The 54,371-nt window shown below is 71.3% G+C and carries 56 protein-coding genes and 2 pseudogenes; 36 read left to right on the forward strand and 22 right to left on the reverse strand.

Features of this window, described 5'->3' with window-relative positions; genetic code table 11:
- Window positions 1-91: 91 nt before the first annotated feature.
- Both AB0O15_RS45025 and AB0O15_RS45030 read right to left on the reverse strand, forming a co-directional pair.
- On the reverse strand, window positions 92-1,264 hold the full coding sequence (locus AB0O15_RS45025; protein ID WP_364333342.1) for a cytochrome P450: 1,173 nt from the start codon (window positions 1,262-1,264) through the stop codon (window positions 92-94).
- A gap of 88 nt (window positions 1,265-1,352) precedes the next feature.
- On the reverse strand, window positions 1,353-3,944 hold the full coding sequence (locus AB0O15_RS45030; protein ID WP_364333345.1) for a carboxypeptidase regulatory-like domain-containing protein: 2,592 nt from the start codon (window positions 3,942-3,944) through the stop codon (window positions 1,353-1,355).
- 72 nt (window positions 3,945-4,016) lie between these two features.
- Here AB0O15_RS45030 and AB0O15_RS45035 point away from each other — a divergent pair.
- A pseudogene (locus AB0O15_RS45035) lies at window positions 4,017-4,853 on the forward strand (RtcB family protein); the annotation flags it as partial.
- Window positions 4,854-4,866: 13 nt separating this feature from the next.
- Here AB0O15_RS45035 and AB0O15_RS45040 read toward each other — a convergent pair.
- Together AB0O15_RS45040 and AB0O15_RS45045 are read right to left on the reverse strand one after the other, a co-directional pair.
- Complete coding sequence (locus AB0O15_RS45040) at window positions 4,867-5,538, reverse strand: response regulator transcription factor (protein WP_364333348.1); 672 nt, start codon at window positions 5,536-5,538, stop codon at window positions 4,867-4,869.
- Window positions 5,535-6,707 carry a sensor histidine kinase gene (locus AB0O15_RS45045; protein ID WP_364333351.1) on the reverse strand — a complete coding sequence of 391 codons (1,173 nt, stop codon included), beginning with the start codon at window positions 6,705-6,707 and terminating at the stop codon, window positions 5,535-5,537. The genes AB0O15_RS45040 and AB0O15_RS45045 overlap by 4 nt, the downstream gene beginning before the upstream one ends.
- A gap of 119 nt (window positions 6,708-6,826) precedes the next feature.
- Between AB0O15_RS45045 and AB0O15_RS45050 the strand changes: the two genes are divergently transcribed.
- From AB0O15_RS45050 to AB0O15_RS45070, 5 genes are read left to right on the forward strand one after another with little or no spacing between them, the layout of a single operon-like run.
- Window positions 6,827-7,426, forward strand: coding sequence for a VTT domain-containing protein (locus AB0O15_RS45050; RefSeq protein ID WP_364333354.1), 600 nt, complete (start codon window positions 6,827-6,829; stop codon window positions 7,424-7,426).
- A gap of 13 nt (window positions 7,427-7,439) precedes the next feature.
- Window positions 7,440-8,624, forward strand: coding sequence for a glycosyltransferase (locus AB0O15_RS45055; protein WP_364333357.1), 1,185 nt, complete (start codon window positions 7,440-7,442; stop codon window positions 8,622-8,624).
- Window positions 8,621-9,289: a DUF998 domain-containing protein gene (locus tag AB0O15_RS45060; RefSeq protein ID WP_364333360.1), complete on the forward strand. Its 669-nt coding sequence runs from the start codon at window positions 8,621-8,623 to the stop codon at window positions 9,287-9,289. The genes AB0O15_RS45055 and AB0O15_RS45060 overlap by 4 nt, the downstream gene beginning before the upstream one ends.
- Window positions 9,289-9,975, forward strand: coding sequence for a DedA family protein (locus tag AB0O15_RS45065; protein ID WP_364333363.1), 687 nt, complete (start codon window positions 9,289-9,291; stop codon window positions 9,973-9,975). The genes AB0O15_RS45060 and AB0O15_RS45065 overlap by 1 nt, the downstream gene beginning before the upstream one ends.
- 23 nt (window positions 9,976-9,998) lie before the next feature.
- Window positions 9,999-10,478 carry a response regulator gene (locus AB0O15_RS45070; RefSeq protein ID WP_364333366.1) on the forward strand — a complete coding sequence of 160 codons (480 nt, stop codon included), beginning with the start codon at window positions 9,999-10,001 and terminating at the stop codon, window positions 10,476-10,478.
- Between the two features lie 88 nt (window positions 10,479-10,566).
- On the opposite strand, the gene AB0O15_RS45075 is transcribed toward AB0O15_RS45070, so the two are convergent.
- On the reverse strand, window positions 10,567-11,340 hold the full coding sequence (locus AB0O15_RS45075; RefSeq protein ID WP_364333369.1) for an SDR family oxidoreductase: 774 nt from the start codon (window positions 11,338-11,340) through the stop codon (window positions 10,567-10,569).
- Window positions 11,341-11,765: 425 nt separating this feature from the next.
- Here AB0O15_RS45075 and AB0O15_RS45080 point away from each other — a divergent pair, with 425 nt between their 5' ends.
- From AB0O15_RS45080 to AB0O15_RS45095, 4 genes and pseudogenes are all read left to right on the forward strand, one after another.
- The gene (locus tag AB0O15_RS45080; protein WP_364333372.1) at window positions 11,766-12,554 is read left to right on the forward strand and encodes an NAD(P)H-binding protein; all 789 of its coding nucleotides are present in this window, start codon (window positions 11,766-11,768) and stop codon (window positions 12,552-12,554) included.
- Window positions 12,555-12,563: 9 nt separating this feature from the next.
- Window positions 12,564-14,036 (forward strand): DHA2 family efflux MFS transporter permease subunit, encoded by a 1,473-nt coding sequence (locus AB0O15_RS45085; RefSeq protein WP_364333375.1) that lies wholly within the window; start codon window positions 12,564-12,566, stop codon window positions 14,034-14,036.
- A 62-nt stretch (window positions 14,037-14,098) separates the two neighbouring features.
- The gene (locus tag AB0O15_RS45090) at window positions 14,099-14,362 is read left to right on the forward strand and encodes a helix-turn-helix domain-containing protein (protein ID WP_364333378.1); all 264 of its coding nucleotides are present in this window, start codon (window positions 14,099-14,101) and stop codon (window positions 14,360-14,362) included.
- Window positions 14,363-14,434: 72 nt separating this feature from the next.
- A pseudogene (locus AB0O15_RS45095) lies at window positions 14,435-14,857 on the forward strand (HipA domain-containing protein); the annotation flags it as partial.
- Here the strand turns inward: AB0O15_RS45095 and AB0O15_RS45100 are convergent.
- Window positions 14,760-15,881, reverse strand: a complete 1,122-nt coding sequence (locus AB0O15_RS45100; protein WP_364333381.1) for a serine hydrolase domain-containing protein — start codon at window positions 15,879-15,881, stop codon at window positions 14,760-14,762. The pseudogene AB0O15_RS45095 and the gene AB0O15_RS45100 sit on opposite strands and share 98 nt — an antisense overlap.
- A gap of 129 nt (window positions 15,882-16,010) precedes the next feature.
- Between AB0O15_RS45100 and AB0O15_RS45105 the strand changes: the two genes are divergently transcribed.
- Window positions 16,011-17,279, forward strand: a complete 1,269-nt coding sequence (locus tag AB0O15_RS45105) for a sensor histidine kinase (RefSeq protein WP_364333384.1) — start codon at window positions 16,011-16,013, stop codon at window positions 17,277-17,279.
- Between the two features lie 19 nt (window positions 17,280-17,298).
- Window positions 17,299-17,943, forward strand: coding sequence for a response regulator transcription factor (locus AB0O15_RS45110; protein ID WP_364333387.1), 645 nt, complete (start codon window positions 17,299-17,301; stop codon window positions 17,941-17,943).
- A gap of 191 nt (window positions 17,944-18,134) precedes the next feature.
- Here the strand turns inward: AB0O15_RS45110 and AB0O15_RS45115 are convergent, their stop codons facing one another.
- Window positions 18,135-20,444, reverse strand: coding sequence for an EAL domain-containing protein (locus tag AB0O15_RS45115; RefSeq protein WP_364333390.1), 2,310 nt, complete (start codon window positions 20,442-20,444; stop codon window positions 18,135-18,137).
- Between the two features lie 292 nt (window positions 20,445-20,736).
- Between AB0O15_RS45115 and AB0O15_RS45120 the strand changes: the two genes are divergently transcribed.
- The 7 genes from AB0O15_RS45120 to AB0O15_RS45150 all read left to right on the forward strand — a co-directional run bounded on the left by AB0O15_RS45120 (window position 20,737) and on the right by AB0O15_RS45150 (window position 27,954).
- On the forward strand, window positions 20,737-21,498 hold the full coding sequence (locus tag AB0O15_RS45120) for a DeoR/GlpR family DNA-binding transcription regulator (protein ID WP_364333393.1): 762 nt from the start codon (window positions 20,737-20,739) through the stop codon (window positions 21,496-21,498).
- A 47-nt stretch (window positions 21,499-21,545) separates the two neighbouring features.
- Complete coding sequence (locus AB0O15_RS45125) at window positions 21,546-22,907, forward strand: sugar ABC transporter substrate-binding protein (protein ID WP_364333396.1); 1,362 nt, start codon at window positions 21,546-21,548, stop codon at window positions 22,905-22,907.
- 64 nt (window positions 22,908-22,971) lie between these two features.
- Window positions 22,972-23,904, forward strand: coding sequence for a sugar ABC transporter permease (locus AB0O15_RS45130; protein WP_364333399.1), 933 nt, complete (start codon window positions 22,972-22,974; stop codon window positions 23,902-23,904).
- A complete protein-coding gene (locus AB0O15_RS45135) occupies window positions 23,901-24,758 on the forward strand; it encodes a carbohydrate ABC transporter permease (RefSeq protein WP_364333402.1) in 858 nt (285 codons plus the stop codon). The genes AB0O15_RS45130 and AB0O15_RS45135 overlap by 4 nt, the downstream gene beginning before the upstream one ends.
- Window positions 24,755-25,744 (forward strand): zinc-dependent alcohol dehydrogenase family protein, encoded by a 990-nt coding sequence (locus AB0O15_RS45140; RefSeq protein ID WP_364333405.1) that lies wholly within the window; start codon window positions 24,755-24,757, stop codon window positions 25,742-25,744. The genes AB0O15_RS45135 and AB0O15_RS45140 overlap by 4 nt, the downstream gene beginning before the upstream one ends.
- A gap of 73 nt (window positions 25,745-25,817) precedes the next feature.
- Window positions 25,818-27,329 carry an APC family permease gene (locus AB0O15_RS45145; RefSeq protein ID WP_364333408.1) on the forward strand — a complete coding sequence of 504 codons (1,512 nt, stop codon included), beginning with the start codon at window positions 25,818-25,820 and terminating at the stop codon, window positions 27,327-27,329.
- A gap of 58 nt (window positions 27,330-27,387) precedes the next feature.
- Entirely contained in the window at window positions 27,388-27,954 is a 567-nt protein-coding gene (locus AB0O15_RS45150; RefSeq protein ID WP_364333411.1) for a hypothetical protein, read from the forward strand.
- Window positions 27,955-28,041: 87 nt separating this feature from the next.
- On the opposite strand, the gene AB0O15_RS45155 is transcribed toward AB0O15_RS45150, so the two are convergent.
- Window positions 28,042-28,548 carry a hypothetical protein gene (locus AB0O15_RS45155; protein WP_364333414.1) on the reverse strand — a complete coding sequence of 169 codons (507 nt, stop codon included), beginning with the start codon at window positions 28,546-28,548 and terminating at the stop codon, window positions 28,042-28,044.
- A gap of 123 nt (window positions 28,549-28,671) precedes the next feature.
- Here AB0O15_RS45155 and AB0O15_RS45160 point away from each other — a divergent pair, with 123 nt between their 5' ends.
- The gene (locus tag AB0O15_RS45160; RefSeq protein ID WP_364333417.1) at window positions 28,672-30,429 is read left to right on the forward strand and encodes an MFS transporter; all 1,758 of its coding nucleotides are present in this window, start codon (window positions 28,672-28,674) and stop codon (window positions 30,427-30,429) included.
- Here AB0O15_RS45160 and AB0O15_RS45165 read toward each other — a convergent pair.
- The gene (locus AB0O15_RS45165) at window positions 30,426-31,022 is read right to left on the reverse strand and encodes a helix-turn-helix domain-containing protein (RefSeq protein WP_364333420.1); all 597 of its coding nucleotides are present in this window, start codon (window positions 31,020-31,022) and stop codon (window positions 30,426-30,428) included. The two genes, AB0O15_RS45160 and AB0O15_RS45165, sit on opposite strands and share 4 nt — an antisense overlap.
- Window positions 31,023-31,147: 125 nt before the next feature.
- Here AB0O15_RS45165 and AB0O15_RS45170 point away from each other — a divergent pair, with 125 nt between their 5' ends.
- Window positions 31,148-32,734, forward strand: coding sequence for an alpha/beta hydrolase (locus tag AB0O15_RS45170; RefSeq protein ID WP_364333423.1), 1,587 nt, complete (start codon window positions 31,148-31,150; stop codon window positions 32,732-32,734).
- On the opposite strand, the gene AB0O15_RS45175 is transcribed toward AB0O15_RS45170, so the two are convergent.
- A complete protein-coding gene (locus tag AB0O15_RS45175; RefSeq protein ID WP_364333426.1) occupies window positions 32,694-33,029 on the reverse strand; it encodes a hypothetical protein in 336 nt (111 codons plus the stop codon). The two genes, AB0O15_RS45170 and AB0O15_RS45175, sit on opposite strands and share 41 nt — an antisense overlap.
- Window positions 33,030-33,046: 17 nt before the next feature.
- Entirely contained in the window at window positions 33,047-33,655 is a 609-nt protein-coding gene (locus AB0O15_RS45180) for an NAD(+)/NADH kinase (protein ID WP_364333429.1), read from the reverse strand.
- A 19-nt stretch (window positions 33,656-33,674) separates the two neighbouring features.
- Between AB0O15_RS45180 and AB0O15_RS45185 the strand changes: the two genes are divergently transcribed.
- The 8 genes from AB0O15_RS45185 (at window position 33,675) to AB0O15_RS45220 (ending at window position 39,282) form a co-directional block, all read left to right on the forward strand.
- Window positions 33,675-34,343: a cyclase family protein gene (locus AB0O15_RS45185; protein WP_364333432.1), complete on the forward strand. Its 669-nt coding sequence runs from the start codon at window positions 33,675-33,677 to the stop codon at window positions 34,341-34,343.
- Window positions 34,344-34,371: 28 nt separating this feature from the next.
- Window positions 34,372-34,644: a hypothetical protein gene (locus AB0O15_RS45190; protein WP_364333435.1), complete on the forward strand. Its 273-nt coding sequence runs from the start codon at window positions 34,372-34,374 to the stop codon at window positions 34,642-34,644.
- 59 nt (window positions 34,645-34,703) lie between these two features.
- Window positions 34,704-35,399, forward strand: coding sequence for a hypothetical protein (locus AB0O15_RS45195; RefSeq protein ID WP_364333438.1), 696 nt, complete (start codon window positions 34,704-34,706; stop codon window positions 35,397-35,399).
- A gap of 171 nt (window positions 35,400-35,570) precedes the next feature.
- Window positions 35,571-36,557 (forward strand): PTS mannitol transporter subunit IICB, encoded by a 987-nt coding sequence (locus tag AB0O15_RS45200; RefSeq protein WP_364333492.1) that lies wholly within the window; start codon window positions 35,571-35,573, stop codon window positions 36,555-36,557.
- A 2-nt stretch (window positions 36,558-36,559) separates the two neighbouring features.
- The gene (locus AB0O15_RS45205; RefSeq protein ID WP_364333495.1) at window positions 36,560-36,835 is read left to right on the forward strand and encodes a PTS lactose transporter subunit IIB; all 276 of its coding nucleotides are present in this window, start codon (window positions 36,560-36,562) and stop codon (window positions 36,833-36,835) included.
- Window positions 36,836-36,911: 76 nt separating this feature from the next.
- Entirely contained in the window at window positions 36,912-37,364 is a 453-nt protein-coding gene (locus AB0O15_RS45210) for a PTS sugar transporter subunit IIA (RefSeq protein ID WP_364333441.1), read from the forward strand.
- Complete coding sequence (locus AB0O15_RS45215) at window positions 37,361-37,606, forward strand: HPr family phosphocarrier protein (protein ID WP_364333444.1); 246 nt, start codon at window positions 37,361-37,363, stop codon at window positions 37,604-37,606. Before AB0O15_RS45210 ends, AB0O15_RS45215 begins: the two co-directional genes overlap by 4 nt.
- Window positions 37,603-39,282 (forward strand): putative PEP-binding protein, encoded by a 1,680-nt coding sequence (locus AB0O15_RS45220; protein WP_364333447.1) that lies wholly within the window; start codon window positions 37,603-37,605, stop codon window positions 39,280-39,282. The genes AB0O15_RS45215 and AB0O15_RS45220 overlap by 4 nt, the downstream gene beginning before the upstream one ends.
- On the opposite strand, the gene AB0O15_RS45225 is transcribed toward AB0O15_RS45220, so the two are convergent.
- The 3 genes from AB0O15_RS45225 to AB0O15_RS45235 are packed head-to-tail and all read right to left on the reverse strand — an operon-like array spanning window position 39,279 to window position 40,925.
- Window positions 39,279-39,857, reverse strand: a complete 579-nt coding sequence (locus tag AB0O15_RS45225) for a hypothetical protein (protein ID WP_364333450.1) — start codon at window positions 39,855-39,857, stop codon at window positions 39,279-39,281. The two genes, AB0O15_RS45220 and AB0O15_RS45225, sit on opposite strands and share 4 nt — an antisense overlap.
- A complete protein-coding gene (locus tag AB0O15_RS45230) occupies window positions 39,857-40,375 on the reverse strand; it encodes a SigE family RNA polymerase sigma factor (protein ID WP_364333453.1) in 519 nt (172 codons plus the stop codon). Before AB0O15_RS45230 ends, AB0O15_RS45225 begins: the two co-directional genes overlap by 1 nt.
- Before the next feature lie 58 nt (window positions 40,376-40,433).
- Complete coding sequence (locus tag AB0O15_RS45235) at window positions 40,434-40,925, reverse strand: hypothetical protein (protein ID WP_364333456.1); 492 nt, start codon at window positions 40,923-40,925, stop codon at window positions 40,434-40,436.
- Between the two features lie 293 nt (window positions 40,926-41,218).
- Here AB0O15_RS45235 and AB0O15_RS45240 point away from each other — a divergent pair, with 293 nt between their 5' ends.
- From AB0O15_RS45240 to AB0O15_RS45260, 5 genes are all read left to right on the forward strand, one after another.
- Window positions 41,219-42,508: an NAD(P)/FAD-dependent oxidoreductase gene (locus AB0O15_RS45240; RefSeq protein WP_364333459.1), complete on the forward strand. Its 1,290-nt coding sequence runs from the start codon at window positions 41,219-41,221 to the stop codon at window positions 42,506-42,508.
- Window positions 42,509-42,566: 58 nt separating this feature from the next.
- Window positions 42,567-42,791 carry a hypothetical protein gene (locus AB0O15_RS45245; RefSeq protein ID WP_364333462.1) on the forward strand — a complete coding sequence of 75 codons (225 nt, stop codon included), beginning with the start codon at window positions 42,567-42,569 and terminating at the stop codon, window positions 42,789-42,791.
- Window positions 42,792-42,865: 74 nt separating this feature from the next.
- The gene (locus AB0O15_RS45250) at window positions 42,866-43,576 is read left to right on the forward strand and encodes a LamG-like jellyroll fold domain-containing protein (RefSeq protein ID WP_364333465.1); all 711 of its coding nucleotides are present in this window, start codon (window positions 42,866-42,868) and stop codon (window positions 43,574-43,576) included.
- A gap of 158 nt (window positions 43,577-43,734) precedes the next feature.
- The gene (locus AB0O15_RS45255; RefSeq protein WP_364333468.1) at window positions 43,735-44,574 is read left to right on the forward strand and encodes a helix-turn-helix domain-containing protein; all 840 of its coding nucleotides are present in this window, start codon (window positions 43,735-43,737) and stop codon (window positions 44,572-44,574) included.
- A gap of 63 nt (window positions 44,575-44,637) precedes the next feature.
- Window positions 44,638-45,219, forward strand: coding sequence for a dihydrofolate reductase family protein (locus AB0O15_RS45260; RefSeq protein ID WP_354787329.1), 582 nt, complete (start codon window positions 44,638-44,640; stop codon window positions 45,217-45,219).
- A 64-nt stretch (window positions 45,220-45,283) separates the two neighbouring features.
- On the opposite strand, the gene AB0O15_RS45265 is transcribed toward AB0O15_RS45260, so the two are convergent.
- Window positions 45,284-46,444, reverse strand: coding sequence for a glycoside hydrolase family 18 protein (locus AB0O15_RS45265; protein ID WP_364333470.1), 1,161 nt, complete (start codon window positions 46,442-46,444; stop codon window positions 45,284-45,286).
- A gap of 94 nt (window positions 46,445-46,538) precedes the next feature.
- Between AB0O15_RS45265 and AB0O15_RS45270 the strand changes: the two genes are divergently transcribed.
- The gene (locus AB0O15_RS45270; protein ID WP_364333472.1) at window positions 46,539-48,521 is read left to right on the forward strand and encodes an alkaline phosphatase family protein; all 1,983 of its coding nucleotides are present in this window, start codon (window positions 46,539-46,541) and stop codon (window positions 48,519-48,521) included.
- On the opposite strand, the gene AB0O15_RS45275 is transcribed toward AB0O15_RS45270, so the two are convergent.
- From AB0O15_RS45275 to AB0O15_RS45295, 5 genes are all read right to left on the reverse strand, one after another.
- A complete protein-coding gene (locus AB0O15_RS45275) occupies window positions 48,421-49,296 on the reverse strand; it encodes an SDR family NAD(P)-dependent oxidoreductase (protein ID WP_364333474.1) in 876 nt (291 codons plus the stop codon). The two genes, AB0O15_RS45270 and AB0O15_RS45275, sit on opposite strands and share 101 nt — an antisense overlap.
- Window positions 49,296-49,925 (reverse strand): HAD-IA family hydrolase, encoded by a 630-nt coding sequence (locus AB0O15_RS45280; RefSeq protein WP_364333476.1) that lies wholly within the window; start codon window positions 49,923-49,925, stop codon window positions 49,296-49,298. Before AB0O15_RS45280 ends, AB0O15_RS45275 begins: the two co-directional genes overlap by 1 nt.
- A gap of 153 nt (window positions 49,926-50,078) precedes the next feature.
- On the reverse strand, window positions 50,079-50,831 hold the full coding sequence (locus AB0O15_RS45285; RefSeq protein WP_364333478.1) for a hypothetical protein: 753 nt from the start codon (window positions 50,829-50,831) through the stop codon (window positions 50,079-50,081).
- 104 nt (window positions 50,832-50,935) lie between these two features.
- Complete coding sequence (locus tag AB0O15_RS45290) at window positions 50,936-51,664, reverse strand: DedA family protein (RefSeq protein WP_364333480.1); 729 nt, start codon at window positions 51,662-51,664, stop codon at window positions 50,936-50,938.
- Window positions 51,665-51,701: 37 nt separating this feature from the next.
- Window positions 51,702-52,094, reverse strand: coding sequence for a DNA polymerase ligase N-terminal domain-containing protein (locus AB0O15_RS45295; protein WP_364333483.1), 393 nt, complete (start codon window positions 52,092-52,094; stop codon window positions 51,702-51,704).
- A gap of 21 nt (window positions 52,095-52,115) precedes the next feature.
- Here AB0O15_RS45295 and AB0O15_RS45300 point away from each other — a divergent pair, with 21 nt between their 5' ends.
- The gene (locus AB0O15_RS45300) at window positions 52,116-52,487 is read left to right on the forward strand and encodes a nuclear transport factor 2 family protein (protein ID WP_364333486.1); all 372 of its coding nucleotides are present in this window, start codon (window positions 52,116-52,118) and stop codon (window positions 52,485-52,487) included.
- A gap of 463 nt (window positions 52,488-52,950) precedes the next feature.
- Here AB0O15_RS45300 and AB0O15_RS45305 read toward each other — a convergent pair whose 3' ends face one another.
- Together AB0O15_RS45305 and AB0O15_RS45310 are read right to left on the reverse strand one after the other, a co-directional pair.
- Window positions 52,951-54,183, reverse strand: coding sequence for an MFS transporter (locus tag AB0O15_RS45305; protein ID WP_364333489.1), 1,233 nt, complete (start codon window positions 54,181-54,183; stop codon window positions 52,951-52,953).
- Between the two features lie 66 nt (window positions 54,184-54,249).
- The coding region (locus AB0O15_RS45310; protein WP_364333498.1) for a sigma factor-like helix-turn-helix DNA-binding protein at window positions 54,250-54,371 on the reverse strand (122 nt) is incomplete at its 5' end.

Here is a 54,371-nt window from a genome sequence, read left to right on the forward strand (position 1 = left end):
CCGCATAAGTCACCGCTTCAACCAAGACCCATCCCACGCCGCTTCGCGCCGCGGGATGCTGCCGCGTATCTGGTCACGGTCGATTTTCGAGTTAGAGGGTGACCGGCAGGTCGTGGAGGCCTCGGAGGAGCAGGCCGGGGCGCCAGGACAGTTCGGAGGGCGGGACGGCCAGGCGGAGGTCGGGGAAGCGGTCGAGGAGCTTGTCGAAGGCGATCGCCGCCTCGAGGCGGGCCAGGGGCGCGCCCAGGCAGTAGTGCAGGCCGTGGCCGAAGCCGATGTGGGCGTTGGACGGACGGTCGAAGCGGAGCTCGTCGGGGGCGTCGAAGCGGGCCGGGTCGCGGTTGGCGGCGGCCAGCGCGACCAGCACCACGTCGCCGGCGCGGATCTGCTGGCCGGCCAGTTCGAAGTCTTCGGTGGCGACGCGGCCGGTGGAGAGCTCGACCGGGCCCTCGTAACGCAGGAACTCCTCGATCGCGCCGGGCAGCAGGCCGCGGTCGGCGCGCAGCCGCTCCCAGCGGTCGCGGTCGCTGAGCAGCAGGTAGGTGCCGTTGCCGATCAGGTTGACGGTGGTCTCGTGGCCGGCGATGAGCAGCAGGAACACCATTGAGGTGAGCTCGTTCTCGGTGAGCCGGTCATCGCTGTCGCGCACCGCGATCAGGCCGGAGAGCAGGTCGTCGCCGAGGTTGCCGCGGCGGTACTCGATGAGGCCCCGGATGTAGCCGACCAGCGACCCCATGGACGATTGCATGCGTTCCGGGCCGGTCACCTCCGAACCGGACACGATGTCGTTGGACCAGGAGCGGAACTTGTCCTGGTCTTCCGCGGGGATGCCGAGCAGCTCGCAGATCACCTGGATGGGCAGCGGGAACGCGAACGCGTCGATCAGGTCGACCCGGTCGTGTGAGCTCATCGCGTCGAGCAGGGCGTCGGTGATCTCCTCGATGCGGGGCCGCAGCGCCTCGATCCGCCGGGTGGTGAACGTGGCCGCGACCAGCTTGCGCAGGCGGGTGTGGTCGGGCGGGTCGGTGGCCAGCATGTGCCGGCTGATCGCGGTGTCGACGGCATGCGACTGCGGGCCGCGCGGCGCCTTGGACAGCCGCGGGTCGGTCAGCGCCTTGCGCGCGTCCTCATAGCGGGTGACCAGCCACGCGTCGAAGCCGCGGGGCATGCTGACCCGCCGGATCGGGCCTTCGGCCTGCCACTCGGCATAGACCGGATAGGGGTTCGCCGCGAACAACGGGTCAGCGAAGTCCTGCTGGGTCATGGCGCGTCCCCTCCGAGTCGGTAAACGTCCGTTCACACGCTACCCCGCGGCGGGCGGGCGTCCAGATTGGAGGCCCGCCCGCGACGGGTCAGCCGATGGTCAGGTCGAGCCGCTTGGCGCCCTCCGCGGGAACGCTGACCGGGCCCTCGTGCTGCCCGGCGGCCTTGGTCACCGGGTTGGCCAGGTACCAGTCGATGGTCACCGGCCGGCCGCCGATCACCGTGAACTCGTAGTCGCCGCCCTGACCGGGAACGTCGACCACCGCGAGCAGGTCACCGCTGGCCACGTTGCGGGCCTTCAGCCGGCCGCCGCTCCACGCCGGACCGCCCGGCTTCACGGTGACCGTGCCGCTGACCGTGGTGCCGGCCGACAGCGCCATGTCGTAGGGGGTGGTGGCGCCGCTGGTCAGCGCGATCGTCTCGGCCTGGAAGCGGTTGCCGGTGGCGCCGGAGAACTGCCGCGGCAGGTCCCAGGCCGGGGTGAAGAGCAGCGGCCACGAGTACGGCCCGAGGTCGCGCAACGTGTATCGCCCCTGGTTGTCGGTGGTGGCGAGCGGGGTGCGGGCGGCCCCGGGGAGTTCGTGGGCCAGGACCCCGACGTTGACGCCCGCCACCGGCTGCCCGGCCGGGTCACGGACCACGCCGCTGACCGTGCCGGCCCGGTCGAGCAGCGCCGTGCCGGCCTTGATGGTGTGGCCGGCCCTCACCCGGAACTTGGTCGCCTCGCGTTGGTCGCCGGTGCCGCCCTCGGGGGTGTACCACTGCGACCCGGACGAGCTGGTGCCCCGGACGAACAACTGGTAGACGCCGACCGGCAGGGCCGCGGTGGTGGCCTTGCCGTTCCGGTTGGTGCAGGAGGAGCCGGGCGTTCCGGTGCCGGTTCCCACCTCGACCGCCACGATGCACGCGCTGTCGAACGGCGCTCCGGTCGCCCGGTCGTGAACCTCCAGGTGAAGCCGGCCACCGAGGGTCACCGGCACCGTCACCCGGGTGTTCCCGCCATCGGTGACCGTCACCGCGACGTCGCGGGTGACGAGGTGGTCCTTGTCGCCGCCTCGCGGGGTCAGCGTGAGCAGGGTCGGGCCGGCGGCGAGGCCGGCGGCGGTCACGGTCGAGCCGGGGGTGCAGTATTCGCCGGACTTCGCGATCACGGTGGCGCAGAAGCCGGTGACCGGCGCGCCGGTCTCGGCGTCGACCGCGGTGACGGTGACCGCGCCGCCCCGCTGCCAGGTGGTGTCCACCGTCGCCGTGCCGCCGGACGAGGTGGTGACCAGTCCGCCGTCCTGGGTCAGCTTGCCGGTCGGGTTGGTGAGCGTGAGCCGGTAGGTCTCCGGGAACACACCGTTCATCCGCCAGGTGCCGTCGGGGCCGGTGGTGGCGGTGTAGCCGAGCGTCACGCCGTCGACGGCGACGTCGGCCCGGACCTTGATGCCGGGCAGGGGCTCGCCGGTCGGCAGGGTCACCGTGCCGGTGAGGGTGCCGCCGGCGGGCTGGTAGGCCCAGATCTGCTTCCGCTTGCCGGGTCGCACCTTGACCCGGGTGGCGTTCTCGATCCGGACCGTGCCCGGCGCGTAGAAGGTGGTGCCGGCGCCCGAGGTGTAGCCGAAGATGTACTCGCCGGGAAGCAGGGTGTTGAAGTAGTTCCGGCCCAGCGTCGTGCCGCGGGTGGAAGCGATCAGCTCACCGTCGTGCCAGACGCCGAACGTCCACCGGGACAGGCGCAGGCCCGGGGTACGCAGCGCCACCCTCAGCTGGCCGGTCGGCCGCATCCGGTCGTGCAGCCGGGTCGGCCGCCCGGCCGTGACCTCGAAGATCTGGGCGTCGGCGCGGTCGATCTGGCCGGGCACCCACTGGTAGGAGGCGATCCTCACCTGCCAGCGGCCGACCGGCACGGTCAGGCTGAAGGTGCCGTCGGCGGCGGTCTGCCCGCCGACGAAGTTCGTGCCGTCGACCTGGTAGGCGTACACCGTCACCGGCCGGGTGGTGCGGTTGATCTTCCCGGTCAGCGTGCCGGTCGGCAGCAGACTCTCGTCGATCGTCAGCCGCTCGCCGGCGGGCAGCGTGAAGGTGGTGGCGGCCGGCGCGCTGCCGGCGTCGTGTCCCCATTGGGTGAGGGAGTTGGCGTTGAACGAGATCGTCAGCGGGCCCGCGGGCACGCCGGCGACCGCGTAGCGCCCGTCGTCGTCGGTGCGGGCGGCCAGGTACAGCTGACCGAACGGCGTGGTGATCGAGGTCGAGCCGTTGGTGACCGGGGCGCCGGCGGCGGTGGTGAGCCGGCCCTGGACGGTGCCGGTCGGGACCTTGCGCTCGTCGATGACCGTGGTCAGGCCGGGCACCACGGTGAAAAGCCCAGCCTGGGCCTGCGGCTTGCCGGGGGCGTACTGGGTCACGCGCTCGTGGGTGAAGGACACCGTGATCGGCCCGGCCGGAACGCTGTTGAGCTGATAGCGGCCGCGCGCGTCGGTGGTCGCCGAGCTGGTGCGGCCGTCGAACTCCGGGCTTCGTGAGGTCACCGACGCGCCGGCGATGGGGGCGCCGGCCTGGTCGGTGAAGACGCCCCGGACGGTGCCGGTCTCGGGTGACGGCGCGACGATCACGTTGGCCGCGGCGGCCGGCGTGGTCGGCGCGACGAGGATCAGGCCGGCGGCGAGCAGGCCGGCGGATAAGAGTCTTCTGAGCATGCGAGTCGAACCCCCGCTGGGTGATGGTCCACTGAGGATCCGAGCCTATGCGAGAACGCTCACCGGGGAGGGCTGGCCGCCCGGTTCCCCGACCTGGACCGGGCCGTCGACCCGGCCGAGGTGGACGAGGAGATTCCGGCCGGACACACCGACAGCCTGGGTACGGTCGGCCGGGGCAACCACTTCGTCGAGCTGGCCCGGGTCGACGCCGTGCTCGACGCCGTCCACGCCGAGCGGGCCGGCCTGGCCCGGGGCGACCTGGTCCTGATCGTCCACAGCGGTTCGCGCGGGCTCGGCGAGCGCATCCTGCGCGCGCACACCGAGACGCACGGCGCCGGCCCGGCCGAAGATCCGGCCGCCTACCTGGCCGCGTACGACGACGCGGTGCGCTGGGGTTCGCTGAACCGCCGCCTGCTGGCGGCCCGGGTCGGCGAGGCGATCGGCGCCGACATCGGCGAGGCGGTCGTCGACGAGTGCCACAACCTGGTCGAGGTCCTCCAGAACAACGAAGACGACGGCCACTACCTGCACCGCAAGGGCGCGGCCCGGGGCGACGGCCGGGACGTGCTGATCGCCGGCACCCGGGGCACACCCTCGTTCCTGGTCGCGGCGCACGCCGGTCCGGAGGCGAACTGGTCGGTGGCCCACGGCGCGGGTCGCAAGATGTCCCGCTCCGACGCGCTGACCCGGGGCAAGGCCAAGCACACCGTCGAGGAGCTGCGCCGGACGCCGGTCGGGTCGCTGGTGGTGTGCGGCGATCGGCAACTGCTCTTCGAGGAGGCGCCGACGGCGTACAAGAAGATCGAGCGGGTGATCGACGATCTGGTCGCCTTCGGCCTGGCCACGCCGATCCTGAGCACCCTGCCGCTGGTCACCTACAAGACGGCCGAGAAGGGGCGGCGGCGATGAGCGCGCACCTGCCCTAACGGCTGCCCGGAACCACCAGACCGGACTCGTAGCCGAAGACCACCGCCTGCACCCGGTCGCGCAGGCCGAGCTTGCCCAGGATGCGGCTGACGTGCGTCTTGGTGGTCTGCTCGGCGATGAACAACTCGGCCGCGATCTCGGCGTTCGAGCGGCCCAGGGCGATCAGCCGCAGCACCTCGCGCTCGCGGTCGGTCAGGCCGTTGAGCTGGGTCGATCCGGTGGTGGCGCGGGGGCGGGCGGCGACGAAGTTCTCGATCAGGCGGCGGGTCACGCTGGGCGAGAGCAGGGCCTCGCCGCCCGCGACCACACGTACGGCCTGGAGCAGCTCGTCCGGCTCACTGTCCTTGAGCAGGAAGCCCGAGGCGCCCGCCCGCAGCGCCTCGTAGATGTAGTCGTCCAGGTCGAACGTGGTCAGCATCAGCACCCGCGGGTGGTGGCCCTCGGCGCGTTCCGGCCCGAGCAGCGCGCTCGTCGCGGCCAGCCCGTCCAGGACCGGCATGCGTACGTCCATCAGCACCAGGTCGGGCCGCAGGCCACGGGTCTTGTCGATGCCGGCGCGCCCGTTCTCGGCCTCGCCGACCACGGTCATGTCGTCCTGCGACTCGAGGATCGCCCGGATGCCGACGCGGATCATCGACTGGTCGTCCACGATCAGGATCCGGATCACGCCACGCCTCCCACCGGCAGTCTCGCCGCCACCCGGTAACCACCCTCGGGCAGTGGGCCGGTCTCCAATGATCCACCAAGCATGCGAACCCGTTCCCGCATGCCGTGGATGCCGTGCCCGCCCGGCGCCGGGTCGTTCTTCGTCTCGGTCGGGTCATTTCGGATGACCAGCGACAGAGCGCCACCATCGAACGTCACCGACACGTCGGCGGCCGCCCCCGGCGCGTGCCGGATCACGTTGCTCAGCGACTCCTGGACAATCCGGTAGGCCGCGGCGGCCACTGTGTCGGGGATATCCGGGATCACAGACATCGTCAGATCGACGGGTACGCCGGCCAGCCGCGTCGACGCGGCCAGATCCTCGATCCGGTCCAGCCCCGGCACCGGCGCCAGCGTCGCGCCGCTGCTCTCGTCCCGCAGCACCGACAACAGCTGGCGCATCTCCCGCATCGCCGACCGCGCGTTCGCCGCGATCCGGGTGAACTCGGCCTTCGACTCCGGGTCGGCGTTCTTCAGCCGGTACGACGCCGACGTCGCCTGCATGTGGATGACCGACATGCTGTGCGCGACCACGTCGTGCAGTTCGCGGGCGATCCGGGTGCGTTCCTCGGCGACCGCCCGCTGACTCTGCTCGACCGCCACGTCCCGGCGGGCCTCGGCCAGCTGCCGGCGGATCCCGGACCAGTGCCGCACCACCATCGCCGCGATCAGCAGCAGCGCCGAGTCGGTGCTGTAGATGATCATCGTGACGTCGGCGTTGCGGGCGGCCATCCCCCGCGAGTCGAGCACCCCGATCAGGATCAGCATCAGCGAGCTGGCCCACCAGGCGACCATCCCGGCCCGCCAGCTGTGCCGGGCGCCGACCAGGCCCACATGCAGGATCAACGCGATCATCCCCGGAATCGTCAGCGGCCAGGTCAGGCCCGGGTTGACCGGCATGGCCAGGGCGAACGTCGCCACCCCGGCGAACTGGATCACGGTGGCCTCGACCGGCCGGCTGAGCGTCAGCGGGATGGCCACACCCTGCGCGGTCGCGGCCACGAACGAGATGAGCAACGGCACGTCGTACGCCGACGCCGCGATCGGCACGGACACGACCAGCACCGCCACGCCCAGCGTGCCGGTGACGAACCACCAGAGCAGGGTGGGCGACGGCCGTCGCATCCGCATGTCAACCACTACCTGACCGTACCTAGGGGTGAAGAGGCGTCACGTCACTCCGCGGTATGGGTGCGGATGAAACCCCGGAGGGACGCGAGGGGTACGGCCTCGAACCCATAGTCACCGCCATGGATGTGGCACAGGTGCTCTGGAACGCGGTGGTCGACCACCCGTACACCCTGCTGGGACCGCTGGTGCTGGCCGAGGGGCCGGCCGCGACGGTGCTCGCCGGGTCGCTGGTCGGCGCCGGTCTGGCCGCGTTCTGGCCGATCCTGCTGATCGTCGTGGTCGCCGACGTGGCCGCGGACAGCGCGCTCTACCTGCTCGGCCGGTTCGGCACCCGGCCACGGATCGCCCGCCTGCTGCGCCGGCTCGGGCTGACCGAGAAGCGCCGGGTACGGCTCACCGGCGCCGTCGTGGACAACCTGCCCAGGGTGGTCGCCGGGGCCAAGGCGATCGACCTGGCGGCGATACCCGCGTACCTGGCCGCCGGGCTGGCCCGGATCCCGTACCGCCGGTTCGTCGGCTGGGTGGGCCTGGCCAGCGCGATCCGGGCCGGGGTGCTGATCGGCCTCGGCGTGATCTTCGGACGGCAGGCCGCCGACCTGCTCAACTCCCCGGCCACGGCGATCGCCTGCACGGTGGGGCTGGCCGTCGTCGTGACCTCGATCCACCTTCTCGTCCGGCGGTGGGCCGGGCGTCGATTTCGAGTAACACCGGCTCTCTGAGGGGTTTTCTGACATGCGCATTCTCATCGCTGCCGACACGTACGCACCCGACGTCAACGGCGCCTCCTACTTCGCCCAGCGTCTCGCCCACGCGCTCGTCCCGGCCCACCAGGTGCACGTCGTCTGCCCGGCGACGTCGGCCGAGAGCCGCACCGTCTTCGTCGACGGCGTGGTCGAGCACCGGGTCCGGTCGCTGCCGGTCCTGCGGCGCAAGGGATTCCGGTTCTGCGCCCCGGTCGGGCTGGTCACCTCGGCCCGGAAGATCCTGGAGTTCGTCCGGCCCGACGTGGTGCACGCGCAGAGCCACATGCTGCTCAGCCGGGCCGTCATCACCGCCGCCAACGAACTCGGCATCCCGGTGATCGCCACCAACCACTTCATGCCCGAGAACCTGTCGCACTACCTGCCGGTGCGCGGCGCACTGCTGGAGAAGGTGGAGGCGTGGGCGTGGCGGGACTGCGCCAAGGTGTTCACCAAGGCCGACGTGGTGACCGCGCCCACGCCGTACGCGGCCGCGCTGGCCGAGCGCAAGGGTGTGCCCGGGCCGGTGCTGCCGATCTCCTGCGGCATGGACCTGTCCCGGTTCCGGGTGGGCACGCCGGCCGCCGCGTTCCGGCTCAAGTACCGGGTGCCGCAGCGGCCGACCATCGCCTACGTCGGGCGCCTGGACAAGGAGAAGAACCTGGACGTGCTGGTCCGGGCGCTCCCCATGGTCCGCCGCAGGGTCGCCGACGCCCAGCTCGTGCTGATCGGCAAGGGTGACCAGCAGCACCGGCTGGAGGCGCTGGCCCAGCGGCTGGGCGTGGCCGACGGGCTGATCTTCACCGGCTTCGTGGCCGACGCCGACCTGCCCGCCGCCTACTCCGCCGCCGACGTCTTCGTCAACGCGGGCACGGCCGAGCTGCAGAGTCTCGTGGTCCTCGAGGCGATGGCGGCCGGTCTGCCCGTCCTCGGCGCCGACGCGTCCGCGCTGCCGCACCTCGTGCACCACGGCCACAACGGCTTCCTGTTCCCCCCGGGCGACCATGACCGACTCGCCGAGCACCTGACAACCGTGCTGTCCGACCACCACAAGAAGGCCGAGATGGGGGTACGTAGCAGAGCGATCGCCGAGCGACACGACGTGGCCACCACCGTGAAGGAGTTCGAGCGCCTGTACGCGCTGCGGACCCAGCCGGCCGTCCTGGAAGCGGCATGACGCCGCTGGTGATGCTCGGCCTGGCGGTGTGCGTCGTGGCCGGGGTGAGCCTGCACCTGGTGGCCAACCTCGACCCGGTCAACACGATGCTCAGCGACGCGGTGGTGTCGGTGCCCGGTGCGGTGCTGCTCGGCATCGCCTGCGCCGGGCTGGTCGCGGTGGCGGGTTCGCTCGCCGTCGAGGCCGCCCGGCACGGGCCCTGGCGCCGGCTCGTGCCGACCCTGCTCGGCGTGTGGTCGGCCGCGCTGGCGGCGATCGTGGTGTTCCCGACCAACCCGCCCGGGATGCCGGTGGACACGGCGGCGGTGATCCACCGGTACGGGGCGGCGATGCTTGCGGTCGTACCCCCGGTCGTGGGTCTGCTCGTGGCCCGCACCCGCCGGCTGCGGATCGCGGCCTGGACCACCGCCGGGGCCGCCGGGCTCTTCGGCCTGCTGCACGGGCCGGCGGTGCTGCTCGGCGAGGACGTCGTCCCGTACGCCGGCCTCACCGAACGCGTGCTCTTCGCCCTGATCCTGGTGCTGCTGGCGCTGACCGCACGCGAACTTCGACCGCTTACGTCCGTCTCCGCTTCGCCTCATGGCGATCGGCCGGTAACCGCCCTGTCGCCCCCCGCAACCACGATGGTGCCGAACGCACCCCCGACGATCGCCGAGGTGGCGTGATGGTGGATCTGCTCGCGATGATCGAGCCGTGGATGACGTCCCCGTGGATCTACCCGATCACCGCGGGCATGGCGGCGGGCGACGTGCTCTTCCCGGCCATCCCCGCCGAGGGCGCGGTGATCGGCGCCGGGGTCTTCGCCGCCTCCACCGGCACACCCAACATCTGGCTGATCATGGCCGTGGCCGCGGTGGGGGCCATCGTCGGTGACCACATCTCGTACGCGATCGGCCGCAGTGTTCTGGGCCCGCGCCTGATCGGCCGCTCCCGCCGCCTCGCCGCGGCTGTGGCCCACATCTCCCGGCAGCTCGACAAGCGCGGCGGCTCGATGATCGTGGCGTCCCGGTTCATCCCCGGCGGGCGCACCGCGGTCACCCTGGCCAGCGGCACGGCCGGCTACCCGCTGCGCCGCTTCACCCGCGCCACCGTCCTCGGCGGCGTGCTGTGGGCGGCCTACAGCGGCGTGATCGGGCTGCTCGGCGGCACGGCGTTCGCCCACAACCCGGTGGTCGGCATCCTCGCCGGCGTCGGCCTGTCCCTGCTGATCACCGGTGCCGTCGAGGTCGTCCGCGTACTGATGAGACGGCGGGCCGGCCGCACCAGCCCCACCGACCCGGCCAACCTCATCGACCACAAGCCCTCAGCGGATTTCGCGGACGTGCCGAACAGTCCTGCTGTACGGCTCTAGCTTTCTCTGACCGGGGATCCGCCATGGTTACAGTGCTCGTCGCCGACGACGACGCGGACCACCGCGAGCTGATGGCGCTGTCGCTGCGCCGGTTCGGCCACGAGGTGGCCGCCGCCGCCGACACCGGCCACGCCTCCGACCTGATCGCCCGCGGCGGCATCGACGCGCTGCTGCTCGACGTCCGCATGCCCGGCGAGTCCGGCATCGACTTCTGCCGCCGCCTGCGCGTCTCGCCGGCCACCGCCGCCCTGCCCATCATGTTCGTCACGGCCGACGTCAACGACCACCGCATCCTCGCGGCCATGGAAGCCGGCGCCGACGACTACCTGACCAAGCCGTTCCACCGCTCCGAACTGGCCACCCGCCTGGACAACCTGCTGCTGCGGCGCACCACGGCACCCGGCCGCTCGGCGTCCGCGGCCACGGCCGCGATGCTGGCGGCGCGGCACTCCATCCACCAGGCGCCCGCGCGACCGTCCATGCGCCTGAGCCGTGCTTCATGACCCGGCCAGGGCATCGGCGTGGCCCAGAGCGCGCCTGACGGCAGGTGTTGTATGTCGGTGTTCCGCGGCCGACGGTTATGAAACACGCTCAGCGGGCTGACCACCCACCATCGGAGGCGATGGTCTGGCCGGTGACCCAGGCCGCCTCGTCGCTCAGCAACCAGGCCACCAGCTTCGCCGTGTCCGACGGCGTGCTCCACCGCCCGCCCGGCGTGAGCGCGGTGACCTCGGCACGGGTCGCGGCGTCGGCCCAGCCGGTCTCGTTGGGACCCGGGTTGACACAGTTGACCGTGATGCCCCGGGGAATCAGATGCACCGCGAGGCTGCGGGTCACCTCATGCAGGGCCGCCTTGGACGCGATGTAGGGCAGCTCGCCCGGCTGGGCGCCGTGATACTGCCCCGACGTGAAGAACAGCACCCGCCCGCCCGGCCGCGCATCATCATGCTGCGCGGCGAAGGCCTGCGTCAGCAGCAGGGTCGCGCGCGTGTTGACCGCGTAGGTGACGTCGAGCTCGGCGGCGGTCAGCTCCTCGAGCGACTGGCCGAAGCCGCGGGCATGGTTGGCGACGACGGCGTCGACATGGCCGAAGGCCTCGCGGGCGGCCGTGATCAGGGTTGCCGGCGCGCCGGCGTCGGCCAGGTCGGCTTCGAGATGGGCGACGTCGCCGCCGGCCGCCCGGAGCTCGTCGACCAAGGCGTTCGGGGTGTCGCCGCCCCAGGGTTGCTCGGCGTCATAGGGCGTCCACGAATGCAGGAAGACCGAGGCGCCGTCGGCGACGGCCCGGCGGGCGATGGCGGCACCGATGGCGATTCGCCGACTGGCGCCGGTGACGAGCACGACGCGGCCACTCATGGAAGACATCAGCCGATGATCCCCGACGCGGCGCTTCCGCGTTGTCCACAGCCTGTGGACAACGCCGCGAGGGCGGCGGTCGGAGGTGCTAGCTTTCCTGCCCACCCAGTGCCGGGGTGGGGGAGGCGGCGGCTCGTCGATGCGCGCAACCCACCCACCACCGAGGTGGGCGTTGGCGGCGGCGGCGCGGGGCGGGCTGGGCGGCGACGGGCGGGCAACGAGGGGCGCGGCGGCCGCGCGGGGCCTGGCGAGGACCGGGACGCGGCGGTGGAGCTGGGCTGCGGCGAGGGCCGGCGGGGCGTGGGCGGTGACGGGGCTGGGCGGTGACGGTGCTGGGCGGTGACGGTGCTGGGCGGTGACGGGGCGGGCGGAGGCGGGGCGGGCGGGGGCGGCGCGGTTGACTTGAAGTGAGCTTGAGGTGTGAGGGTCTCGGCATGATTCTCGTTACGGGTGCTACCGGGAACGTGGGCCGGCATGTTGCCGTGGGGCTGGCTGAGCGCGGGGCCGAGGTGCGGACCTCCAGTCGCGGCGGTGGGGATGTGCCGGCTGATCTGAGTGACCCGGGCCGCCTCGACCAAGCGCTCGACGGGGTTGACTCCGTGTTTCTCGTCTGGCCGGGACCGGCCGTGCCCGGGATCGCGGAAGCCGTCGCCACGATCACCGCCAGGGTGCGGAAGGTGGTCTATCTGTCGGCGGCGGGGGCCGAGCACGGGTTCTGGGGTGAGGTCGAGAAGGCGGTCGAGCACTCCGGGGTCGAGTGGGTGTTTCTGCGGCCCGGCGGGTTCGCCACGAACACGCTGGGGTGGGCGGGGATGATCCGGGATGACGGGGTGGTGCGGTGGCCGTACGGGGAGGCGCGGCGGGCGTTGATCCATGAGCGGGACATCGCCGACGTCGCGGTCACGGCGTTGCTGAGCGGGGCGCTCGACGGGCGGCGGCCGCATCTGACCGGGCCCGCGAACCTGACGCAGGTCGAGCAGGTGCGGCTCATCGGGGAGGCGATCGGGCGGGATGTGCGGTGGGTCGAGTTGCCGCGGGAGGACGCGCGGCAGCAGTTGCTCGCCGAGTGGGGGAACGAGGGGTTCGTGGACGCGTCCCTGACGTACTGGGCGTCCCTGGTTGGAACCGGCGAACCGGTCACCGAGGACGTTGCCCACATTATCGGGCGCCCGGCCCGTGCGTTTCGCGACTGGTGCAGCGACCACGCCGCGGATTTCCGGTAACACTGACGCATGGATCAAGGTCTTGTCCGGTACGGCACCGCCGCCGGCCGCTGGGTGCTGTTCGCCACGGTGCTCGGGTCGAGTCTCGCGTTCATCGACGCGACGGTGGTCAACATCGCGCTTCCGGCGATCGGCCGAGATCTGGGCGCGGACGCCGCGGATCTGCAGTGGACGATCAATGGGTACGCGCTGAGCTTGGCGTCTCTCATCCTGCTGGGTGGGTCGCTCGGTGATCGGTACGGCCGGAAGCGCGTCTTCCTGGTCGGTGTCGGCTGGTTCGCGGCCGCCTCGCTGCTGTGTGGCGTGGCGCCGAACGTCGAGCTGCTGATCGCCGCGCGGGTGTTGCAGGGCATCGGGGGAGCCCTGCTCACCCCGGGCGCGCTGGCCATCCTGGAGGCGTCGTTCGAGCCGGGCGACCGGGCCCGGGCGATCGGCGCGTGGTCGGGGCTCGGCGGCGTCGGCGGCGCCCTGGGACCGTTCCTCGGCGGCTGGCTGGTCGAGGTGGCCGACTGGCGGCTGATCTTCCTGATCAACGTACCCGTCGCCGCCCTGGTGTTGATCGTCGCGGCCCGCCACGTGCCGGAGTCGCGCAACCCGGCCGCCGCCCGCCGGCTCGACGTGGCCGGCGTGCTGACCGGGGCGGCCGGGCTGGGCGGGCTGACCTACGGCTTCACCGCGTGGCCGGAGCAGGGGCCGGGCAGCGTCGCGGTGCTCGGGTCGCTGGCCGCCGGGGTGGCCGGGCTGGTGGCGTTCGTGCTGGTCGAGCGGCGGTCGGAAGATCCGATGCTGCCGCTGGGTGTTTTCTCGTCCCGGGCGTTCAGCGGCGCCAACCTGGTCACCTTCCTGGTGTACGCGGCGAACGGCGGCGTCTTCTTCCTGGTCGTGCTCAACCTGCAGGTGGTGGCCGGGTTCAGCCCGCTGACCGGCGGCATCGCGCTGCTCCCGGTGACGGTGCTGATGCTCGCGCTGTCGTCCCGGGCGGGCGCGCTGGCGCAGCGGATCGGCCCGCGCATCCCGATGACCGCCGGCCCGCTGATCAGCGCGGCCGGCCTGGTGCTGTTGTCGAGGATCGGCGCCGGTTCGTCGTACCTGGGGAATGTCCTGCCCGCGGTGATCATCTTCGGGGTGGGCCTGTCGCTGCTGGTCGCCCCGCTCACGGCGACCGCCCTGGGCGCCCTGGAGGACCGCTACGCCGGCATCGCCTCGGGTGTGAACAACGCCGTGGCCCGCGCGGCCGGCCTGCTCGCGGTGGCGGTGCTGCCGCTGGCCGCGGGCCTGGGCGGCGGCAGCCTGACCGAGGCGTCGACGCTGCACCCGGTCTACCGCAACGCCATGCTGATCTGCGCGGGCCTGCTGGTGGCGGGCGGGGCGCTCGCGTTCCTGACCATCCCGCGCCGGATGCCCGCCCACCACGCGCCGCGCTCCTTCTGCGACCCGGCGGGCCCACCGGCCCATGCGCACGTACGTGCGCATGCCGATTGATGTGCACGTACGTGCTCATCAGGTAGGGTGTGCACGTACGTGCACACGACAGGAGTGTGGCCATGCGCGTCGGCAATGTGGGCGATCTGGGGCGACACCTGCGTGAGCGTCGCCGCTCCGCCGGTTTCACCCAGCAGCAGCTGGCCGAGCGGGCGGATGTCAGCCGTCGATGGTTGTCGGGCCTGGAGGCGGGCAAGCCGAGCGCCGAGATCGGCCTGGTGCTCCGCGTCGTCGAAGCCCTCGGGCTGTATGCGGACATCCGGCCCGCCCCGCAGCCCGACATCGACCTGGACGCCTACCTCGAGTCCTTCGAAGGCCCACGATGACCACCGACCTGACCGTTCTGCTCGGCGGCCGGCCCGCCGCGATCCTCGCCCAGCGCAAGCGCCCAGGCCAAGACCGCGCTCCACCTCGAGCCGGGCACGGGACGATGGGGCGACCCGGCCGGCGCCACGCCCACGACGCACATCCTCAAACCGGCCATCACCGGCTTCGACGACCACGACCTCAACGAGCATCTCAGTCTCACCGCCCTTCACTTCGCCGGGCTGCGGGCCGCGCGTTCCCGGGTAGTGGCTTTCGGCGACGAGCGGGCCGTGGTGGTTGAACGGTACGACCGGGCACCCGCCGTCGACGGTGCTGTGAAGCGGATCCATCAGGAGGATCTTTGCCAGGCGTTGGGCCTGGCACCTACGTGCTCGGCGGCGCCTGGCCCGGACGGCACTAGCTGGTCGGGACGGGCGCGTTGGCCACCGTGGAACGGATCAGTTCGGCCACGCCCTCCATCGGGCCGCCGTCGTTGGTGCCGAGGTGGTTCTTGAGGCAGGCGATCGACAGGTTCAGCTCGGGATACATGCCGGCCAGGCCGCCGCCCATGCCGGCCCAGCCGCAGCGCTGCCCGCCCACCTCGACGGCGTAGCCCAGGGACTTCGGGCTCTCGCCGCCGAACGACCAGTCCGGTCCGTGCGTCGCCACCCCGGTGATCTGCCGCAGCCGGTCGGGTGAGACCAGCCGGACGCCGTCCACCTCGCCCATCAGCGCGGCGTACATCCGGGCGATGCCCTTGGCGCTGACCGTGCCCACCGAGGGGATGTCGGTGCGGAGGATGTCCCGGCGGTTGCCCAGTGACGCCTCCGGGCGTACCCCGGCGGGTGCGATCTTCTCGAAGTTGGGCAGGTGCTCACTGAGCGTCTCGAGCGAGGCGGACCAGTTACAGTCGGTCAGTCGCGCGAGGTGACCCAGCGGGATCTTTTCGGGTACGCCGAAGAACAGCTCGCGGTCGGCGTGCAGCGGCCGGGCGACGTCCTCGGCGAGCACCCAGGAGAGCAGCCGGCCGGTGGCCCGCCGCACCGTCTCGCCGATCAGCCAGCCGTACGTCCAGGCGTGGTAGCCCTGCTGCGTTCCAGGCTCCCAGAGCGGGGCGGACATCGCGATCGTCCGGCACATCCGATCCCAGTCGAGAAAATCTTCGGGCGTCGTGTACGACGGCAGGTGTGGCACCCCGGCCGAGTGGGTCAGCAGGTGCCGCAGCGTGGTGTGCTCCTTGCCGTGCCGGGCGTACTCCGGCCAGACGTCCACGATCCGCAGGTCGTAGTCGATGCGCCCCTGCTCGGCCAGCACGTGGACGCAGGTGCTGGTCAGCCCCTGGCCGGTGGAGAAGCTGAAGAACGGCGTGTCCGGGGTGACCTGGTGGCCGTTGGCCGCGTCGGCCAGGCCGGACACCGCGTTCACGATCAGCCGGCCGTCCAGATAGGCCGCGACCTGCACGCCGACCTCTCGGCCGGAGCCGACCAGGCCGTCGATCGCCTTGAGCACCTGCGCTTGCAGGGCGGTCCAGTCTTCCATCCGATTACTCCAGGTTCGTCCCCACGCTCAGGCTAGCGCCGGGTTGAGCTTCTGGTCGGGTTATCCCTACCCTCGATCCGGCGGACAGCGGGATCGGACGGGGAGGCCTGGATGCCTAGCGTCAGACCTATGACCGCAACCCGCGTACTTCGCCAGCTCGGCATGGACACCCAGTACGTACTCCTCGGCTTCCCGCTCGGCCTGATCGCGGTCGTGCTCAGCATGACCTTGTTCTGGCTGGGCGTCGGCCTGACCGTCCTCTGGGTCGGCCTGCCGATCCTGACCGGCATCTTCCTGCTGGCGCGCGGTCTGGCGGTGATGGAACGCGCCCGGGTCGGCCCGGTGCTCGGCGGCCGGCTGCCCCACGTGCACTACAAGCGCGCGGTCGGACGGAGCTTGTGGCGACGGGTCGTCACCCCGCTCGGCGACGGGCAGAACTGGCTCGACCTGCTGCACGCGATGTTCCGCTTCATCCCGTCCACGATCGCGTTCTGCTTCGTGCTGACCTGGTGGGTCGGCGCGGTCGGGGGCCTGACCATCATGCTCTGGGACTGGTCGATCCCGCGCGGCCCGGAGGCCCACGACCTGCCCTGGCTGCTCGGCCTCGGCGACGGTGTCGGCGTCCGGTACACCTTCTACATGGCCTGTGGCCTGTTCTTCGCGCTCACCCTGTACCCGGTCGTGCGCGGCATGGCGATCATGGAGACCGCCTTCGCGCGGCTGCTGCTCAGCCGGGTCAGCGACCTGCGCGAGCAGGTCGCCCAGGCGGAACTCGCCCGGGACACCGCCCGCTCCCAGAAGAACGCCGCGGTCTCGGCCGAGGCGGTCGCCCTGCGCAAGCTGGAACGCGACATCCACGACGGCCCGCAGCAGCGGCTGATCCGGCTGGCCATGGACCTGGGCCGGGCCGAGCAGCAGTTCACCAAGGACCCGGACGCGGCCCGGGCCACGGTCACCGAGGCGCTCACCCAGACCCGCGAGACGCTGGACGAGTTGCGGGCGCTCTCCCGCGGCATCGCTCCGCCGATCCTGGTCGACCGCGGGCTGCCGGCCGCGCTGACCGCGGTCGCCGGGCGCTGCACGGTGCCGGTCGAGCTGATCGTGCCGGGCATCGAGCGCCTCGACCCGGCGGTGGAGTCGGCCGCGTACTTCGTGGTGGCCGAGTCGCTGACCAACGTGGCCAAGCACAGCCAGGCGACCGAGGCCAAGGTGACCGTGCGGGAGCTGGCCGGCCGGCTGCTGATCGAGGTGGCCGACGACGGTGTGGGCGGCGCCTCGGTCGCCAAGGGGAGCGGCCTGGCCGGGCTGGAGGACCGGGTGCACGCCGCGGGCGGCGAGTTCGAGGTGTTCAGCGCGGCCGGGGAGGGAACGGCGATCCGGGTAGCGCTGCCCGTGTGAAAGACGACAGTATGTCGCCATGCGTGTGGTGATCGCCGACGACGCGGTGCTGCTGCGCGAGGGCCTGGTCCGGCTGCTGGAAGAGAACGGGCACACCGTTCTCGCCGCGGTCGGCGACGGCCCCGCGCTGGTGTCCGCCATCACCGAACACCGCCCCGACGTGTCCATCGTGGACGTCCGGATGCCGCCCTCGCACACCGACGAGGGGCTGCGCGCCGCGGTCGAGGCCCGGTCCCTGGTGCCGGGCACGCCGATCCTGGTCCTCTCCCAGTACGTCGAGGTGGCGTACGCCGAAGATCTGCTGGCCGACCGCGCCGGCGCCGTCGGCTATCTGCTCAAGGACCGCGTCTCCGAGATCACCGACTTCCTCGACGGGCTGACCCGGGTGGCCGGCGGCGGGACGGTGCTCGACCCGGACGTGGTGTCCCAGCTGCTGGTGCGCCGGCGCCGCGACGACCCGCTGCGCAACCTGACGCCGCGCGAGCGCGAGGTGTTGTCGCTGATGGCCGAGGGCCGCTCGAACACGGCGATCGCCCGGCGCATGGTGGTCACCGACGGCGCGGTCGAGAAGCACGTACGCAACATCTTCACCAAGCTCGACCTGCACCAGGACGAGGAGCAGCACCGCCGCGTGCGCGCCGTCCTCACGTACCTGCAGGGTTAGCTCGCCGGTAGCGGCGACCGGGGCGGACGTGGCGGCGTCCACCCCGGTCTGTCCGGGGCGGCGCGAGCCGCTCCCGAGGACGCCACATTAGATGATGATCTTGACCGATGATCACGCGGCATCATGCATGACAGCGAATCGTTACGCAGTAGCCCGCCGGCGTAGCCAGGCGTTCGCGATGTGTGGGTCTTTCACGTTCCGTCGACGGCCGCGGAGTCGACGGCCGCGGAGGCGGAAGCCGGCGCGGAGGCGGGCGCGGCGGCCGCCCCGGCGTCGGCCTGCGCGAAGTCGGCCGGGTCGGAGTCGAAGAGGAGCGCGTCCATCGCCTGCTCGGTCAGCGGCTCGGCGAAGTAGTAGCCCTGCCCGAGCTCGCAGTTCCCGTCGGTGAGCTCGGAGAGCTGCCCGGCGTCCTCGATGCCCTCGGCGATGGTCGAGAGCCGCAGCGCCTGGCCGAGCTGGATGATGCCCAGCGTCAGCGCGGCGGCGGCCGGCTCGTCACCCACGTCGTCGACGAACGACTTGTCGATCTTGATGATGTCGACCGGGAAGCGCCGCAGGTAGGCCAGCGATGAGTAGCCGGTGCCGAAGTCGTCGATGGCCAGGCGTACCCCGAGGGCCTTGACCTCTTCCAGCTGTTGGATGGTGTTCGGCCGATGGTCCACCAGCAGGCTCTCGGTCAGCTCGATGACCAGGCAGGTCGCCGGCAGGCCGGTCTCCGCGAGCACCGACTTGACCAGGCCCGGCAGCACACCCTGGTCGAGCTGGACGGCCGAGAGGTTCACGCTGACGGTCAGCGGGACGTCGCGGCGCTCGTTCCACTGGGCCGCCTGCCGGCACGCCTCGCGCAGCACCCACTCGCCGATCGGCACGATCAGGCCGGTCTCCTCGGCCATCGGGATGAAGTCCAGCGGCGGGATCGTCCCGCGCTCCGGGTGCTGCCAGCGGATCAGCGCCTCGAGACCGCTGATCTTCTTCGTCCGCAGGTGCACGATCGGCTGGTAGCGCAGCTGGAACTCGTGCCGGACGATGGCCCGGCGCAGGTCCGCCTCCATCTGCAGGGCGGCCTGGAACTCGGCCTGCATGGCCGGTTGGAACATCTCGTACCGGTCCTTGCCCTGCTTCTTGGCCTGGTACATGGCCAGGTCGGCGCGGACCATCAACTCCTGGCCGTCGTGCCCGCGGGCCTCGCCGAAGGCCACGCCGATGCTGCAGCTGACGAAGGTCTCCTTGCCGCTGAGCACGAACGGCTCGCGGATCGCCTCGAGGATCCGCCGGGCCACCGGTATGACCTCCTCGACCGTGGCGGCCGAGGGCAGCAGCACGGCGAACTCGTCGCCGCCGAGCCGGGCCGCGGTGTCGTCCTTGCGCAGGCAGCGCTCGATCCGCGCGGCCACGCCCCGCAGCAACTGGTCGCCGGCGGCGTGCCCGAGCGAGTCGTTGACCACCTTGAAGCGGTCCAGGTCGACGAAGAGGGCGGCCACGCCGTGCGGGCCGCCGTCGAAGGCGCTCTCCAACCGGGTCATGAACAGCGCACGGCTGGCCAGACCGGTCAGCGAGTCGTGGAACGACTGGTTCATCGCCTCGAGCGTGCGCGCGTCGGTGACCGCCAGGCTGACGTGCTCGGCGAAGGCGCGGAGGATCTCCTGGGACGCCTGGTCCCAGTGGTGTCCGGGCCGGCGGGTGGCGACCGAGAGGCAGCCGACCACGCGGCCGTTCTCGTGGACGGGCACCGCCATCACCGCGGTCAGGCCGTTCCGGGCGATCGACGGGATCGCGATCGGCGACTGCTCGTAGTTCTCCACGGCCACCAGCTCGTCGCCCATGATGGCCAGGCCGGCCACCCCGGCGGCGGGCAGCGGCACCCGCTGCATCTGCCCGAAGACCTCGGGGGTGAAGCCGTGGCAGGAGACCATGCTGCCGACCGTCGGGTCGTCCGTCTCGAGCATGTTGAGCGTGGCGATCTCCACGCCGATCAGCTCGGAGGCGCCGCGGCTGACGGTGTCCAGGATCTGCTGCAGCGGCGCCCGCCGGGCGATCGCCCGCTGGATGGCCGAGAGCTGCTCGAACAGCCGCTCGCGCTCCTTGAGGGTGTCGGTCCGCTCGGCCTCGATCACGGCCAGGGCGTGCAGGCTGAGCTCCAGCACCCGGGCCATGCCGCGGAGCAGGCAGACGTCCTCGGCGCTGAAGGCCGCGGCCCGCCGGGCCAGGACCAGGATGCCGGGGGAGCGGCCGTCGATCTCCGCGTGGGTGATCGCGTACGGGCCACCGGGCAGGTCGATCCCGGTGGAGCCGGACGCGACCTGGCTGAGCTCGTACGCGGAGATCTGGTCGGCGGACACGCCGATCGCCGCCGCCACCTCCCCGTCGATCACGAGCACCGCGAGGTCGGCCTCGAGCGCACGTGCCGCGCACTCGACGGCAGCGTGCTGGGCGGCCGGGCCCGGGGGGCGGTCGGCCACGACGGAGAGGAACTCCGTCAGTTGCTGGGTTGCAAGTGCCACGGTGTTGACGGTCGGCGGGCTAGCTCCGGAACTGAGTGATTCGCTCAGTCGGTGCGGTGCCCGAACGCACATCCCCGGGCGGGCACTCCCACACCTCGGGCAGAGTTCGGGCACCGATTCTGCCCAAACGGTCATGACCTTGCTCCGCTTTCATGCATCTCTGTCATAGTTTCGAGCGGGTTGAAGTTGCCGGGAAACGGTCAAGGACACAGGCAAGTCGCCTAGTCTGTGATGGGGGCCACACGTTTCGCCGGTGTTAAAAAGAAGCACGGCATGGCGGGAGGTGGACTGGATGAATGCGGACGAGCGGCAACATCAGATCGTTGCTCTCGCTCGACGGCAGGGCGAGGTCGATGTCGCCAAACTGTCGGCCGAGCTTGTTGTTTCCGCCGAGACGATCCGCCGCGACCTGCGCCGGCTGGAAAAACACGGACTTCTCCGCCGCACCCATGGCGGCGCCTATCCGGTCGAGACCGCCAAATTCGAGACCGACCTCGCGATGCGCACCACCCGCGGCGTGCCGGAGAAAAGGCGGATCGCGGCCGCCGCCGTGGGCCTGATCGGTGACGCCGAGACCATCTTCATCGACGAGGGATTCACGCCGCAGCTGATCGCCGAGGCGCTGCCCACCGACCGGCCGCTCACCGTGGTGACCGCGTCGCTGAACACCGCGGCCTGGCTGGCCACCAACTCGCCGGTCACCGTGCTGCTGCTCGGCGGCCGGGTGCGGGGGCGCACCCTGGCCACCGTCGACCACTGGGCGAGCACGATGCTGTCCGGTTTCGTGCTCGACCTGGCGTTCGTCGGGGCCAACGGCATCTCCCGTGAGGTGGGGCTGACCACGCCCGACCCCGCGGTGGCCGACGTGAAGGCGCAAGCCGTCCGCGCGGCTCGCCGGCGCATTTTCGCCGGCATTCACACCAAGTTCGGCGTCCGCACATTCTGCCGGTTCGCCGAGATATCCGAATTCGAATCACTGGTCACGGACACCGGCCTGCCGGCGTCCGAGGCGCAACGCTATTCCCGGCTCGGGCCTCAGGTGCTCCGAGTCTAGTAATCCCGCTTTTGCAATTGATAGCGCATTTCGACGGAGGATCAACCGTGCAAAAAACAGGTAGGAAACTGTCGATCGCGCTGGCCGGAGCATCGGCCGTCGCGCTCGTTCTCTCCGGGTGCTCGGGCGCCGGCTCGACGGGCGGCGGGGGCACCGAGGGCGGCGACAACACGATCACCGCGCTCATGGTCGGCAACCCGCAGATGGAGGACATCCAGAAGCTGACCGCCGACAACTTCACCAAGCAGACCGGCATCACCGTGAAGTTCACGATACTCCCGGAGAACGAACTGCGCGACAAGGTCACCCAGGACGTGGCCAACCAGGGCGGTCAGTACGACGTCGCGACCGTCGGCGCCTACGAGGTGCCGATCTGGTCGAAGAACGGCTGGCTGCACGAACTCTCCACGCAGGCCGCCGCGGACAGCTCGTACGACCAGGCCGACCTGCTCAAGCCGATGGTGCAGTCGCTCACCGGCGAGGACGGCAAGATGTACGCCGCCCCGTTCTACGGCGAGTCGTCCTTCCTCATGTACAACAAGGACATGTTCGCCGCGGCCGGCATCACGATGCCGGAGAAGCCGACGTGGGCCCAGGTGGCGGAGTACGCCCAGAAGCTCAACAAGGACGGCGTCGCCGGCATCTGCCTCCGCGGCCTGCCCGGCTGGGGTGAGGTGTTCGCCCCGCTGACCACGGTCGTCAACACCTACGGCGGCACCTGGTTCGAGAAGGACTGGACGCCGAAGGTGAACTCCCCGGAGTTCAAGGAGGCCACCAACTTCTACGTGAACCTGGTGAAGAACTACGGCGAGAAGGGTGCGCCGCAGGCCGGCTTCACCGAGTGCCTCAACACGTTCAGCCAGGGCAAGGCGGCGATGTGGTACGACGCCACGTCGGCGGCCGGCACGCTGGAGGACCCGGGCGCGTCGAAGGTGGCCGGCAAGGTCGGCTACGCGTACGCCCCGGTGAACAAGACCGAGTACTCCGGCTGGCTGTGGACCTGGGCGTGGGCCATGCCCAAGACCACCAAGAAGTCCGAGAACGCTTGGAAGTTCATCTCCTGGGCCACCGGCAAGGACTACGAGAAGCTGGTCGGCTCCAAGCTCGGCTGGTCGCGGGTCCCGTCCGGCAAGCGCACCTCGACCTACGCGATCCCGGAGTACAAGGAATCGGCCAAGGCGTTCGCCGACATCACCCTGAAGTCGATCGAGAACGCCAACCCGCAGAATCCGGGTCTGCAGCCCCGGCCGGCCCTGGGTGTGCAGTTCGTCGGCATCCCCGAGTTCGCCGACCTCGGCACCAAGGTGTCACAGGAGGTCAGCGCCTCGATGGCCGGCAGCAAGACGGTCGACCAGGCACTGAATGACGGTCAGAAGCTCGCCGAGGACGTCGCGAGCAAGTACAAGTAGTGCCCCGCGGCGGTGCCGCCCTTCCCTGGAGGGTGGCGCCGCCGTACCGACCGGAAGGCTCACCATGACCGACGTCATCACCCGGGCGGAAGAGAAGAAGAAGACACCCCCGGCCTTACCCCCCAAGGGCGGTGCGAAGGAGCGGTGGTCACGCCGTGCTCCGCTGCTGCCCGCTCTGATCTTCGCGATCATCATCACGCAGGTGCCGTTCCTGTTCACCATCTACTACTCGACCCTGAGCTGGAACGCGCTGCGACCCGGCGTCAAGGACTTCGTCGGCTTCGACAACTACCTCACCGTCCTGACCGACGACCGGCTGCGCTCGGCCCTGCTCAACACCGTCATCCTGACCGCCGGCGCGGTGATCTTCTCGATGATCCTCGGCCTCGGCCTGGCCATCCTGATGGACCGCAAGTTCCTCGGCCGCGGCATCGTGCGCACCATGCTCATCACGCCGTTCCTGATCATGCCGGTCGCCGCCGCCCTGCTCTGGAAACACGGCATCTTCAACCCCGACTACGGCCTGATCAACGGCCTCTTCGGCACCGACACCGCCTGGACCACCAGCTATCCGAAAGCGGCCATCATCACCACCCTGGTGTGGCAATGGACGCCGTTCATGATGCTCATCCTGCTCGCCGGCCTGCAGTCACAGTCCACCGAGATCCTGGAAGCCGCCCGCGTCGACGGGGCTGGAGCCTGGCGGATCTTCACCACCATGACCCTGCCCCACCTGCGCCAATACCTCGAACTCGGCGCCCTGCTCGGCTCGATCTACCTGGTCAACACCTTCGACGCGATCTTCACCATCACCCAGGGCGGACCCGGCACCGCGACGACGAACCTGCCCTACGAGATCTACCAGACCATCTTCAGCAAGTACGAATACGGCGAAGCCTCCGCCGCCGGCGTGGTCGTCGTCATCCTCACGATCATCGTCGCGAACTTCGCCCTGCGGGTCATCTCCGGCCTGTTCAAGATGGAGGAGGGCCGATGACCACGGCAACCGCGACCCTGCCGAACACGAGCCCGGCCGCCCGCCGCCGGCTCACCGGCTCGATCTGGGGCGTGGTGGCCTGGATCGCCGGGATCATCTTCGTGTTCCCGGTCATCTGGATGGTCCTGACCGCGCTCAAGCAGTCCAAGGACGTCACCACCAACCCGCCGGTCTGGTTCTTCACCCCGACCCTCGAACACTTCTCCACCGTGCTCAACGGCAACATCACCCCGTTCCTGCTGAACTCGCTGATGGCCAGCGTGTTCTCGACACTGCTGGTGGTCGTGCTGGCCACCCCGGCGGCCTACGCGCTGTCGCTGCGACCGGTCCGCAAATGGACCGACGCGCTGTTCTTCTTCATCTCCACCAAGATGATGCCGCCGGTCGCCGCCGTGCTCCCGGTCTACCTGCTGACCGTGCAGATCGGCATGAAGGACAACATCTGGACCATGGTCATCCTCTACACCTCGATGAACCTGCCACTGGCCATCTGGATGATGCGCTCGTTCCTGCTCGAAGTGCCCAAGGAGGTGCTGGAAGCCGGAGAGGTCGACGGTGCCGGCCTGATCACCTCGATCCGGAAGATCATCCTGCCGATCGTCGCGCCCGGCCTCGCCGCCACCGCGCTGATCTGCTTCATCTTCACCTGGAACGAGTTCTTCCTCGCCGTCAACCTCACCGACACCGTGGCCTCGACGGCGCCGATCTATCTGCTCGGCTTCATCTCCGGCCGTGGTCCGTTCCTGGCCGACCTGTCGGCAGCGGCCACCCTGCTCTCCCTCCCGGTGCTGATCGCCGGATGGGTGGCCCAGAACAAGCTGGTCCGTGGTCTGTCGATGGGCGCCGTCAAGTGAAGGCAGCCGTCGTCGTCACCCCGGGGACGATCGAGATCCAGCAGGTTCCCGACCCCGCGCCCGGCCCCACCGACGTGGTGGTCAAGCCGGCCGCGGCCGGGATCTGCGGCACCGACCTGCACATCATGCAGGGCGAGTTCGCGCCCGCCTTCCCGATCGTTCCGGGGCACGAGTTCGCCGGGGAGATCGTCGCGGTCGGGTCCGGGGTCACCGGGTACGCGGTCGGCGACCAGGTGGCCGTCGACCCGTCGCTCTACTGCGGGCACTGTTACTACTGCAAGCGGGCCCGGGGCAACCAGTGCGAGAACTGGGCCGCCATCGGGGTGACCGTGAGCGGCGGGGCGGCCGAGTACGTGGCCGCGCCGATGGCCAACCTGTTCGCGCTGCCCGCGGGTCTGAAGGCGGCGGACGCGGCGCTCATCGAGCCGCTGTCCTGTGCGCTGCGGGGCTTCGACGTGCTGCCCCGGAACATGGCCGACAACTTCCTCATCTACGGCTCGGGGACGATGGGCCTGATGATGATGGAGCTGGCCAAGCGGGCCGGCGCGGCCACCGTGTCGATGGTCGACCTCAACCCGCAGCGGCTCGAGACGGCCGAGCGGCTCGGCTGCACCGCGGCCGTGACCAGCGCCGACGAGCTGGAGGCGCCCCGCGGCTGGGACGTCGTCATCGACTGCACCGGGGTGGCCGCCGCGATCAAGGACGGTCTCGGCCGGGTCGGCCGGGGCGGCACGTTCCTGCAGTTCGGGGTGGCCGGTTACGACACCAAGGTCGAGATCGAGCCGTACGACATCTACCGGCGGGAGATCACCATCGCCGGGTCGATGGCGGTGCTGCACACCTTCGACCGGGCCGGCCAGCTGATGGCCGCCGGCGTGCTCGATCCGGAGGTGTTCGTCAGCCACCGGTTCCCGCTGGACGACTACGCGGCGGCGCTGGCTCAGTTCCAGGCCGGGGTCGGCCGCAAAATCATGATTGAACCCTGACTCATGCCACTTTGAGTTAGGACTTCATCACTGCGGGTTGCAACGGGCGGGGTTCATGGGTCGTAATGGATCTATGCCCCCGCCCGCGACGCACCCCCTCGCCGCCGGACGGCTCGGCGCGACCGCGTTGGTCTTCGTCGCCGTCGCCGCCACGGCGCCCCTCTCGGTCGTCACGACAACCATCCCGATCGCGTACGCGGGGAACGACGTACCCTTCGTACCCCTGCTGTTCCCGGCCCTTGCCGTTGTCCTTCTGCTCTTCTCGGTCGGGTACGCGGCGATGGTCCGCCGCTCGCCCAACGCCGGCGCCCTCTACTCGTTCATCGCGCGCGGCCTCGGCCGACCGGCCGGCACCGGCGCCGCCTGGCTGGCCCTGCTCTCCTACAACGCCCTGCAGATCGGGCTCTACGGCGCCGTCGGCCTGCTCGCCGCGCCGATCCTGGACAACACCCTCGGCGTGATCGCTCCCTGGTGGATGGTCGCAGCGGGTTGCTGGCTCGTGGTCACGCTCTGCGGCCTGTTGCGGGTGGAACTGGTCGGCGCCCTGCTCGCCCTGATCGTGCTGGCCGAGGTCGCGGTGATCGCCGGCTTCGGCGCGGCCAACCTGCTCGAGCCGGCCGACGGCCGTGTCACCACCGACACGCTGGTGCCCACCGGCATCGTCGACCGCCCGGCCCTGGGGCTGCTCCTGGTGGTCGCCGCGTTCGGCTTCGCCGGATTCGAGACCACCGCCGCGTACGGGGAGGAAGCCGCACGTCCCCGCCGGTCGGTCGCCCGCGCCGCGGTCCTGGCCGTGCTCGGCCTGTCCCTGCTCTACGCCTTCTCGGCCTGGACCACCAGCGTGGCCACCGGACCCGGCCAGGTGGCCACCCGGTCCCTGGACGGCGGCGAGCTGCTGTTCGAGCTGATCGGCGACCGCCTCGCCCCCTGGGCCGTCACGCTCGGTCGCGTGATGCTCCTGACCGGCGTCGTCGCCGCGATGATCTCCCTGCACCACACCATCGCCCGGTACACGTTCGCCCTGGCCCGCGAGGGTGTCCTGCCGTCCCGCCTGGGCCGCACCGGCGCCCGCACCTCGGTGCCGTTCACGGCGTCGGTGACCCAGAGTGTGGTCGCCCTGCTGGTGCTGACCCTGTCCGTCGCCCTCGGCTGGGAGCCGTTCACCGAGCTCTACCCGTGGCTGACCACCGTCGGCGGGCTGGGCGTCCTGCTCCTGCTGTTCGCCGCCGCCCTGGCCACCATGCTGTTCCTCAACCGGGCGCCGAACGACGAGGGCCCGTGGCGGGCCTTCGTGGCGCCGGTGCTGGCCACGGTGCTGCTCGGCGCCCTGATCTACCTCGCCGCGGTCAACCTGCCCGCGCTCCTCGGCGTCCCGTCCCGGCACTGGCTGGTGATCACCGTGCCCTGCCTGTTCGCGGCGGTGTTCGGCGCCGGGCTGCTGTTCGGGGTGGCGCTCAAGGCCCGAAGCCCCATCACGTACGCCGGGATCGGGCTCGGCGGCACCGCCGTGGTGGTGGCTCCGGCCGTACCCCAGCAGAGATCTCCCGGCGCCCACCGCCCCGACCGCATCCAGCGATCCGCCTGACCGGTTGTCGTACCCACGGGTTAGATTCGCCGATGCTCGACATGACGGGGAGGGGTCGATGGCGCGCGCCGGTGGGGTGTTCTGCGTTGAGGGGCAGTGGGACGACGATCTGACCAGGCAGGGCTCGGTGCTGCCGCTGCTCGAGCTGCTCGAGCGGCTCGGCCGGATCCGGTTCATCCATCGCGACACGGCGACCCCCGACGAGCTTCACCACTACCTGGATACCTGGCTGACCCGGCGGTACTCGACCTTCAAGGTCGGCTTCTTCGCGATGCACGGCAACCCCAGCCAGCTCTGCCTGAGCGGCAAGCAGACCGTCGAACTCGACGAGGTGGCCGGCTGGATGTCCGGCCGGTGCGAGGGCAAGAAGCTCTACTTCGGCGCCTGCTCGATCCTCCGCGCGCCCAACGGCGACCTGCGGGACTTCCTGCACGAGACGGGCGCCACCATGCTCTGCGGCTACACCAAACAGATCGACTGGATCGAGAGCGCGGCCCTCGAGACGCTGGTCCTCGACACCCTGGTCAACGGCGGCCGGGTCGACAGCCTGGAACGGCTGATGCGCTCGGCCCGCTGGCAGGCGCTGGCCGACCACCTGGGCTTCCGGGTGATCTACGCGACCTGACCGGCGGGGCCGGCGCGCCGCCATCATCGCCGACCGTCGTGGCGTGGGGACGGTTCGGGCCGGCGAGCTTCGCCGGGTGATCCGCGCTCAGCCGAAGAACTCGTGGATCTGGGCCAGGGTCAGATAGCCCTGCTGGTGCTCCAGTTCGCGGGGGGCGCTCGGCAGCGACTTGGTGGTCACCTCGACCGCCGGGGTTCCGGCCGGGAGGTCGGGCAGCACGGGCAGGGGCGGGAGGCCGGGCAGGCCGATGGCCTCGCGGATCACCTCGAACATCCCGGTCAGCTCGGTCGCGGCCAGGGTGACCAGGTCGGCCGTCCGGTCGGTGGAGGCGGGGGCGGGCGTGCTGGTGAAGTTGGCGCGGACGTGGGTGCCGTGCTGGCGGATGTCGGCGCTGGGGCGGAGGTGGTCGAGCTTGTCCTCGGCGACGATGCCCAGCTCGCAGGTGGTCAGGCCGGCGTCACGCCACCAGGAGCGCCACGCGGGGTCGGCGTCCAGGGTGCGGGCCACGTGTTGCAGGGCCGCCATGTAGGCCTTGGGAGCGCGAGCGTCGTCCCGGGTGGTCGTACCCAGCTGGGGATGCAACCACGTCTCCATCACCGCATGGTGACAAACGGCGGGCCCGGCCGGCCGGAGCCGGTCGTGGCGCGTCCGGGTGGATGGTGATCGTCACACGGCCGTCACCGGTTTACCTGTATATACCAGTGATATACATCAGGGGTGCTCTCCGTTGACCACCCCCGCTACAAGTGGGTCGCGTTGTCGAACACCACCCTCGGCACGCTGCTCGCCACCATCAACGCCTCGATCGTCCTGATCTCGCTGCCGGCGATCTTCAAGGGCATCGATCTCAACCCGCTGGAGCCGGGCAACGTCAGCTACCTGCTCTGGATGCTGATGGGCTACATGCTGGTCACGGCGGTGCTGGTGGTCACCCTCGGCCGGCTGGGCGACATGTACGGCCGGGTCCGGATCTACAACGCCGGCTTCGCGATCTTCACGCTGACCTCGATCGTGCTGTCCCTCGACCCGTTCGGCGGCGGCTCCGGCGCGCTCTGGCTGATCGGCTGGCGGGTGGTGCAGGCGATCGGCGGGGCGATGCTGATGGCCAACTCGGCGGCGATCATCACCGACGCGTTCCCGGCCCGGCAACGCGGCATGGCGCTGGGTGTGAACATCGTGTCGGCGCTGGCCGGCTCGTTCATCGGCCTGGTCGCGGGCGGCGTGCTGGCCGAGTGGGACTGGCGGTCGGTGTTCTGGGTGAACATCCCGCTGGGCATCCTCGGCACCGTCTGGGCCTACCGCTCACTGCACGACAGCGGCGTCCGCCGCAAGGCGAAGATCGACTGGTGGGGCAACCTGACGTTCGCGGTCGGGCTCACCGCGGTGCTGGCCGCCATCACGTACGGCATCCAGCCGTACGGCGGCCACACGATGGGCTGGACCAGCCCGTGGGTGATCACCGGGCTGGCCGGCGGCGTGCTCGTGCTGGTGGTCTTCGGCTGGATCGAAGCCCGGGTCAAGGAGCCGATGTTCCCGCTGGCGCTGTTCCGCAACTCGGCCTTCACCAGCGGCAACGCGGCCAGCCTGCTGGCCTCCATCGCCCGTGGCGGCCTCCAGTTCATGCTGATCATCTGGCTCCAGGGCATCTGGCTGCCGCTGCATGGGTACGACTACGAGTCGACTCCGCTCTGGGCCGGCATCTACCTGCTCCCGCTGACCATCGGCTTCCTGGTCGCCGGGCCGCTGTCCGGCTGGCTCTCCGACCGCTTCGGCTCCCGCCCGTTCGCCGCGGGCGGCCTGCTGGTGATGGCGGTGTCGTTCGCCGGGCTGCTGCTGGTGCCGGGCGATTTCTCGTACCCCGTCTTCGCGACCTTGATCTTCGTGAACGGGGTGGGCGGCGGGCTGTTCTCGGCGCCGAACACCTCGCTGGTCATGTCCAGCGTGCCGGCGAACATGCGGGGCGCCGCCTCGGGCATGCGGGCGACCTTCATGAACGCGGGCCAGGTGCTGTCCATCGGGGTGTTCTTCTCGCTGATGGTGGCCGGTCTGGCCGACCACCTGCCGGGCACGCTGAGCGCCGGGCTGATCGCCCAGGGCGTGCCCGCGGCGACCGCCGGCCAGGTGGCGAGCCTGCCGCCGGTGGGCACGCTGTTCGCGGCGTTCCTGGGCTACAACCCGATCGCCGAGCTGCTCGGCCCGCAGGTGCTCGGCGCGCTGCCACCGGGCAACGCGGCCGAGCTGACCGGTCTGGCCTTCTTCCCGCGGCTGATCTCCGGCCCGTTCCACGACGGCCTGGTCATCGTCTTCTGGATGGCCATCGGCCTGGCCGTGCTGGGCGCGCTCGCCTCGCTGGTCCGCGGCCCCCGTACGCCGGACGCCCCGGACGAGGTGGCCCGGGAGGCCGAGCGTCAGGCCGAGGTGGCCGAGGCCCAGCCGTTGACCCCGGCAACCCCCGCCGCCCCGGCCACCAATTAGGCCAGATTTGAAACCGCGGGCTGTACCTGCGCTCGCAGGAGGGTGGCCGCCACCGCGCGGGCGTCGGCCATCGCCTGTGGGCGCCGGTCCATCCGGGCGCCCGCCATGGCGCCGTCGTAGAGCACCATGAGCTGGGCGGTCAGCAGTTCCGGGTCGCGGGCGCCGGCGTCCTTGGCGAGCTCGGTGAACAGCCCCCGGGTCCAGGCCCGGGTGGCGTCGCACACCTCCTGCACCGCGCCGCCGTCCGGCGATTCGGCCGAGGCGTTGTAGAACGCGCAGCCCCGGAACGTCGGCGTGCCGGCGATCTCGGCCAGGACGTCGAACACGCCGAGCAGGCGCTCCCTCGGGTCGTCGTACGCCGCCAGGCTCTGCAGCAGGCGCACCCGGCGCCGTTCGTGCTGGGCCTCGAGGTACGCCCGGACCAGCGCCTCCTTGCTGCGGAAGGCGCTGTACAGGGAGGCCTTGGCCACGCCGGCGCGATCGATGACCCGGTCGATGCCGACGGTGTGCACGCCCTCGGCATAGAACAGCTCGTCGGCCGCGGCCAGCAGCCGGTCACGAACCGGCGGCTTCTTGATCGTCACAGCGGTCATGTTTCGACGCTAACCGACAGAACTGTCGTATTGAGGTGCATTTCACCCGTGTCGCCACTCCGGGCGACCCGTTTCGCGGGGTGACGCTCAGAAGATTTCGAGCGCGACCCTACGAGAGGTATGGAATGCGAAGGATTCTGGTGGCCGCCACGGCCATCGGCGTGACCCTGGCCGGCGCCGCGGTGGCCGCGAACGCCTGGGCCGAGGAAGACCGTCCGGCGCCCGGGTACGCCCCGCCGATCGCCTGGGGCAAGTGCGCGGACCAGGCGTTGGCGTCGCGCAAGGCGGAATGCGGGTTCCTGGCGGTGCCACGGGACCATGACCGTCCGGACGGGCCCAAGCTCAAGCTCGCGGTGTCCCGGATCAAGCACACGGCGGCCGACTACCAGGGCGTCATGCTGGTCAACCCGGGCGGGCCGGGCGGGTCCGGGCTCACCCTGTCGGCGCTCGGCGACTACGTGCCGGACGGGGCCGGCAAGTCGTACGACTGGATCGGCTTCGATCCGCGCGGCGTCGGCTCCTCCAAGCCCGCGCTGAGCTGCGACCCGACCTACAACGGCTACAACCGTCCGCCGTACGTGCCCAGCACCGCCGCCGTCGAGAAGGACTGGCTGGCCCGCACGGCCGAGTACGCCGCGGACTGTGCCACGTCCGGCGGCAAGCTGCTCGACCACCTGAGCACGGTCGACACCGTCAAGGACATGGACCTGCTCCGCCGCGCGCTGGGCGAGAAGCAGATCAACTTCTACGGCTTCTCGTACGGAACCTACCTGGGCCAGGTCTACGCCACGATGTTCCCGCAGCAGGTCCGCCGCATGGTGATGGACGGCAACGTGAACCCGGCCCGGGTCTGGTACGACGCCAACCTGGACCAGGACCTCGCCTTCGACAAGTCGATGAAGGTGTTCTTCGCCTGGGTGGCCCAGCACCACGACGTCTACCAACTGGGCACGACGGCCAAGGCGGTCGAGAAGCGCTACTACGACCTGCAGGCCAAGGTCGCCTCCGCGCCGGCCGCGAAGGTGGTCGGCCCGGCCGAGCTGACCGACGTCTTCCTCCAGGCCGGGTACTACGTGTTCGGCTGGGCGACGGTCGCGCAGGCGTTCTCGGCGTACGCCAACAAAAATGACGCGGCGCCGCTCAAGAGGCTCTTCGACGAGGGCAACCCGCAGGTCGAGGACGCTGACAACGGGTACGCCATCTACCTGGCCGTGCAGTGCACCGACGCCGCGTGGCCCAAGTCGTGGTCCCGGTGGAAGACCGACAACTGGAAGGTGCACCAGCAGGCGCCCTTCGAGACCTGGGGCAACGCCTGGTTCAACGCCCCCTGCCGGACCTGGGGCGCGAAGGCCGGCCAGCCGGTCGAGGTGACCGGGGCCAAGGCGCCGCCGGTGCTGCTGATCAGCGAGACGCTGGACGCGGCCACCCCGTTCTCGGGCAGCCTCGAGGTGCGCAAGCGGTTCCCGCGGGCGGCGCTGATCGAGGGCGCCGGCGGCACCACCCACGCCGGCTCGCTCTTCGGCAACAAGTGCGTGGACGGCGCCGTGGCGGCGTACCTGAAGAACGGCGCCCTGCCCAAGCGGGTCAAGGCCAACACCTCGGACCTGCGGTGCAAGCCGATCGCGCCGCCGGCCGCGGCCGCCGCGGCCGAGAAGCGCGCGGCTCAGCCGCTCAGCCGAACGGACCTCCAGCGCCGGATCGGCGTGCGTTGATCTCCGCCGCCTCCTGACGCAGCTCCGCCGGGATCAGCTCGAGCAGCTGGTCCCGGCGCAGTGGCAGGTCGAGCAGGCTGAGCTTCACCCGGCTGCGGCCGGCGTGCGCGCCGGCGTCGAGCCGGACCACCTCGGCCGCGTGCACCCGCAACCGCGCGGTCAGGGTGTCGCCGGGCTGGAGCTCGCCGGCCGCGGTCCCGTCCACGTCGACCGCGACCGGCGCGCTGTCCGCGGCCACGCTCAGCGACACCTGGTCGCCGACGCCGAGCACGACCGCCCGGCCGATCCCGGCCATCGGCGCCACCGGGGTGATCACCGTGCAGGCGGCCGAGGGGAGAGGACCGGGCCGCCGGCCGCGTAGTTGTACGCCGTCGAGCCATTCGGCGTGGCCAGCACCACGGCGTCGCACTTGTAGTAGCCGTACCGCATGTCGTTGACGGTCAGGTCGATGGACACCGCGCCGGTGCGGCCGAGCCGGGCCAGCACCACGTCGTTGAAGCCGTACCCGGTGGTCAGCGCCGGGCCGGAGGTCTCGGCGACCAGGCAGCCGTGCTGTTCCACGGTGAAGTCGCCCTCGGCCAGCTGGGCCAGCGCCTGCTCGAGCCCGGACGGGTTCACCTCGACCAGGAAGCCCAGGTTGCCGTGGTTGACCCCGAGCACCGGGACCGGCCGGTCGGCCACCAGGCGCATCGCCCCCAGCATGGTCCCGTCGCCGCCCAGCGCGACCACGCCGTCGACCCGCCGCCGGAACTCCGCCTCGGACACCACGTCGACGCCGGCCGGCACCCGGTCGCGATCGACCTCGCGGACGAGCACCCGGCCCTCGCCCCGGCGGGCCCACTTCAGGATCGTCTCCACCGACTCGCCGACCGCCTTGCGCGGGTGCAGCACCAGCCCGATGGTCTCGACTTCATGGTCCACGTCACCCACGATAGGGGGCATGCTGGTCGAGTTGAGCCACGTCATCGAGGCGGGCATGGTCACCTACCCGGGGCTGCCGGGACCCGAGATCGGCGAGCACCTGACCCGCGAGGCGTCCCGGGCGTCGTACGCGCCGGGCACCGAATTCTCCATCGGCCGGATCACCATGGTCAGCAACACCGGCACCTACCTGGACACCCCGTTCCACCGGTACGCCGACGGCACCGACCTGGCCGGGCTGCCCCTGTCGGCCTTCACCGACCTGGACACGGTCGTGATCCGCGACCCGGCGGCCCGGGGTGTGGACGTCGCCGACCTGGCCGGGCGGGACGTGGCCGGCCGCGCGGTGCTGCTGCACACCGGCGGTGACCGGGGCTGGCGCACCCCGGCGTACGCGGAGGACGCGCCCTTCCTCACCGAGGCCGGCGCCTCCTGGCTGGCCGAGCGGGGCGCCGCGCTGGTCGGCATCGACGCGGTCAACATCGACGACATCTCCCCGGCCGCCGAGGGCCGGCGCCCGGCCCACACGATCCTGCTCGCCGCCGGCATCCCGATCGTCGAACACCTGACCAACCTGGCCGCCCTGCCGCCGGCCGGCGCCCGCTTCACCGCCGCCCCGCCCCGGGTGGCCGGTTTCGGCACGTTCCCGGTCCGCGCCTTCGCGATCGTCGGGCCATCCGGCTCATGAACCCGGGAGCCCTGCCGACAGCAGGCGGGTGACCCCCGATCCCGAGTTCGACCACGAGGCCCGGCGCCGGGCGCTGCTGGGCCTGGCCCTGGGCAACCCCGAGGACGCCGAGGCGCGGCAGCGACTGGCCGCGCACGTCGTCAACCCGCCCGTTCCGGTTCTTGGTTTCCTGGCCGCGATCGGCGCCGCCTGCGCCATCCTGGCCGTGGTCGCCCTGCTCGCCGGGCTGGACGTGACCGCGATCCTGCTCGCCGTGGCCGGCCTCTACACGGTCGTGATGATCCGGCGGCGGCGTCCCTAACGGGGAGAATCTTCCGGATTCGGCTCATGCCGGGCGTCCGCCTGCCGATGATGGCCTGTGTGAGCCATGACCTTCGCACCGACATCGAGGGCATGACGCCCACCGAACTGGGTGTGGCGCGTGCCGCCGCGCTGTTCGAGCGGGTCGACCCCGCCAAGGCCGCCGCGCGGCTGGACCAGGTGCTGGCCGCCGACCCGGCCTCGGCGGCGGGCTGGATCCTGATGGCCCGGATCCGGCTGGTGCTCGACCTGCCCGAGGGCGCGCTGGACGCCGCGGCCAAGGCGATCGGGCTGGCGCCCGAGGACGCGCGCCCGCTGGCCTCGGCCAGCCGCGCGCTGACCCTGATGGGCCGGCACGAGGAGGCCGTCACGATGGCCTACCGGGCGGTGATCGTGGAGCCGAAGAACCCGCTGTGGCACGACCGGGTGGCGTGGGCCCTGCTCGCCGCCGACCGGCAGATCGCCGACGCCGAGCAGGCCGCGCGTACGGCCATCGGGCTGGACCCGAACGAGGCGCACTACTACTTCACGCACGGCGTGGCCCTGGACGCGCTCGGGCACGCCGACCAGGCCCGCCAGGCGCTGCTGATCTCGCTGCGGCTGGAGCCGGAGAACCCGGTCGCCCAGCACCGGCTGGCCGTCCTCAACGGGGAGACCCAGCGGGTGGTCGAGCCGAAGAAGCGCGGCTGGAAGCTGTTCGGACGGTCCAAGAAGGAATCCGCGAGGCCGGTCCGCCCGGAGGAGTTTCTGCCGTAACGCGCCCCAGCCGTTGACAGTAGGTGATCTCGTCGGTACAACGAGGACCACCTTTCTCCCCTGCAGCGGCCTAGGAGCTTCCCCGTGGCTGAGCTCTATGCCCCAGCCCCGCCCGCCGGCGACACCGGCGTCAAGGCCCGCGTCCAACGGTTCGGCGGACACCTGGCCGGCATGGTCATGCCGAACATCGCCGCCTTCATCGCCTGGGGCCTGATCACCGCGCTGTTCATCCCGGGCGGCTGGCTGCCGAACGAGAAGCTCGCCACGCTCGTCGACCCGATGGTCCACCTGCTGCTCCCGGTCCTGATCGGATACACCGGCGGCGGGATGGTGCACGGCCGGCGCGGCGCCGTGGTCGGCGCGGTCGCCACGGTCGGCCTCGTGGTCGGCGCCGACGCCCCGATGTTCTTCGGCGCCATGGTGATCGCGCCGCTCACCGCGTACCTGCTGAAGTTGATCGACGGTTTCACCAAGGACCGGATCAGGCCGGGCTTCGAGATGCTGGTCGACAACTTCAGCGCCGGGATCCTCGGCGCGCTGTTCGCGATCGCCGGGGTGCTGGCCATCGGCCCGGTAATGGAACTGTTCACCGAGGCCGCCGGCGACGGCGTGAACTTCCTGATCAGCCACTCGTTGCTGCCGGCCGCCGCGCTGCTGATCGAACCGGCCAAGGTGCTCTTCCTGAACAACGCGGTCAACCACGGGGTGCTCGGCCCGCTCGGCGTCGCGGAGTCGGCCGACACCGGGCGGTCCGTCCTGTTCATGCTGGAGACCAACCCGGGGCCCGGATTCGGCATCCTGCTGGCGTACCTCTGCTTCGGACCGAAGGCGCTCCGGCCCAGCGTGCCCGCCGCGATGGCGATCCAGTTCCTCGGCGGCATCCACGAGATCTACTTCCCGTACGTGCTGATGAAGCCGACCATGGTGCTCGCCGCGATCGGCGGTGGCGCCGCCGGGATCGGCACGTTCATGGCCACCGGCGCGGGCCTGGTCGCCACCCCCTCGCCGGGCAGCATCTTCGCGTACCTCGCCAACACCCCGCGCGGCGCCTACCTGGGCGTGCTCGCCGGCATCGCGATCGCGGCCGGGGTGTCCTTCGTGATCGGCTCGCTGCTGCTCGGCTTCGGCCGGCTGAGCCGGGCCGAGGAGGAGCGGTGACGATGATCGGCAAACTGGTCGTCGCCTGCGACGCGGGCATGGGCAGCAGCGTGATGCTCGCCAGCACGCTCAAGCGCGAGCTCCGGAGGTTCCCGGTCCAGGTCGAGCACTGCCCGGTCGCGGCGATCCCGGCCGACGCCGACGTGGTGCTCTGCCAGACCGGCCTGTACGACCGGGTGCGCGCCGCGGCCCCGCACGCCGAGGTGGTGCCGTTCCGGCTCTTCCTCGGCGATCCGGCGGTGGCGAAGGTGGTCGCCGCGATCAAGGATGGTCGATGACCCCCGGCGCGGTGGTCACCCGGAACCCCGACGACAATGACGGCGTGCTGGGGCGTGCGCTGGTGAGGATGGCGGGATGACCGCGGGGATCGGCGCGGTGCTCGACCCTCGGGCGATCCGCACCACGGAGTCGGCCGTCGACCGGCTGGTGGCCGTGCACCGGTGCGCGGACGTGCTCGAGGAGATCGGCGCGGTCGAGCGCGGCTACCGGCCGGCGATGCTCGAACGCGAACGGCTGATGTCCACCTGGCTGGGCGAGGGTGTGGCCATCCCGCACGGCGTGGACGGCTCGCGGGCGCTGGTCCGCCGCGACTCCCTGGCGGTGCTGCGCTTCCCGGCCGGCGTGCCCTGGGACGGTGGCCGGGTCATCGTGTGCGTGGCGATCGCGGTGCGCGGCGACGGCCACCTCGCGGTCCTCTCCACCCTCGCCGGCATTCTGCTCGACCCGCGCCGGGCCGCCGCGCTGCGCTCGTCCACCGACCCCGCCGCCATCCGGGCCATGCTCGACCCGGCCGAGGCGGTCACATGATCGTGGCGGTCACGGTCGGCAGCGCGACCGGGTTGCACGCGCGGGAAGCGGCGCGCGTCGCGGCAGTCGCCGCTTCCTGTCCGACCCCGGTGTGGGTACGCCGTGACGGCGGCGCCCCGGTCCCGGCCGACTCGGTCCTGTCCCTGCTGACGCTGGCCGCACCCCAGGGCACGGAGCTGCTCCTCGAATCGGCGTCATCATCCTCGTTGGAACTCGTGGCACAAGCGATCGGGGCATCATGACGGCTCTTCTGCTCCGTGGCCTTGGTGCCAGTCCCGGCTCCGCCACCGGTCCCGCGTACCGGCTGGCCGACCCGCCCCGCCTGCCCGCGCCTCGGCCGGTCACCGACCCCGACGCCGAGGTCGACCGGGCCTTCGCCGCCATCGAGGCGGTCAGCCGTGAGATCGGCGCCCGGGCCGACGCCGCCGACGACCCCACCACCAGCGAGATCCTCCGGGTGCAGGCCGCACTGGCCGCCGACCGGACGCTCCGTGACGGCATCGCGATGGCCGTCCGCGCCGGGCACGAGGCCCCGCACGCCGTGGCCGCCGTGCTCGGCGAACACCGGTCCGCCCTGCTCGCCGCGGGCGGCCTGCTCGCCGCCCGGGCCGTCGACCTGGACGACCTCCGCGACCGGGTGGTGGCCGGCTGCCTCGGCCTGCCGATGCCGTCGCTGCCCCACCCCGGCCGCCCGTTCGTGCTGGTGGCGGTCGACCTCGCCCCGGCCGACGCGGCGCTGCTCGACCCGGCCCAGGTGCTCGCCGTGCTCACCTCGGCCGGCAGCTACGTCAGCCACACCGCGATCCTGGCCCGCGCCCGCGGCGTCCCGACCGTGGTCGCCTGCGCCGGCGCCCTGGACATCACCGACGGCACCACGGTCACGGTGGACGGCACCACCGGCCGGGTCACGGTCGGCGTCGGCGGCCCGGTGACCATGGTCGACGGCGCCACCGGGCAGGTCACCGCCACCCCCGGACGGGCGGTGGCCCAGGTCGACGACCAGTCCCGCACCCTGCCGTCCGACGTGCGTGGCGTCACCCGGGACGGTCATCCCGTACCGCTGCTGGCCAACATCGGCAGCGCCGCCGAGCTCGCCGGGGTGTCGGTGGAAGGGGTCGGCCTGTTCCGGACCGAAATGCTCTTCCAGCACCACCTCGACGCGCCCGGTGTGGCCGAGCAGGAGGCGGCGTACGCGGCGGTCTTCGAGGCGATGGCCGGCCGGCCGGTGGTGGTCCGCACCCTGGACGCCGGCTCGGACAAGCCACTGCCGTTCCTGAGCGACGACCGCGAGCCCAACCCCGCGCTGGGCATCCGTGGGCTGCGGGTGGCCCGCCGGCGCGACGACATCCTGCGTACCCAGCTGACCGCGATCGCCTCGGCGGCCCGGAAGTCCTCGGCCCGGGTGGCCGTGATGGCGCCGATGGTCACCACCGTCGGCGAGGCCGCCCAGTTCGCGGCGCTGTGCCGGGACGCCGGCCTGCCCAAGGTGGGCGCGATGGTCGAGGTGCCGGCCGCCGCCGTGCGGGCCCGCGAGTTCCTCCAGGCCGTCGACTTCCTCAGCGTCGGCACCAACGACCTCAGCCAGTACACGTTCGCCGCCGACCGGCGCAGCGGCGAACTGGCCGACCTGCTCGACCCGTGGCAACCGGCGCTGCTGTCGCTGGTGGCGTTGTGCGCCGCGGCCGGTCAGGTGATGGGCCGCCCGGTCGGCGTCTGCGGCGAGGCGGCGGCCGACCCCGACTTCGCCGTCGTGCTGGCCGGCCTGGGCGTGACCAGCCTGTCGATGGCCCCGGCGTCGATCCCGGCGGTCGGCGCGGCGCTGGCCGCGCACACCCTGGACGAGTGCCGGGCCGCGGCCCAGGGCGCCTTGGCGGCCGGCGACCCGGCCGCCGCCCGAGCCGCCGCCCGGCGTCGTTAGTCCTTGCCACAGAACGGCGGGTTGCCGCTGGTGATCCCCAGGTCGGCGCAGTGAAATCCGCTGCCCTCACTGTGGAGTCGCCATCCCGTGCCGGCCTTGTACTTGAACAGGAAGACACCGTCGCCGACGTCCGGACCCTCCGGGACCGCCGTGGCCCAGGTCCGCCAGCACTCCACCCGCGAGGGACGGAAACGCCAGTCCGCCGGCAGGTCGGCCAGCTTCTCCAGGGTCTTCGCGGAGGGGCAGTCCGGATATTGAGGCCGGTTGCTGGTCGTGGTTTTGTTCGGCGCCGGGGGAGTCGGGGTGACGCTGGGCGCCGCCGAGGTCGGTGCGACGCTGGGTGACGGCTTCCCGGTCGCCACCGGGGCCGGCGGACCCGGCCGGTCGGCGTTGACCAGGGCGACCGCACCACCGATGGCGAACACCGCCACCGCGGCCGCGGCGGCCGTGGCGACCCGGACGCGTCGTTGCACCTGCCGAGACTTGTGCAGCGACCGCTCGTACAGGTCGGTGCTGCCGCCGTGCTCGGCCAGATCGGACATGGCCTGACGCAGCGGCCCGAGGTTGTCGGTCATCAGGCTTCCTCCAACACGGCCGAGAGCAGGTCGGGCGCCATCTCGCGGATGCGGGCCAGCGCCTTGCTGGTCTGGCTCTTGATCGTGCCGACCGAGCAGTGCAGCAGGTCCGCGGCCTCGGCCTCGCTGCGATCCTCGAAGAACCGCAGCACCAGCACGGCCCGCTGCCGCCGGGTGAGCTGGTCGAGGACCTGATGCAGGGCGAGCTTGAGGTCGGTCCGGCGGGCGTGGTCGCTGCCCGGCTGAGCCACGTCGGCCAGGTCGCCCGGCAGGGACTCGGCCACCTTGCGCCGTCGCCACCAGCTCACGTGCTGGTGGTACATGGCCGTCCGGGTGTACGCCTCGAAATGCCCGGGGTCGTCCAGCCGATGCCGGCCCCGATGGGTGCGGGCCAGCGCGTCCTGCACCAGGTCCTCGGCCAGGTGCCGGTCACCGGTCAGCAGGAACGCCGTCCGCAGCAAGGCCGGCGACCGGGTCCGGACGAACTCGCTGAACAGGTCGTCGATGGATCGGGTCACGCTCGGCTCCTGCTCCCCCGTACGACGATGCCGTACACCGTAAGCGGTCTGAACCATCTCAGGGGTATTGGCAGAACGGCGCGGCCTCGTTGATGCCGAGCTCCTTGCAGTGGTATCCGCTGCCCTGGCTGTGGTAGCGCCACCCCGAACCGGCCTGGTTCCGGAACAGGTAGACGCCGTCGCCGGTGGCCGGGCCCTCCGGGGAGGCGGTCGCCCACCCCTTCCAGCACTCCACGCTCGACGGCACGAGATGCCAGTCCTTGGGCAGGTCGGTCAGCTTCTCGAGGGCCTTGGCCGAGGGGCACTTCCCGGCCGCGGCCGTCGTTACCGGCTGTTTGGTGGCGGGGCGGGTCGACGTGGGAGTCGCCGCCGCCGTGGGAGTCGCCGCAGCCGTGGAAGTCGCTTCAGCCGTGGGAGCGGGCGCGGCCGAGGTGGGAGCCGCTGAGGGCGCGGCGGCCGGGATCGGGGCGGGAGCCGGCGTCGAACCGCAGGCGGTGAGCCCGAAGAGGATGGCGGCGACGGGCAGCAGCAGACCGTGACGTGCGGACATTTCAGATCCCCCGAATGGTGATGACGCTTGCTTACATCCGGGTACATGCGATCCGCGGCTGGCGGGTTGCCGCCGATCGGAAAAATCTTCAAATTTTCTCGCGCGCGCGTCTCCGCCCCCGCCCCCACCCCCGATGGGTGGGCGGAAATGTAGCGCGGCGATGTCACGAATCGGCTGGTTATCCACAGGCGCGCGACGGCTCGTCGTTTTCGCTAGCGTGGGACGGGCACGGAGGCCTTCGCCAGCGCCGGACGGGCACGGAGGCCGGAGCCCGCCGGACGGAAGGACCTGCCATGGCACGCCCACGGATCGTTGTTGTCGGGGCCGGCTTCGCCGGGTTCACGGCGGCGCGCAAGCTGGCCAGACTGTCCGGCGGCAGCGCCGACATCGTGGTGATCAACCCGACCGACTACTTCCTCTACCTGCCGCTGCTGCCCGAGGTGTCGGCCGGGATCCTGGAGCCGCGCCGGGTCACCGTCTCGCTGATCGGGGCCCTGCCCGGCGTCGAGGTGATCCTGGGCGAGGTCGATTCGTTCGACCTCGAGGCGCGTACGGTCGGCTACGTCGACCCGGACGGCGGCAAGGGCACGGTCGGCTACCACCGGCTGGTGATCGCCGCCGGCAGCGTGAACAAGCTGCTCCCGGTGCCGGGCGTGACCGAGTATGCCCATGGCTACCGCGGCATCCCCGAGGCGCTGTTCCTGCGCGACCACATCACCCGGCAGATCGAGATGGCGGGCACCTCGTCCGACCCGGCGGAGCGGCGGGCGCGCACCACGTTCGTGGTGGTCGGGGCCGGTTACACGGGCACCGAGGTGGCCGCTCAGGGTGTGCTCTACACCGACGCGCTGACCAGCCACCGGCCCGATCTGCACCCGGAGTGGCTGCTCCTCGACACCGCGGACAAGGTTCTGCCGTCGCTCGACCAGCGGCTGGGCGCGGCGTCCGACCGGGTGCTCCGCGAGCGCGGGGTCGAGGTTCGATTGGGTACGAGTGTGCGCGAGGCGACCGCGAACGGCGTACACCTCAGTGACGGCGACTTCGTGCCCACCCGCTCGCTCATCTGGTGTGTCGGCGTGCGGCCCGACCCGCTGATCAACAGCCTGGGCCTGGCCACCAAGCAGGGCCGGCTGGTGGTCGACGAGTTCCTCAACGTCCCGCAACACCCCGAGGTGTTCGCCTGCGGTGACGCGGCCGCCGTGCCCGACCTGACCCGGCCGGGCGAGATCACCGGCATGACCGCTCAGCACGCGACACGTCAGGGCACCACGGTGGCGAAGAACATCGCCGCGTCGTACGGGCGGGGCAAGCGCCGGCCGTACCGCCATCATGATCTTGGTTTCGTGGTGGATCTCGGTGGTCTCGACGCGGCGGCCAACCCGCTCGGCGTGCCGCTGTCGGGGTTCCCGGCCAAGGCGGTGACCCGCGGCTACCACCTGCTGTCGATGCCGGGGAACCGGGTGCGGGTGACCGCCGACTGGCTGCTCGACGCCGTGCTGCCGCGGCAGGGTGTGCAGCTCGGGCTGGTGCCGGGCAGCGCCGTGCCGCTGGACAGCGCCTCGCCGGAGACCGAGTCACCTTGACCGCACGAGCGCGACGCTCAATGCCACCCAGCAGGTCGGCGGCTCGCTCGGCACCGCGTTGCTGAACACGATCGCGACCAGCGCGTACCTGGCCGCTCATGGTCCGGCCGACCCGGCCGAGCCGGTGCGGGCCCAGTTGCAGGCGCAGGTGGACGGCTACGCGGCGGCGTTCCGGTGGGCGTCCGTGCTGATCGTGGTCGCGGCGGCGGTGGCGGCGGTGTTCATCAAGGTCCAGAAGGACGATCTGCCGGCGCCGGAGGTGGCTCCGGCGCACGTCGGCTGATCGGCCATCAGGATCGGACGAACGGCGGGGCGGCCTCTTTCCGATCAAAACCTGCCACAAGTAATAATTCGGGCATGAAGCGAAGCCTGTTCGCCGCCACCCTCGTCGCGAGTCTGCTGCCCGGCGTCCTGCCCGCGTCGGCCTCGACGTCGTCGCGGATCGTCGCGCGGTACACCTTCGACGGGCGGCCCGCCGACATGTCGGACGGCTCCGGCCACGGGCACACCATGCACGTGATCTCCCGGCGCGGCGGCCGGCTGGGCACCGTCGCGCACGGCAGCGGCCTCGGCCTCCAGTTCCCGCCGAAGTGCAACGGCGCCAGGTGCCCGCACGTGGTGCTGCAGACCCCGCACGCCGCCGACCTCAACCCCGGGCGCCGGCCGATCCTGTTCGGGGCCACCGTCCGGCTGTCCGGGGCCGAGACCACCAAGGGCCAGAACGTGGTGCAGAAGGGCTACTCGAAGCAGGGCAGCCAGTACAAACTGCAGATCGACGGGCGGATGGGCCGGCCCAGCTGCGTGCTGGTCGACGTGGCCAAGCGCGGCATCCGGCTGGCGTACAGCTCGGTCTCGGTGACCGACGGCGGCTGGCACGCGATCCAGTGCCGCCGCATCGGCCGGAACCTCAGCGTGCTGGTCGACGGCCAGGTGCGCGGCAGCGCCGCCGTGCCGGCCACGCTGTCGGTGATCAACCGGGCGCCGCTGAGCATCGGCGGCAAGGGCGCGTACCGCGACAACGACCAGTTCCAGGGCGCCGTCGACGACGTCTGGGTGCAGATCGGCTAGGCCGGGTTTTGAAACACGGCCTAGTTCTGGCCGGTGGGGTGAACATCAGCCGGAAGAGGTGGGGCTGCCGGCGGCCCAGGTCGATCAGCGCGGTCAGCACCCGGCGCAGCTTCTCGGCCGGCTCGAGGCCCGGATGGGCCGTCGGCAATGATGTCGGCGTGGAGTATGTGTCCAGGGTGCCCGGTCCGCCGCTGGACGGGCTGATCGATGACCTCTATTACCTGGAGGGCACCCCGCCGTACTCCCGGTTGATGCTGCCGGCGGCGCCCGCGCCATTGCTCATCGTCAACCTCGGGGCGCCATTTCTCATCCGCGCGGGCACCGACGTAGACGCCGTGGAGTACGCCGACGGCTGCGCGGTCACCACGCCCACGCGTGCGTGGGAGTTCAGCTACCCAACCCCGACCCGGTCCGTGGGCGTCCACTTCAGGCCGTGGGGCCTGGCACCGTTCCTTCCGATGCCCGCGGCCGAGTTGTGTGACCGACCTGCGACGGTGGAACAGATCTGGGGCCGGCCCGCTGCCGCTGAATTGCGACACCGACTGACCTTGGCCGACGGACCGCACGAAATGCTGATGTTGCTCGAGGAGGAACTGGTGCGACGGCTGCGGGTGATCGACGGTCTTGACCTGGTGCGCCACCTGAGCAGCGCCGTCGCGGCAACCGGCGGGACAGTGCCGATCAGCGACATCGGTGTGGCGGCCCGCGCCAGCAGCACGTATGTGGCGAAGCGGTTCAAGGCCGTAGTCGGTGTCACGCCAAAACGGCTGGCTCGCAGCTACCGCTTCAGCTCCACCGTGTTGGCACTCGACGTCGCTGCACCGATCGACTGGGGAGACGTTGCCGCCGGCGCGGGCTACTTCGACCAGGCCCACTTCGTGCGCGAGTTCCGGGAGTTCACCGGGCTGACGCCGACCCGGTACGCCGAAGTCCGGCGGCGATTCCTGCGCGATCATCCCGACCACGTCCTGGACGGCTGGCCGCTCCCGGCCGATTGATTTCGTACAAGAGCGACAGCTCACGCCGCACAAGACTTGGGACTTCGAACAGAGGAGGAGTCCATGGGAAAAGTGGTCATGAACGCGTCGGTTTCGGTGGATGGTTTCATCGCGGCTGAGAACGACGATCCCGGTCCGATCTTCGAGTGGCTGGTCAGCGGTGACGTGCCGTTGGACGACAGTGGCGTTCTGAAGGTGTCGCAGGCTTCGTTCGACTACGTCCGGCCGTACTGGGACGAGGTCGGGGTGACCATTGCCGGCCGTCACGCCTTCGACATCACCGACGGCTGGGATGGGACGCCTCCGAGTGGGATCGACCATGTGGTCGTGGTGAGTCACCGTGGTGCGCCCGAGGGCTGGGACCTCCAGGCGCCGTTCCACTTCGTTGACGGCATCGAGGCGGCCGTGGCCAAGGCGCGGGAGCTTGCGGGTGACCGCACTGTCGAGTTCGCCGCCGGCGACGTCGGCGGTCAGGCGCTCGCCGCAGGTTGGGTCGACGAGGTACGCATGGACGTCGCACCCGTCGTACTCGGGTCCGGTAAGCGTTACTTCGGCTCCGTCGACGCGCAGCACCTGCTGGAAGGCCCAGACGTAGTTGTTCAGGGCAACCGGGTGCTTCACCTGCGCTATCGGGTGCGCCGTTGATCGATTCGAGTGGGTACGCAAGAAGACCGCTGCGACGCCGGTTACCAGGCGACGCCGGCGGTGGTCACTCGGACGTGGGTGGTCTGAGCGCGGCGTTCATCGCCCGGAGCAGGGTCGCCGACCGGGTGTCGCCGGAGAGTTCCCAGGCGAAGGCGCCGCCGAGGGCGTTGCTGCGGGCGTACGCCATCTTGGTCCTGATCGTCTCGGGGGTGTCGTAGCTCCACCACTGCGTGCCGCATGAGGCGTAGGACGTGCCGCCGACGGTCGCGGTCGGTGGGCAGCGGCGGCTCAGGACGCGGTAGTCCTCCAGGCCCTTCTGGTGGGTGCCGGGGGCGGGGCCGGTGCCCGGTGTGCCGGGTGCGGGGGAGCGCACGCCGGTCCAGCCGCGGCCGTAGAAGCCGACGCCGAGCAGGATCTTCTCGGCGGGAACACCCAGGTCGCGGAGGGTGCGCACGGTGGTGTCGGCGGTCGCGGCCGGGTTCGGGATGCCGGGGTACGCGGTGAGCGCCGAATGGGCCGCGGTGGGGCCGGCCGTCCCGCCGGTGCCGAAGAAGTCGTACGTCATCGCGCTGAGCCAGTCGGCCTGCCGGGCCGCGGCCGCGTAGTCCGACCTGCGGAGCTTGCCGGGGTCGCCGGAGACCGCGGCGCTGACCAGCGGAAACTTCGGGCGTAACGCGGTCAGCAACGCGGCCAGGGCGTCGGGGCCGCTGGTGTCGCAGGTCTCGCCGCACGCGTTCGGGTACTCCCAGTCGATGTCGATGCCGTCGAAGACACCGGCCCAGCGCTGGTCGTTCAGCAGCGCGGCGCAGCTGTCCGCGAACCGGGCGGGGTCGCGGGCCGCCTCGGTGAAGCCGGCCGACGAGGACCAGCCCCCGAACGACCACAGCACCTTCAGCCGGGGGTGGGCGGCCTTCAGCTTGGCCAGCTGGCCGATGTTGCCGCCCAGCGAGCCGGGGCCGGACAGACCGTTCGGGATGGGCTTCTTGATGTCGGCCCACTCGTCGCCGGCCACGCACCGGCCGTCGGTGACCTCGCCGAAGGCGTACACCAGATGGGTGAGCTGATCGGCGGCCACGTCCCGGACCTGGAAGTCCCGGGCGTACGTACCCCAGTTGGGGAAATAGCCGACCACGCGCATCGACCTTTCCGCGACCGGCGGCGGCGTCGGCGACGAGCAGCCGACGAGGGTCAGCAGGGCGAGGAGTGATGCGAGGCGGCGAAGCACCAGGGCGAAGGTACCGGTCGGTTTGTCCGGCCTTCAACGTGTCCTCGGGTACGTCACCCATCCGCGTCACTCGCCCTGTGCGATTGTTTGACCCGTGACCGTACGCACGACCTCCTGGCAGGGTGAGCTGCGAGCGCTGTTCGGGCGGCGGCGCATCCTCAACCGGCTGCGCGCGGTGCTGCGCAGCGCCCTGGTCACGTTCGTGGTGCTCACCCTGACCCTGTGGCTGATGCCGGGCGTCGTCAGCGGCGACGTGCTCGACACGCTCAACCTGGTCGTGCTGGTCGCAATCGTCGGCGCCGTGCTGCGCCCGCTGCTGCTGGTCGGCATCACCGTGCTCGGCGGCTGGGGCGCCATGCTGTTCGGCGTGGTCGCCCAGGTGGTGATCATCGTGGTGGCGTTCGAGCTCGACCCCGACAACCGCGTCAGCGGCCTGCCGTCGGTGGTGGCGGCCGCGATCCTGGCCGTGGTGTTCGCGGCCATCCTCGACTGGATGGCCGACAGCGGCTCCGACGACACGTTCGTCAAGGAGGCGCGGCGGCTGATGCGGGGCGTACGCCGCCGGCAGACGGGCCGGTTCTTCTCGTTCCGCCGCCCGCTGCCCGGCACCGAGCCGGGACTGCTGATCATCCAGCTCGACGGGGTGGCCGAGCCGGTGCTGCGCTGGGCCGTCCGGGCCGGCAACCTGCCGACGATCGGCAGCTGGCTGCGGTCCGGCAGCCACACCATGGTCCGCTGGCACACCGGCGTCCCGTCCACCACGCCCGCGTCACAGGCCGGCATCCTGCACGGCGCCTCGTCCCAGATCCCCGCCTTCCGGTGGTTCGAGAAGGACACCGGCAAGCTGATGGTCACCAACAAGCCGCGGGACGCCGCGCTGATCGAGCCGCGGCTCAGCGACGGCAGGGGCCTGCTGGCCGACGGCGGCGTGAGCATCGGCAACGCGTTCAGCGGCGACGCCGGCCTGAGCCTGCTGACGATCAGCCACGCCCGGCTGCCCGGCCGGACCGCGCGGGGCTGGGCGGCGTTCATGGCCTCGCCGTACGGCTTCACCCGGGCGCTCGTCCTCGGCGTCGGCGAGGTGATGGTCGAGCTGCACCAGGCCCGCCTCCAGCGGCGGCGCAACCTGTTGCCCCGGGTCAGCCGCTCCGGCAACTTCCTCGCTCTGCGCCCGGCGTCGATGCTGCTGCGGGACGTGAACGTGTCACTGGTCGCCGAGCAGATGGCCCGCGGCGCCCCGGTGGTCTACTGCAACCTGGTCGACTACGACGAGGTGGCCCACCACGCCGGCCCGGCCCGCCCCGAGTCGATGCGCCAGCTCGAGAGCCTCGACCGGATGCTCGGCGTCCTGGAGCGGCTCGCGCCCGAGGCGGCCCGGCACTACCACCTGGTCGTCGTCTCCGACCACGGCCACAGCCAGGGCGCCACGTTCCGTCAGCGCTGGGGCGAGACGCTGGTCGAGGTGGTCGAGCGGGCCGCCGGGCCCGGTGTGCCCGTGGTCTCCTCCGGCAATCTGTCGCTGGTCTACCTGCCGGATACCCAGGGCCGGCAGACGCTGGCCCAGATCGAGCACGCGTACCCCGGGATGGTCCCGGCTCTGGCGGCGCATCCGGGCATCGGGCTGGTGGTGGTCGACGCCGGCGATGAGGGCCCGATCGCGTTCGGCACGGCCGGCAGCCACCGGTTGCGGGACGGCCTGGTCCGGGGCGAAGATCCGCTCACCCCGTACGGGCCGCGGGCCGCCGCCGACCTGCTGCGCCACCAGTCGGCCGCGCACGTCGGCGACCTGGTGCTGATCAGCGCCGTCGACCCGCTGACCGAAGAGGTGGCCGCGTTCGAGGAGCTGGTCGGCTCGCACGGCGGGCTGGGCGGCTGGCAGACCGAGGCGGTGCTGGTGCACCCGCGCGACTGGCCGCTGATGGCCGACGACCTGGACGGCTCCGACGCCGTGCACCGTCAGCTGATCGCCTGGCTGGTCATGCTCGGTCTGCGGGCCGAGCCGCAGCCGATCGACCCGTCGCCGATCCTCGACGAGCCGCGAATCGTTCTGCGAGATTCCAGTACCGCGCGGGCATGAGCCGCACCATCACGTCGATGGCCCGGGCCTCCCGGGTGATGACCAGGCGCGGACGCCGGGCCTGAACCGCGGCCACGATCTGCCGGGCCGCCTCCTCGGGCGGCATGCGCAACGCCTTCTCGGTGAACTCGCGAGCCATGGCCGCCTGAACGCCCTCCGGGTCGGCGCCGCTGATCCGGGCGCTGGTCGCGATGTTGGTGCGGATGCCGCCCGGGTGCACGACCGTCACCCCGGCGCCGCGTGGCCGGAGCTCGTGGCGCAGCGCCTCGGTGAACCCGCGCAGGCCGAACTTGCTGGTCGCGTAGGCCACCTGCCCGGCCGGCGCGAGCAGCCCGAACAGGCTGGAGATGGCCACCACGTGAGCGCCGGGCCGGCGCAGCAGTTGTGGCAGGAACGCCTTGGTCAGCCGGATCGGCGCGTGCAGGTTGATCTCCAGCAGCCAGTCGACGTCGGCCATGCTGTTCTGTTCGAATGTGCCGGTCAGGCCCACACCGGCGTTGTTGACCAGCAGGTCGGCGCCGCCGTGCCGGCTCGCGACGGATGCCGCCAGGTCGAGCCGGTCGCCGCCGTCGGCCAGGTCGATCACATGCTCGTCGACCGCCGCCGCGCCGACCTCGCGGGCCAGCGCCGCCACCCGTCCCAGCCCGGCCGCGTCCCGGTCGATCAGCACGAGCCGGGCCCGGCGGGCGGCGACGTTCAGGGTCAGCGCGGCCCCGATCCCGCTCGCTGCCCCGGTGATCACACAGGTCCGCCCGGCGAACGCGAATCGCTCCATCACCGCAGTCTGAGCGCCCCGATCAGCTCGGACAAGGACGAAATGGGCAGATCACCCGGCAGACCGCGCAACGCCGCCGTCTTGGCCCCGGCCGCGCGTGCCGCCCGCAGACCCACTTCGGCGTCCTCGACGACCAGACACTTCTCCGGGGGTACGCCGACCAGCGCGGCCGCCCGCAGCCAGCCCTCGGGGTCGGGCTTGCCGGTCCGGACGTCGTCGTTGGTGACGAGCAGCGGCGCCACGATGCCGGCGGCGCCCAGCCGGGCCGTGGCCAGCCGCCGGTCGGCCGACGTGAACACCGCCCACGGCACGCCGTTGCGGTCGAGCGCCGCGATCAGGTCGAGCGCGCCCGGGGTGGGCGCCACGTCGGCGACGTCGTCGTACTGAAGGACCATCTGCCGTCCCACCGCGGCCATGATCTGGTCTTCGGTCGCCTCGGACAGCAGCTTGCGCACCGTGGGTTCGCTGGGGCTGCCGTGCGCCAGCGTGATCGCCGCGTCGCCGTCGACCCCGAATTCCGAGCCCCAGGTACGCCAGGCACGTTCCACCGCCGCGTCGGAATCGACCAGCGTGCCATCCATGTCGAACAGGACCGCCGCCACATCCAGGCCCGCCACCAGCACCTCCATCAGTCAGACGTCACCACAGTCTGGCTGGCCGGGCCGGTCTTCCGTGGCAATGATGACCAACGCCACCCGGCCTGTCGACGGTCCACAGAGGACCCGACACGACGGCCCGCCCGGCGATCGGGGTTGATCGTGGGCGGGTCGCGCTGCCCGGAATCAGCGCTGCGTCGTGGTCCCGGCGCGGCTGCGCGGGGTGCGCGTCGTCGTCCCGGCGTTGGCCGCCGTCTTGCGGGCGGCCGTGCGCACAGCCGTCGTGGTGCCGGCGGCCGGCTTCTCGGGAGCCGGGTCGGCCGAGGCGGCCGCGGCGGTCCGCCGGGCCGGGGTGCTCGCGGTCTTGCCGGCCGGCGGGGTGGCCTTCGCCGCCGTAGCCTTCGCGGCCGTGGCCTTTGCCGTATTGGCCCTTGCTGCCGGGGCCTTCTCCGCCGGGGTCTTCGCTGCGGCGGTCTTCTCCGCGGCGGACGCGGTGGCCTGCTGTGTCGCGGGGGACGCGGCCGGCGTGGCCGCCGTGTCGACCGGGGTGGTGGTCTGCACCGGCGGGGTGGCCGGGGCCGCGGTCTCGCGGTCGCGCTGCTTCTCGCGGCGGACCAGGTCGGCCAGCACCGCCTTGTCGTACTTGGCCTCGGCCGCCGACGCCCTCACGGTCGCCCGCTTGGCCCGGCCCACGGCCTTCGCCCGCTGCTTGGCCAGCTGGCTCTTCTCCTTGGCGGAGTTCTTCAACAGCCGCTTGAGGCGGAGCGTCTCGGCCTCGAGGTTGCGCAGCGAAACCCGCTGCTGCTTGGTCAGCTCGTCGTTGTTCTTCAGCCGCTGATCCAGCTCCGCGACGCCGGCCTGAGCCTGCTGAGCGGCGTCATGGGCGGCCGCCGCCCTGCTGCGACGTTTGTCCAGCGGCGTGGTGGCGGTTGCGGTCATGTCCATCACTCCTTCCTTCAATCGCCTTACCCGACAACTCCTGTACGAATCGCGTTCACCTTAGATACCCAAGGTGAACAACTTCGGGTGAGTCCCGTCACGGGTCAGGCCGGCGGCCCGGAGACCGAAGCCGTGGGTTCGACGCCGGCGTCCTCGTCGTCCGCGGCCTCGATCTGTGCGGCCTCGATCTGCTCCGCGGCCTCCCGGGCGCGGCGGCGACGGATATGCCGGATGTGGAAGAACGCGTAGGTGCCGATGGCCAGGATGACCAGCGGGATCGCGAACCAGCGGTAGCGATGCGCGTGCTCGATGATCTCGACCAGGCGGGTGCCGAGGAAGTACGAGACGGTGACCCACCAGCCGACCCACAGGAACGCGCCGATCGCGTTGTAGAGCAGGAAGGTGCGCCACGGCATCGCGGTGATGCCGGCGATCACGCCGTTGAGCTGACGCAGCCCGTCGATGAACCGGGCCACCACCACGATGCGGTTGCCGCGCCGGACGAAGAACTTCTCGGCCCGTTCCAGCCGGGCCGGCGTGATGAACACGTACTTGCCCCAGCGGTGCACCAGCCGCCGCCCGCCGCGCACCCCGATCCAGTAGCCGATGTTGTCGCCGAGCACCGCGGCCACGAACGCGATGATGCCGACCACGAACACGTTCAGCCGGCCCGCCCCCGCGTAGATCGCCGCGGCCACCATGATCGTCTGACCGGGTGCGGGCACGCCGAAGCTCTCCACGCCGATCACGGCGGCGACGGCGAAATAGCTGTACTTGTCCAGGAGAGGCGCGACACCCGCCAGGAACCCGGGCAACTCGTCGTGAGGAGGCATCGCTCCACACGGTAGCCGCCCCGGCAACTTCCAAACGTCAGTTCCGGGGTGGCCCGTCCCCCGGACGGCGGTCCCACGACGGTTGCTCCTTGGTCAGGTGCAACAGCCAGTTCACGCCGTCGGTGTGGATCAGGGCGTACCGCGCGGGCCCGCCGTTGCCGTGCAACGTGAAGACGAGCCGCTTCTCGTTGCGGTCACCCGGTTCCCACCACCCGCTGTCGGCGATGCTCTTGTCCGCGTCGGTGTAGGTCGCGTGCTCCAGCGCGTGATCGGGCACCGCCACGGCCAGCCGGTTCTTCCCCGGGTCGGTCGGCAGTCCCCGCGGCACCGCCCAGCTCTTCAACACCCCGTCCTCCTCGAGCCGCAGATCAAAATGCGGCCGCGGCTTCCGATGGTCATGCAGCACAAAAACCGGCCGACGATCACCCATCCATCAGGGATAGCATGGAGAGTGAGCATCCACAGCGAAGAAATCTTCCAGCGCTACATCCACGCCGGCGCCCTGACCCGCGATCCCGACGCGGTAGCGGCCCTCTTCACCGAAGACGGCGTCTACGAGGTGCCCCTGACCTCCCACAAACTGGTCGGCCGCGAGGCCATCCGCGCCGGCATCGGCGCCTACCAGCAGGAGCCCGTCGGAACCCCCGACCTTGCCAAGACGCGTTTCGTCCTCCACCGGACGACCGACCCCGACGTCTTCATCGCCGAGATCGACGCGGCCCTCAACACTCCCAGCGGCCCGCGGAATATGTCGCTCGTCCAAATCTTCCGCACCCGTGATGGGCTGATCTGCCATTTGCGCGACTATTTTGCAATGCCCTAGATCAAGATCAAGAGCTTGATGTCGCACCTGGGTGGTGTGTTCAGACCGCAGCTCCCGCCGAGGCCGGGCGCGCGGCTCCAAGGCCGCGGGGCGGCCAGAACAGAGCCGCGCACCCTTCATTCTGCGTAAGTGCCCAACGTCCCGGCGCTTCGCGCCGATCAAGCCGCCGGGCGCCCCCGCTGCCGCCCTCACCCCAGCCGTCCCCACACCAGTGGTAGGCCCGGACGGTGTCCGGGCAAGCGATGCCGTCCTGCTCTACCACTGTCCGTTGCGGTGGTAGGTCCTGACGGTATTTCGGGTTGCGATGCCGTGCTGCTCTACCACTGTTCGTGGTGACGGCATGCCGCTTGCGTCCTCGTTAGACCACGGCTGGGCAGTGAAGTGGCGGCGGCGAGGGTGAGTGGGCAGCTCGGGTGCCTGGTGCGCCCGAAGCTCTGCTTATGACCGACGCGAGCGATGTCGGCTAGGACTCAGAGCTCTCCTCGGGTGGATGGCGGACCAGGCCAGTAGGACTCAGAGCTCTCCTCGCGTGGATGGCGGACCAGGCCAGGAAGATCAGAGCCGCCGCCTCCATCGCCGCACCGACCAGCGGGGTGGAGGCGTAGCCCCAGCCCGCGGTGATGGCGACGCCGCCGAGGTAGGCGCCGGCCGCGTTGCCCAGGTTGAAGGCCGAGACGGCGGCCGAGGAGGCGAGCAGGTTGCGGCCGTCGTCGCCCGCGCTCAGGATCACGTTGGTGGTCAGGCCGGGGACCGTGACGTAGGCGACGACCCCGAGGGCGAACAGGGTGACCGCCGCGGTGACGGCGCCGTGGGAGGTGAAGGCGAAGGCGATGAGTACGAGCAGCATGCCGGCCGACGCGAGCAGCAGGGTTCGGTGGAGGGCCCGGTCGGCGGCCCGGGCGCCGATCACGTTGCCGATCACCAGGCCCAGGCCGAAGAGGGCGAGCAGCCAGGGCAGGGCGCCCCGCCCGAAGCCGGCCACGTCGGTCATCAGCGGCGCCACATAGGTGAACGGTGCGTACACCGCGCCGAACGCCAACGCGGTGGCGATCAGGGCGAGCCAGACCGGGCGGGACCGGAACGCGCCCACCATCTCGCGCAGCGGCGGCGTCGACTGCGGCGTGGCGGCCGACGGGGGCAGGGCGGCGAGGGTCGCCGCGGCGGCCAGCAGGCCCAGGGCGGCCATCGTCCAGAAGGTGGCTCGCCAGCCGAAATGCTGGCCCAGCAGGGTGCCGAGGGGCACGCCGGCGACGTTGGCCACGGTCAGGCCGGACAGCATGGCGGCGACCGCGGAGTTACGCCGGGCCGGCGGGACCAGGGACGCCGCCACGATGGTGGCGAAGCCGATGAAGGCGCCGTGGCCGAGGGCCGCGACCACGCGACCGGTCAGCATCAGCTGATAGGCCGAGGAGAGGGCCGACAGGGCGTTGCCGGCCACGAAGAAGGCCAGCAATGCGACCAGGACCGGCTTGGGGGAGCGGCGGGCCACCGCAGCCGTCACCAGCGGGCCGCCGATCACCACGCTGAGGGCGTACCCGGAGATCAGCAGGCCGGCCCGCGGGATGGTCACCGCCAGGTCGCGGGCGATGTCGGGCAGCAGACCGGTGATCACGAACTCGGTCATGCCGATGGCGAAGGTGCCCAGCGCGAGGGAGGCCAGGGCCAGGGTGCGGCGCGCGGCGGAGAGGTCGGGCACGGCTACATGATCGCGAAAAAGAGCCGGCCCCGGGGGCCGGCTCTCTTCGTGTGGCGGGAGGTGCGACTACATGGTGTCGGTCGCCAGGTGGGTACGCAGCTTGGTGAGCGCCTTGGTGAGCAGGCGGGACACGTGCATCTGCGAGATGCCGACCTGGTCGGCGATCTGCGACTGGGTCAGGTTGCCGT

Source organism: Actinoplanes sp. NPDC089786, assembly GCF_040684855.1.
Classification (GTDB): Bacteria; Actinomycetota; Actinomycetes; order Mycobacteriales; family Micromonosporaceae; genus Actinoplanes.

Excerpts from the sequence above, each read along its gene's own strand:
- AB0O15_RS45025 (WP_364333342.1), bottom strand. The coding sequence starts at position 1,264 with ATGACCCAGCAGGACTTCGCTGACCCGTTGTTCGCGGCGAACCCCTAT.
- AB0O15_RS45030 (WP_364333345.1), bottom strand. The coding sequence starts at position 3,944 with ATGCTCAGAAGACTCTTATCCGCCGGCCTGCTCGCCGCCGGCCTGATC.
- AB0O15_RS45045 (WP_364333351.1), bottom strand. The coding sequence starts at position 6,707 with ATGCGGATGCGACGGCCGTCGCCCACCCTGCTCTGGTGGTTCGTCACC.
- AB0O15_RS45050 (WP_364333354.1), top strand. The coding sequence starts at position 6,827 with ATGGATGTGGCACAGGTGCTCTGGAACGCGGTGGTCGACCACCCGTAC.
- AB0O15_RS45055 (WP_364333357.1), top strand. The coding sequence starts at position 7,440 with ATGCGCATTCTCATCGCTGCCGACACGTACGCACCCGACGTCAACGGC.
- AB0O15_RS45060 (WP_364333360.1), top strand. The coding sequence starts at position 8,621 with ATGACGCCGCTGGTGATGCTCGGCCTGGCGGTGTGCGTCGTGGCCGGG.
- AB0O15_RS45065 (WP_364333363.1), top strand. The coding sequence starts at position 9,289 with ATGGTGGATCTGCTCGCGATGATCGAGCCGTGGATGACGTCCCCGTGG.
- AB0O15_RS45070 (WP_364333366.1), top strand. The coding sequence starts at position 9,999 with ATGGTTACAGTGCTCGTCGCCGACGACGACGCGGACCACCGCGAGCTG.
- AB0O15_RS45075 (WP_364333369.1), bottom strand. The coding sequence starts at position 11,340 with ATGTCTTCCATGAGTGGCCGCGTCGTGCTCGTCACCGGCGCCAGTCGG.
- AB0O15_RS45080 (WP_364333372.1), top strand. The coding sequence starts at position 11,766 with ATGATTCTCGTTACGGGTGCTACCGGGAACGTGGGCCGGCATGTTGCC.
- AB0O15_RS45085 (WP_364333375.1), top strand. The coding sequence starts at position 12,564 with ATGGATCAAGGTCTTGTCCGGTACGGCACCGCCGCCGGCCGCTGGGTG.
- AB0O15_RS45090 (WP_364333378.1), top strand. The coding sequence starts at position 14,099 with ATGCGCGTCGGCAATGTGGGCGATCTGGGGCGACACCTGCGTGAGCGT.
- AB0O15_RS45100 (WP_364333381.1), bottom strand. The coding sequence starts at position 15,881 with ATGGAAGACTGGACCGCCCTGCAAGCGCAGGTGCTCAAGGCGATCGAC.
- AB0O15_RS45105 (WP_364333384.1), top strand. The coding sequence starts at position 16,011 with ATGACCGCAACCCGCGTACTTCGCCAGCTCGGCATGGACACCCAGTAC.
- AB0O15_RS45110 (WP_364333387.1), top strand. The coding sequence starts at position 17,299 with ATGCGTGTGGTGATCGCCGACGACGCGGTGCTGCTGCGCGAGGGCCTG.
- AB0O15_RS45120 (WP_364333393.1), top strand. The coding sequence starts at position 20,737 with ATGAATGCGGACGAGCGGCAACATCAGATCGTTGCTCTCGCTCGACGG.
- AB0O15_RS45130 (WP_364333399.1), top strand. The coding sequence starts at position 22,972 with ATGACCGACGTCATCACCCGGGCGGAAGAGAAGAAGAAGACACCCCCG.
- AB0O15_RS45135 (WP_364333402.1), top strand. The coding sequence starts at position 23,901 with ATGACCACGGCAACCGCGACCCTGCCGAACACGAGCCCGGCCGCCCGC.
- AB0O15_RS45145 (WP_364333408.1), top strand. The coding sequence starts at position 25,818 with ATGCCCCCGCCCGCGACGCACCCCCTCGCCGCCGGACGGCTCGGCGCG.
- AB0O15_RS45150 (WP_364333411.1), top strand. The coding sequence starts at position 27,388 with ATGGCGCGCGCCGGTGGGGTGTTCTGCGTTGAGGGGCAGTGGGACGAC.
- AB0O15_RS45155 (WP_364333414.1), bottom strand. The coding sequence starts at position 28,548 with ATGGAGACGTGGTTGCATCCCCAGCTGGGTACGACCACCCGGGACGAC.
- AB0O15_RS45165 (WP_364333420.1), bottom strand. The coding sequence starts at position 31,022 with ATGACCGCTGTGACGATCAAGAAGCCGCCGGTTCGTGACCGGCTGCTG.
- AB0O15_RS45170 (WP_364333423.1), top strand. The coding sequence starts at position 31,148 with ATGCGAAGGATTCTGGTGGCCGCCACGGCCATCGGCGTGACCCTGGCC.
- AB0O15_RS45175 (WP_364333426.1), bottom strand. The coding sequence starts at position 33,029 with ATGGCCGGGATCGGCCGGGCGGTCGTGCTCGGCGTCGGCGACCAGGTG.
- AB0O15_RS45185 (WP_364333432.1), top strand. The coding sequence starts at position 33,675 with ATGCTGGTCGAGTTGAGCCACGTCATCGAGGCGGGCATGGTCACCTAC.
- AB0O15_RS45200 (WP_364333492.1), top strand. The coding sequence starts at position 35,571 with ATGGTCATGCCGAACATCGCCGCCTTCATCGCCTGGGGCCTGATCACC.
- AB0O15_RS45205 (WP_364333495.1), top strand. The coding sequence starts at position 36,560 with ATGATCGGCAAACTGGTCGTCGCCTGCGACGCGGGCATGGGCAGCAGC.
- AB0O15_RS45210 (WP_364333441.1), top strand. The coding sequence starts at position 36,912 with ATGACCGCGGGGATCGGCGCGGTGCTCGACCCTCGGGCGATCCGCACC.
- AB0O15_RS45215 (WP_364333444.1), top strand. The coding sequence starts at position 37,361 with ATGATCGTGGCGGTCACGGTCGGCAGCGCGACCGGGTTGCACGCGCGG.
- AB0O15_RS45220 (WP_364333447.1), top strand. The coding sequence starts at position 37,603 with ATGACGGCTCTTCTGCTCCGTGGCCTTGGTGCCAGTCCCGGCTCCGCC.
- AB0O15_RS45225 (WP_364333450.1), bottom strand. The coding sequence starts at position 39,857 with ATGACCGACAACCTCGGGCCGCTGCGTCAGGCCATGTCCGATCTGGCC.
- AB0O15_RS45235 (WP_364333456.1), bottom strand. The coding sequence starts at position 40,925 with ATGTCCGCACGTCACGGTCTGCTGCTGCCCGTCGCCGCCATCCTCTTC.
- AB0O15_RS45240 (WP_364333459.1), top strand. The coding sequence starts at position 41,219 with ATGGCACGCCCACGGATCGTTGTTGTCGGGGCCGGCTTCGCCGGGTTC.
- AB0O15_RS45250 (WP_364333465.1), top strand. The coding sequence starts at position 42,866 with ATGAAGCGAAGCCTGTTCGCCGCCACCCTCGTCGCGAGTCTGCTGCCC.
- AB0O15_RS45260 (WP_354787329.1), top strand. The coding sequence starts at position 44,638 with ATGGGAAAAGTGGTCATGAACGCGTCGGTTTCGGTGGATGGTTTCATC.
- AB0O15_RS45275 (WP_364333474.1), bottom strand. The coding sequence starts at position 49,296 with ATGGAGCGATTCGCGTTCGCCGGGCGGACCTGTGTGATCACCGGGGCA.
- AB0O15_RS45280 (WP_364333476.1), bottom strand. The coding sequence starts at position 49,925 with ATGGAGGTGCTGGTGGCGGGCCTGGATGTGGCGGCGGTCCTGTTCGAC.
- AB0O15_RS45285 (WP_364333478.1), bottom strand. The coding sequence starts at position 50,831 with ATGACCGCAACCGCCACCACGCCGCTGGACAAACGTCGCAGCAGGGCG.
- AB0O15_RS45290 (WP_364333480.1), bottom strand. The coding sequence starts at position 51,664 with ATGCCTCCTCACGACGAGTTGCCCGGGTTCCTGGCGGGTGTCGCGCCT.
- AB0O15_RS45295 (WP_364333483.1), bottom strand. The coding sequence starts at position 52,094 with ATGGGTGATCGTCGGCCGGTTTTTGTGCTGCATGACCATCGGAAGCCG.